At 71.7% G+C, this 57671-nt stretch carries 49 protein-coding genes and 1 pseudogene (1 of these 50 running past the window's edge); 29 read left to right on the top strand and 21 right to left on the bottom strand.

The window, feature by feature from the left end; genetic code table 11:
- Positions 1 to 23 carry the beginning of a SpoIIE family protein phosphatase gene (locus ACFYU0_RS28400; RefSeq protein WP_351664228.1) on the bottom strand. 1828 nt of this gene lie to the left of the window's left edge, so the window shows 23 of its 1851 coding nt (coding positions 1–23); the start codon lies at positions 21 to 23; its stop codon lies beyond the left edge, outside the window.
- On the bottom strand, positions 20 to 175 hold the full coding sequence (locus ACFYU0_RS28395; protein ID WP_351664227.1) for a hypothetical protein: 156 nt from the start codon (positions 173 to 175) through the stop codon (positions 20 to 22). Before ACFYU0_RS28395 ends, ACFYU0_RS28400 begins: the two co-directional genes overlap by 4 nt.
- 113 nt (positions 176 to 288) lie before the next feature.
- Between ACFYU0_RS28395 and ACFYU0_RS28390 the strand changes: the two genes are divergently transcribed.
- The 3 genes from ACFYU0_RS28390 to ACFYU0_RS28380 all read left to right on the top strand — a co-directional run bounded on the left by ACFYU0_RS28390 (position 289) and on the right by ACFYU0_RS28380 (position 3504).
- Positions 289 to 1137 carry a GNAT family N-acetyltransferase gene (locus ACFYU0_RS28390; RefSeq protein WP_389304847.1) on the top strand — a complete coding sequence of 283 codons (849 nt, stop codon included), beginning with the start codon at positions 289 to 291 and terminating at the stop codon, positions 1135 to 1137.
- A 20-nt stretch (positions 1138 to 1157) separates the two neighbouring features.
- Complete coding sequence (locus tag ACFYU0_RS28385) at positions 1158 to 1691, top strand: GNAT family N-acetyltransferase (protein WP_351664225.1); 534 nt, start codon at positions 1158 to 1160, stop codon at positions 1689 to 1691.
- A gap of 109 nt (positions 1692 to 1800) precedes the next feature.
- Positions 1801 to 3504, top strand: coding sequence for a proline--tRNA ligase (locus tag ACFYU0_RS28380; protein ID WP_351664224.1), 1704 nt, complete (start codon positions 1801 to 1803; stop codon positions 3502 to 3504).
- Positions 3505 to 4129: 625 nt separating this feature from the next.
- Here ACFYU0_RS28380 and ACFYU0_RS28375 read toward each other — a convergent pair.
- From ACFYU0_RS28375 to ACFYU0_RS28365, 3 genes are read right to left on the bottom strand one after another with little or no spacing between them, the layout of a single operon-like run.
- Positions 4130 to 5038, bottom strand: coding sequence for an aminoglycoside phosphotransferase family protein (locus ACFYU0_RS28375; RefSeq protein ID WP_351664223.1), 909 nt, complete (start codon positions 5036 to 5038; stop codon positions 4130 to 4132).
- A gap of 52 nt (positions 5039 to 5090) precedes the next feature.
- On the bottom strand, positions 5091 to 5576 hold the full coding sequence (locus ACFYU0_RS28370) for a ferritin-like domain-containing protein (protein WP_351664222.1): 486 nt from the start codon (positions 5574 to 5576) through the stop codon (positions 5091 to 5093).
- Positions 5573 to 6115 carry a hypothetical protein gene (locus ACFYU0_RS28365; RefSeq protein ID WP_389304846.1) on the bottom strand — a complete coding sequence of 181 codons (543 nt, stop codon included), beginning with the start codon at positions 6113 to 6115 and terminating at the stop codon, positions 5573 to 5575. The genes ACFYU0_RS28370 and ACFYU0_RS28365 overlap by 4 nt, the downstream gene beginning before the upstream one ends.
- 224 nt (positions 6116 to 6339) lie before the next feature.
- Between ACFYU0_RS28365 and rimP the strand changes: the two genes are divergently transcribed.
- The 9 genes from rimP (at position 6340) to ACFYU0_RS28320 (ending at position 19351) form a co-directional block, all read left to right on the top strand.
- Positions 6340 to 6849 (top strand): ribosome maturation factor RimP, encoded by a 510-nt coding sequence (gene rimP, locus ACFYU0_RS28360; protein WP_351664220.1) that lies wholly within the window; start codon positions 6340 to 6342, stop codon positions 6847 to 6849.
- A 2-nt stretch (positions 6850 to 6851) separates the two neighbouring features.
- Positions 6852 to 7850, top strand: coding sequence for a transcription termination factor NusA (gene nusA / locus ACFYU0_RS28355; RefSeq protein ID WP_351664219.1), 999 nt, complete (start codon positions 6852 to 6854; stop codon positions 7848 to 7850).
- 101 nt (positions 7851 to 7951) lie between these two features.
- Positions 7952 to 8257, top strand: coding sequence for a YlxR family protein (locus ACFYU0_RS28350; protein ID WP_351664218.1), 306 nt, complete (start codon positions 7952 to 7954; stop codon positions 8255 to 8257).
- 149 nt (positions 8258 to 8406) lie between these two features.
- A complete protein-coding gene (gene infB, locus ACFYU0_RS28345; protein ID WP_351664217.1) occupies positions 8407 to 11457 on the top strand; it encodes a translation initiation factor IF-2 in 3051 nt (1016 codons plus the stop codon).
- Between the two features lie 213 nt (positions 11458 to 11670).
- Positions 11671 to 11964, top strand: a complete 294-nt coding sequence (locus ACFYU0_RS28340; protein WP_351664216.1) for a DUF503 domain-containing protein — start codon at positions 11671 to 11673, stop codon at positions 11962 to 11964.
- A gap of 46 nt (positions 11965 to 12010) precedes the next feature.
- Entirely contained in the window at positions 12011 to 12472 is a 462-nt protein-coding gene (rbfA, locus tag ACFYU0_RS28335) for a 30S ribosome-binding factor RbfA (RefSeq protein WP_351664215.1), read from the top strand.
- Positions 12469 to 13374, top strand: a complete 906-nt coding sequence (truB, locus tag ACFYU0_RS28330) for a tRNA pseudouridine(55) synthase TruB (protein WP_389304845.1) — start codon at positions 12469 to 12471, stop codon at positions 13372 to 13374. Before rbfA ends, truB begins: the two co-directional genes overlap by 4 nt.
- 1476 nt (positions 13375 to 14850) lie before the next feature.
- Positions 14851 to 18273, top strand: coding sequence for a trypsin-like peptidase domain-containing protein (locus ACFYU0_RS28325; RefSeq protein ID WP_389305147.1), 3423 nt, complete (start codon positions 14851 to 14853; stop codon positions 18271 to 18273).
- Between the two features lie 130 nt (positions 18274 to 18403).
- A complete protein-coding gene (locus ACFYU0_RS28320; RefSeq protein ID WP_351664213.1) occupies positions 18404 to 19351 on the top strand; it encodes a bifunctional riboflavin kinase/FAD synthetase in 948 nt (315 codons plus the stop codon).
- 74 nt (positions 19352 to 19425) lie between these two features.
- On the opposite strand, the gene ACFYU0_RS28315 is transcribed toward ACFYU0_RS28320, so the two are convergent.
- The 3 genes from ACFYU0_RS28315 to eccE form a co-directional block, all read right to left on the bottom strand.
- Complete coding sequence (locus tag ACFYU0_RS28315; protein ID WP_389304844.1) at positions 19426 to 22752, bottom strand: SCO5717 family growth-regulating ATPase; 3327 nt, start codon at positions 22750 to 22752, stop codon at positions 19426 to 19428.
- 365 nt (positions 22753 to 23117) lie between these two features.
- Positions 23118 to 23897: a hypothetical protein gene (locus ACFYU0_RS28310; RefSeq protein WP_389304843.1), complete on the bottom strand. Its 780-nt coding sequence runs from the start codon at positions 23895 to 23897 to the stop codon at positions 23118 to 23120.
- Positions 23897 to 25267, bottom strand: a complete 1371-nt coding sequence (gene eccE / locus ACFYU0_RS28305; RefSeq protein WP_351664210.1) for a type VII secretion protein EccE — start codon at positions 25265 to 25267, stop codon at positions 23897 to 23899. The genes ACFYU0_RS28310 and eccE overlap by 1 nt, the downstream gene beginning before the upstream one ends.
- Positions 25268 to 25473: 206 nt before the next feature.
- On the opposite strand from eccE, the gene eccB reads away from it, so the two are divergent.
- The 3 genes from eccB to ACFYU0_RS28290 all read left to right on the top strand — a co-directional run bounded on the left by eccB (position 25474) and on the right by ACFYU0_RS28290 (position 29023).
- Positions 25474 to 26997: a type VII secretion protein EccB gene (eccB, locus tag ACFYU0_RS28300; protein ID WP_389304842.1), complete on the top strand. Its 1524-nt coding sequence runs from the start codon at positions 25474 to 25476 to the stop codon at positions 26995 to 26997.
- A 167-nt stretch (positions 26998 to 27164) separates the two neighbouring features.
- Entirely contained in the window at positions 27165 to 28427 is a 1263-nt protein-coding gene (gene mycP, locus ACFYU0_RS28295; protein ID WP_389304841.1) for a type VII secretion-associated serine protease mycosin, read from the top strand.
- On the top strand, positions 28415 to 29023 hold the full coding sequence (locus tag ACFYU0_RS28290; protein WP_389304840.1) for a hypothetical protein: 609 nt from the start codon (positions 28415 to 28417) through the stop codon (positions 29021 to 29023). The genes mycP and ACFYU0_RS28290 overlap by 13 nt, the downstream gene beginning before the upstream one ends.
- 18 nt (positions 29024 to 29041) lie before the next feature.
- On the opposite strand, the gene ACFYU0_RS28285 is transcribed toward ACFYU0_RS28290, so the two are convergent.
- The 5 genes and pseudogenes from ACFYU0_RS28285 to ACFYU0_RS28265 all read right to left on the bottom strand — a co-directional run bounded on the left by ACFYU0_RS28285 (position 29042) and on the right by ACFYU0_RS28265 (position 32459).
- Positions 29042 to 29554, bottom strand: coding sequence for a hypothetical protein (locus tag ACFYU0_RS28285; protein WP_389304839.1), 513 nt, complete (start codon positions 29552 to 29554; stop codon positions 29042 to 29044).
- A gap of 65 nt (positions 29555 to 29619) precedes the next feature.
- Positions 29620 to 30117, bottom strand: a complete 498-nt coding sequence (locus ACFYU0_RS28280) for a hypothetical protein (RefSeq protein ID WP_389304838.1) — start codon at positions 30115 to 30117, stop codon at positions 29620 to 29622.
- Positions 30118 to 30173: 56 nt separating this feature from the next.
- Positions 30174 to 31493, bottom strand: a complete 1320-nt coding sequence (locus ACFYU0_RS28275; RefSeq protein WP_389304837.1) for a hypothetical protein — start codon at positions 31491 to 31493, stop codon at positions 30174 to 30176.
- A gap of 70 nt (positions 31494 to 31563) precedes the next feature.
- Positions 31564 to 32007 (bottom strand): hypothetical protein, encoded by a 444-nt coding sequence (locus ACFYU0_RS28270; RefSeq protein ID WP_351664203.1) that lies wholly within the window; start codon positions 32005 to 32007, stop codon positions 31564 to 31566.
- Between the two features lie 97 nt (positions 32008 to 32104).
- A pseudogene (locus tag ACFYU0_RS28265) lies at positions 32105 to 32459 on the bottom strand (DUF4333 domain-containing protein).
- Positions 32460 to 33081: 622 nt separating this feature from the next.
- Here ACFYU0_RS28265 and ACFYU0_RS28260 point away from each other — a divergent pair.
- The 5 genes from ACFYU0_RS28260 to ACFYU0_RS28240 all read left to right on the top strand — a co-directional run bounded on the left by ACFYU0_RS28260 (position 33082) and on the right by ACFYU0_RS28240 (position 37484).
- Complete coding sequence (locus tag ACFYU0_RS28260) at positions 33082 to 33501, top strand: hypothetical protein (protein ID WP_389304836.1); 420 nt, start codon at positions 33082 to 33084, stop codon at positions 33499 to 33501.
- A gap of 2 nt (positions 33502 to 33503) precedes the next feature.
- Positions 33504 to 35279 carry a hypothetical protein gene (locus tag ACFYU0_RS28255; RefSeq protein ID WP_389304835.1) on the top strand — a complete coding sequence of 592 codons (1776 nt, stop codon included), beginning with the start codon at positions 33504 to 33506 and terminating at the stop codon, positions 35277 to 35279.
- A gap of 90 nt (positions 35280 to 35369) precedes the next feature.
- Positions 35370 to 36608: a S8 family serine peptidase gene (locus ACFYU0_RS28250; RefSeq protein ID WP_389304834.1), complete on the top strand. Its 1239-nt coding sequence runs from the start codon at positions 35370 to 35372 to the stop codon at positions 36606 to 36608.
- Between the two features lie 132 nt (positions 36609 to 36740).
- Positions 36741 to 37088 carry a WXG100 family type VII secretion target gene (locus ACFYU0_RS28245; RefSeq protein WP_351664199.1) on the top strand — a complete coding sequence of 116 codons (348 nt, stop codon included), beginning with the start codon at positions 36741 to 36743 and terminating at the stop codon, positions 37086 to 37088.
- Positions 37089 to 37184: 96 nt separating this feature from the next.
- The gene (locus tag ACFYU0_RS28240; protein WP_143640176.1) at positions 37185 to 37484 is read left to right on the top strand and encodes a WXG100 family type VII secretion target; all 300 of its coding nucleotides are present in this window, start codon (positions 37185 to 37187) and stop codon (positions 37482 to 37484) included.
- Between the two features lie 174 nt (positions 37485 to 37658).
- Here the strand turns inward: ACFYU0_RS28240 and ACFYU0_RS28235 are convergent, their stop codons facing one another.
- From ACFYU0_RS28235 to eccCa, 5 genes are all read right to left on the bottom strand, one after another.
- Positions 37659 to 38015: a hypothetical protein gene (locus tag ACFYU0_RS28235; protein ID WP_389304833.1), complete on the bottom strand. Its 357-nt coding sequence runs from the start codon at positions 38013 to 38015 to the stop codon at positions 37659 to 37661.
- Between the two features lie 246 nt (positions 38016 to 38261).
- Positions 38262 to 38693, bottom strand: coding sequence for a PQQ-binding-like beta-propeller repeat protein (locus tag ACFYU0_RS28230; RefSeq protein WP_389304832.1), 432 nt, complete (start codon positions 38691 to 38693; stop codon positions 38262 to 38264).
- Positions 38694 to 38750: 57 nt separating this feature from the next.
- A complete protein-coding gene (locus tag ACFYU0_RS28225) occupies positions 38751 to 39992 on the bottom strand; it encodes a protein kinase (RefSeq protein ID WP_389304831.1) in 1242 nt (413 codons plus the stop codon).
- 306 nt (positions 39993 to 40298) lie between these two features.
- Entirely contained in the window at positions 40299 to 40562 is a 264-nt protein-coding gene (locus ACFYU0_RS28220) for a hypothetical protein (protein ID WP_389304830.1), read from the bottom strand.
- 51 nt (positions 40563 to 40613) lie between these two features.
- Positions 40614 to 44585, bottom strand: coding sequence for a type VII secretion protein EccCa (gene eccCa, locus ACFYU0_RS28215; protein WP_389304829.1), 3972 nt, complete (start codon positions 44583 to 44585; stop codon positions 40614 to 40616).
- Positions 44586 to 44921: 336 nt separating this feature from the next.
- Here eccCa and eccD point away from each other — a divergent pair, with 336 nt between their 5' ends.
- A complete protein-coding gene (eccD, locus tag ACFYU0_RS28210) occupies positions 44922 to 46430 on the top strand; it encodes a type VII secretion integral membrane protein EccD (protein WP_389305145.1) in 1509 nt (502 codons plus the stop codon).
- A gap of 78 nt (positions 46431 to 46508) precedes the next feature.
- On the opposite strand, the gene ACFYU0_RS28205 is transcribed toward eccD, so the two are convergent.
- The gene (locus tag ACFYU0_RS28205; RefSeq protein ID WP_351664193.1) at positions 46509 to 46805 is read right to left on the bottom strand and encodes a DUF397 domain-containing protein; all 297 of its coding nucleotides are present in this window, start codon (positions 46803 to 46805) and stop codon (positions 46509 to 46511) included.
- A gap of 280 nt (positions 46806 to 47085) precedes the next feature.
- On the opposite strand from ACFYU0_RS28205, the gene rpsO reads away from it, so the two are divergent.
- From rpsO to ACFYU0_RS28180, 5 genes are all read left to right on the top strand, one after another.
- Entirely contained in the window at positions 47086 to 47373 is a 288-nt protein-coding gene (rpsO, locus tag ACFYU0_RS28200) for a 30S ribosomal protein S15 (RefSeq protein WP_020138875.1), read from the top strand.
- Positions 47374 to 47697: 324 nt separating this feature from the next.
- A complete protein-coding gene (locus tag ACFYU0_RS28195) occupies positions 47698 to 49917 on the top strand; it encodes a polyribonucleotide nucleotidyltransferase (RefSeq protein ID WP_351664192.1) in 2220 nt (739 codons plus the stop codon).
- Complete coding sequence (locus ACFYU0_RS28190; RefSeq protein WP_389304828.1) at positions 49914 to 51293, top strand: M16 family metallopeptidase; 1380 nt, start codon at positions 49914 to 49916, stop codon at positions 51291 to 51293. Before ACFYU0_RS28195 ends, ACFYU0_RS28190 begins: the two co-directional genes overlap by 4 nt.
- A 24-nt stretch (positions 51294 to 51317) precedes the next feature.
- A complete protein-coding gene (gene dapB / locus ACFYU0_RS28185) occupies positions 51318 to 52070 on the top strand; it encodes a 4-hydroxy-tetrahydrodipicolinate reductase (RefSeq protein ID WP_389304827.1) in 753 nt (250 codons plus the stop codon).
- 13 nt (positions 52071 to 52083) lie between these two features.
- Complete coding sequence (locus tag ACFYU0_RS28180) at positions 52084 to 52536, top strand: hypothetical protein (RefSeq protein WP_389304826.1); 453 nt, start codon at positions 52084 to 52086, stop codon at positions 52534 to 52536.
- A gap of 126 nt (positions 52537 to 52662) precedes the next feature.
- Here ACFYU0_RS28180 and ACFYU0_RS28175 read toward each other — a convergent pair whose 3' ends face one another.
- Both ACFYU0_RS28175 and ACFYU0_RS28170 read right to left on the bottom strand, forming a co-directional pair.
- Positions 52663 to 53217: a hypothetical protein gene (locus ACFYU0_RS28175; protein WP_351664188.1), complete on the bottom strand. Its 555-nt coding sequence runs from the start codon at positions 53215 to 53217 to the stop codon at positions 52663 to 52665.
- A 90-nt stretch (positions 53218 to 53307) separates the two neighbouring features.
- The gene (locus ACFYU0_RS28170) at positions 53308 to 53568 is read right to left on the bottom strand and encodes a hypothetical protein (RefSeq protein ID WP_389304825.1); all 261 of its coding nucleotides are present in this window, start codon (positions 53566 to 53568) and stop codon (positions 53308 to 53310) included.
- 172 nt (positions 53569 to 53740) lie between these two features.
- Between ACFYU0_RS28170 and thyX the strand changes: the two genes are divergently transcribed.
- The 3 genes from thyX (at position 53741) to ACFYU0_RS28155 (ending at position 57421) form a co-directional block, all read left to right on the top strand.
- Positions 53741 to 54469, top strand: coding sequence for an FAD-dependent thymidylate synthase (thyX, locus tag ACFYU0_RS28165; protein ID WP_389304824.1), 729 nt, complete (start codon positions 53741 to 53743; stop codon positions 54467 to 54469).
- A gap of 211 nt (positions 54470 to 54680) precedes the next feature.
- Positions 54681 to 55580, top strand: a complete 900-nt coding sequence (dapA, locus tag ACFYU0_RS28160) for a 4-hydroxy-tetrahydrodipicolinate synthase (RefSeq protein ID WP_351664185.1) — start codon at positions 54681 to 54683, stop codon at positions 55578 to 55580.
- 155 nt (positions 55581 to 55735) lie between these two features.
- Positions 55736 to 57421, top strand: coding sequence for a ribonuclease J (locus tag ACFYU0_RS28155; RefSeq protein ID WP_351664184.1), 1686 nt, complete (start codon positions 55736 to 55738; stop codon positions 57419 to 57421).
- The last annotated feature ends 250 nt before the right edge of the window (positions 57422 to 57671 follow it).

Genomic DNA, 57671 nt, shown 5'->3' with positions numbered 1-57671 from the left:
CGGCTCGGGTCAGCCCCGCTCATGTCCTCACGCCCTTGTCCTCCTCACCGGAGGCCGTCCGGTGCTTCGGCGCCGCGCGTTCCGGCACCGCATCCATCACGTTCCCGTCGTCGCCCGAAAAATGGCTTCTTATGTCATTTTCACCTTTCTTCGTGGAGCGCTCCGCCTTCGGCACGGCGTGTTGCCTCCCGCCCCCTGCCGGCCCGGGCCCGGTACCGGGGGCGGCGCCGCCAGGAATCCGCAGGTACAGTGCGGAGATCAGCAGAACCCCAGCGTGAGGCCCCGTCCGTGTTGACCCAGACCACCTCCCGGGTGCTCGAACCGAGCGATCTCGACGCCGCGCTCGCCGTCCTCGACCGCGAGCCGGTCGCGAACGCCTTCGTGACCTCCCGGGTGCAGGTCGCCGGCCTCGACCCCTGGCGGCTCGGCGGCGAGATGTGGGGCTGGTACGAGGACGGCATGCTCACGTCCCTCTGCTACGCGGGCGCCAACCTGGTCCCCATCTGCGCCACCCCGCGCGCGGTGCGCGCCTTCGCCGACCGCGCCCGCCGGGCCGGCCGCCGCTGCTCCTCCATCGTCGGGCCCGCCGACTCCACCGCCCAGTTGTGGCGCCTGCTCGAACCGCACTGGGGCCCGGCCCGCGAGGTCCGCGCCCAGCAGCCCCTGATGGTCACCGACCGCATGCCCGACGACATCGCCCCGGATCCCTACGTCCGCCGCATCCGCAAGGACGAGATGGAGACGATCATGCCGGCGTGCGTGGCGATGTTCACCGAGGAGGTCGGGGTGTCCCCGCTGGCCGGGGACGGCGGCCTGCTGTACCAGGCACGGGTCGCCGAACTCGTCGGCTCCGGCCGCTCCTTCGCCCGCCTCGACGAGCACGGCAAGGTCGTCTTCAAGGCGGAGATCGGCGCGGCGACCCCCCAGGCCTGCCAGATCCAGGGCGTGTGGGTCGCCCCCGAGTACCGCGGCCTGGGCCTGGCGGCGCCCGGCATGGCGGCGGTGCTGCGCTACGCCCTGGCCGACGTCGCGCCCCTGGTCAGCCTCTACGTGAACGACTTCAACACGGCGGCGCGGCGCACCTACCGCCGGGTGGGCTTCCAAGAGGTGGGAGCCTTCATGAGCATCCTCTTCTGAGCCCCCTGTACCCTCCCCGCATGGACCTCGTGATCGGCCCCCTGGACCTCGCAGCCCACGTCGACGAGGCCTTGTCCGTCCAGGCCCTCGCCTTCGGACTGGGCCCGGAGGAGGTCGCCGTACGCCGCCAGATCGTCCAGCGCCACATGCAGTACCCGGGCGCCCGGGCTCTCGGGGCGACGACCCCGCAGGGCCACCTGGTGGGCTTCGTCTACGGCATGCCCAACTCCCGCGGCCACTGGTGGTCCACCGTGGTGGAGCCCTACCTCCGCGCCCAGCGCAACGAGTCCTGGCTGGACGACTCCTTCGTCATCACCGAGCTGCACGTCCACCCCGACCACCAGAACCGGGGCATCGGCCGCCGCCTGATCACCACCATCACCGATGGCGCCGACGAACCGCGCTCGATCCTCTCCGCGATCGACGTCGAGAGCCCCGCCCGCGGCCTCTACCACTCCCTCGGCTACATCGACCTCGCCCGCCAGGTGCACTTCCCGAGCGCCGCCAAGCCGTACGCCGTGATGGGCGCCCCCCTGCCGCTGCGCCGGGGATAACCGATTTCCACCGGCACGACCCGCCCGGCTAACCTCCTATGCCATAACCCTCCCCCCTCTCGACCGTGCTCGAGCGGAGGGACCCACATCCCGCAGGAGTACGAGAACCATGGCGAACGCACCGGTCCAGCGCATGTCCCAGTTGATGGCGAAGACTCTGCGCGACGACCCGGCGGACGCCGAGGTCCTCAGCCACAAGCTCCTCGTCCGCGCGGGCTACGTCCGCCGCACCGCCGCCGGCATCTGGTCCTGGCTGCCGCTCGGCAAGAAGGTCCTCTCCAACGTGGAGCGGATCGTCCGCGAGGAGATGGACGCCATCGGCGGCCAGGAGGTCTCCCTCCCCGCGCTGCTGCCGCGCGAGCCCTACGACGCGACCGGCCGCTGGGACGAGTACGGCCAGGAGCTGTTCCGGCTGAAGGACCGCAAGGGCGGCGACTACCTCCTGGGCCCGACCCACGAGGAGATCTTCACCCTGCTGGTCAAGGACCAGTGCACGTCCTACAAGGACCTGCCGGTGATCCTCTACCAGATCCAGTCGAAGTTCCGCGACGAGGCCCGCCCCCGCGCCGGCATCCTGCGCGGCCGCGAGTTCCTGATGAAGGACTCGTACTCCTTCGACCTCGAGGACGAGGGCCTGGCGAAGTCCTACGCCCTGCACCGCCAGGCCTACCAGCGCATCTTCGACCGGCTCGGCCTCGACTACCGCATCTGCGCGGCCACCGCCGGCGCCATGGGCGGCTCCAAGTCCGAGGAGTTCCTCGCCCCGGCCGAGGCCGGCGAGGACACCTTCGCGGACTGCCCGAACTGCGACTTCGCCGCCAACACGGAGGCGATCACCTACGAGCTGCGGCCCGTGGACGGCTCGGACGTCCCCGCGCTCGAGGAGATCCCCACCCCCGACACCCCGACCATCGAGACCCTCGCCGCCTCGCTCGGCGTCCCGGCCTCGGCCACCCTGAAGAACCTGCTGGTGAAGGTGGACGGCGAGATCGTCGCCGTCGGCGTGCCCGGCGACCGCGAGGTCGACCTCGGCAAGCTGGAGGAGCACTTCGCCCCGGCGGCCGTCGAGATGGTCACCGAGGCGGACTTCGCAGGCCGCCCCGACCTGGTGCGCGGCTACGTCGGTCCGCAGGGCCTGGGCGACAAGGTCAAGTACGTCGCCGACCCGCGCGTGGCCCCCGGCACCGCCTGGATCACCGGCGCCAACAAGGAGCACACGCACGCCAGGAACGTGGTCGCCGGCCGTGACTTCGAGGTCGACGAGTACGTGGACGTCGTGGTGGTCCGCGACGGCGACCCCTGCCCGAAGTGCGGCACCGGCCTGAAGCTGGACCGCGCCATCGAGATCGGCCACATCTTCCAGCTCGGCCGCAAGTACGCCGACGCCCTGAAGCTGGACGTGCTCGGCCAGAACGGCAAGCCGGTCCGCGTGACCATGGGCTCCTACGGCATCGGCGTCTCCCGCGCCGTCGCCGCCCTCGCCGAGCAGCACGCCGACGAGCACGGCCTGGTCTGGCCCAAGGAGGTCGCCCCGGCCGACGTGCACGTCGTCGCCGCGGGCAAGGCGGTGCAGACCGAGCTGGCGCTCGACGTCGCCGAGCGGCTGCGGGCCGCCGGCCTGCGCGTCCTGGTCGACGACCGGGCCGGGGTCTCCCCGGGCGTGAAGTTCACCGACGCCGAGCTGATCGGCGTGCCGCAGATCCTGGTGGCCGGCCGCCGCTCCGCCGAGGGCGTGCTGGAGCTGAAGGACCGCAAGACCGGCGAGCGCGAGGAACTCTCCGTCGAGGACGCCATCACCCGCCTCTCCGCCTGACACCCGGCGCCCGCTTGGCGCCCCGCGCCCCGTCGGGGACGCGGGGCGCTCCGCCGTGCCCCCGTAGCGCTCACGCGGAAACCTCCAGGGCTGCCCGGGCTCGCGATCCGGAGCGCCGGCCGTCGAAGGGCGCTCGACTGGTGTCGGCATCCCAGCGGGGAGCCGTCGTGGGCGACGGTTCGTGGACCGTGCCGGGAGCGGGGCTCGGAGTTTTTCGGAGTTCCGCGGTGCCCCTGCTGCTTCCGGGTTCGTGCTCTGGCGGGCCGGGCGTCGAGGGGCGCTCGGCCGGTGTGGGCGTCCTACGAGGAGCCTCCGGGGTGGACGGCTCGTGGACCCTGCCGGGGAGCGGGGGCTCGGCGTCCGCCGGAGTCCCGCGTCCGGCGCCGTTCCCGGGCTCGCAGCCGGCGGACCGGGTCGCGGCGCGGTCGTCGCGCGGCCGGCGTCCGCGAGAGGGGAGCCGGAGAGGGGGTCCGCGTGCGGTCGCGCGTGCCGTTGCCGCGGCGCGGTCATCGGGCGCATCCGGCGTCCGCGAGAAGGGAGCCGGAGCGGGAAAGGCAGCCTCCGCGCGGTCGCGCGTGCCGTTGGCGCGGACCATCTCGGCGTGACCGGCGCCGGCCCGCGGGCGCTACAGCCAGCCCGCGAACTCGAGCAGGAGTTCCGCGTCCTTCGTGCGGCCCACCCGCAGTGCCCGGGCCCCGGACTCCACCGCGCGGAACAGGGTCCAGCCGCGCAGCCGGTCCTGGTCCACCTCCAGTGACTCCGCGAGCCGCTTGATCCGGCGCCGGGTGGTGGACGCGCCGGACGGGTTGGCGATCAGGTCCTCCACCCGGTCGCGCACCAGCCGCGCGAGATCGAAGGCGCACTCGCCGACCACCGGGTCCGGGCCCACCGCCAGCCAGTGCATCCGCTCCGCGGCGAGCACCTTGCTCTGCCGGAACGTGCCGTGCAGCAGCCGGTGCTCCGGCGGCGCGGCCAGCAGCTCCGCGCGGGCCGTGAGCGCCGCGTCCACCAGCGGCGCCGTCTCCGGCGCGGCCGGCGCGCCCGCCCGCATCGCCTCGGCCTGCCGCCCGGTCCGCTCCGCCACCGTCTCGAAGGCGTGGCCGTCCGGCGGCTCGACCCACAGCCGCCGCAGCGTCCCCGCCGCCTCCAGCAGCGCCTTCGCCTCCGGCAGCGACCGCACGGACACGTCCGGGTGCAGCCGCTCCAGCAGCAGCGCCCCGTCCGCGCTGTCCTCGGCGTCCGACTCCAGCAGCTGTACCGCGCCCCGTCCCGCCCAGTGGGCCAGGGCCGCCCGCTCACTCTCCGGCCGGGCCCGGCCGGGCGCGAGCTTCAGCACCGCCGGGGTGCCGTCGGCCCGCCGGACCAGTACCACCAGGCTGCTGCGGCCGCCGGGCACCTGCACCCGCTCCACGCTCAACTCGCGTCGCGCGACCGTCCGTTCGGCCGTCTCCGGCAGCCGTGCCAGCCAGTCGTCCCCGGCCGGCGCCGTCTCACCGAGCGCCCGCACCAGCCGCCGGGGCGGTTCGAAAACCATGCGCGAGTCGTTTCCTTCCTCTCCCGGGCCTGCCCCACGGGCGGCCCCGCCGTCACCTCGACGGAGACGCCGAAGTACTCGGTCCCGCCGCACCCGTGTCGTCACCGGTCCGCTCGGCGAGCCCAGGGAAGGCTACGCTCTCCCCGCTCCAGCGCACCGCCCGCACCGCGGCCTCCCGCAGCGACCCGGCGGCCGCGCCGCGCCGCTGACCGGTCGTCGCACGCACCAGGTCCGAGTAGACGCCGGCCACCCGCTCCTCCAGATCGGCGGCGAGGCGTACCGCGGCCGCGGAGTCCGCGACCTGGAACGGCAGCGCGTACGCGGCGCTCGCGGCGACCGGCTCGCCGCCCAGCTCGCGCACCTCGCGCACCAGCGCGTCCCGGCTGGCCCGGTGGGCGTCGTAGGCCGCCCGCGCCTGCTTCAGCCGCTTGTCGCCGACCAGCCCGCCGACGACGCCGTAGCCGTACACCGCGGCGTGCTCCGCCGCCAGCGCGGCCTGCAGCGCGGTCAGTTCGGCCGGTCTGTCCCGCTCGCTCACTTGGCCCCCTCGGTCAGCAGGTACGCGTGCGCCGCCCCGGCAGCCGCCGCCGACGCCATCAGCCGGGCCAGTTCGCCCGGCACGTCCAGCAGGTCCTTCGCCCGGCGGTCGGCCAGGCTCCGCTCGGCGGTCGCGAGGAACGCCAGCGCGTCCTTCTCGCCGGCGGGCACGGCCAGGGCCGGCGAGGAGGCGGCCGTGGGCGTGGCGGAACCGGGAGCGGCGGACGCGGGCGCCTGCGTGCCGGTGGCGGCGGCGCGGCCGGCGAACGCCGCCCGGTGCGCCGCGACCTGAGCCCGCAGCGGTTCCAGCGGCTCCGCCAGCGCGGGGTGCGCGGCGAGCACCGCGTCGTACCGCTCCAGCAGCCCCTCGCTGTCCCGGGCGGCACGCGCGCGCGCCCGCTCGGTCACCGAAGTCGTCCCGCCGTCGGCGGAGTCGGGACCGGCCGAGCAGCCCACCAGCAGGGCGGCCCCGGTGGCCGAGGCGATGAGGGATCTTCTGCGCGGACCCGAGGGGGTGCGCGCCGGCGGGGGGTACGACACTGCAGACGTCCTCGGGCACTCGTGCGAAACGGCGGGGAACGGCAAGGAGGGGAACGGCCGTCGGGGCGGCCTGTCCGTGATCACCGTACCCGCGCCCCGCCGGTACGCCACTCACCGGCACCGCGCGTACACAGGTGGACGGCAACACTCCCTGCGACCGGATACCCTTTGACCAGACACGCGACCCATCCCATAACAGCACACGCGGCCGAGGAGTCACCCGGATGAGCACCACCCAGAGCGAGAGGCTGCGAGAGCTGCTCGAACCGCTCGTCACCTCTCAGGGGCTCGACCTCGAAGAGATCACCGTGGAATCCGTCGGACGCAAGCGTGTGCTGCGCGTGACCGTCGACTCCGACGCCGGAGCGGACCTGGACCGGATCGCCGATGTGAGCCGCGCGCTCTCGGCGAAGCTCGACGAGACCAACGCGATGGGTGACGACGCGTACGACCTGGAGGTCGGCACCCCCGGCGCGGAGCGCGCCCTGACCGAGCACCGGCACTACGTGCGCGCCACCGACCGGCTGGTGAGGTTCCAGCTCGCCGAGGGCGGCGAACTGGTCGCGAGGATCCTCGAGGTGGACGAGGAGGGCGTCGACGTCGAGGTGCCCGGGGTGAAGGGCCGCAAGGCGACCGCCCGCAGACTCGGTTTCCCGGAGATCGCGAAGGCGCGCGTGCAGGTCGAGTTCAACCGCAAGGACAAGAAGGACATGAAGGAAGAGGAGGAGGCGTAGCCGTGGACATCGACATGAGCGCCCTGCGGGGCTTGGTGCGGGAGAAGGAGATCTCCTTCGACCTGCTGGTCGAGGCGATCGAGTCGGCCCTCCTCATCGCGTACCACCGCACCGAGGGAAGCCGCCGGCACGCACGCGTGGAGCTCAACCGGGAGACCGGGCACGTGACCGTGTGGGCGAAGGAGGACCCGGAGGACCTCGAGGAGGGCCAGGCGCCCCGCGAGTTCGACGACACCCCGTCCGGCTTCGGCCGGATCGCCGCCACCACCGCCAAGCAGGTGATCCTGCAGCGGCTGCGCGACGCCGAGGACGACGCGACGCTCGGCGAGTACGCCGGCCGCGAGGGCGACATCGTCACCGGCGTGGTCCAGCAGGGCCGCGACCCCAAGAACGTGCTCGTGGACATCGGCAAGCTGGAGGCCATCCTGCCGGTGCAGGAGCAGGTGCCCGGCGAGACGTACCCGCACGGCATGCGCCTGCGGTCGTACGTCGTCCGGGTGGCCAAGGGCGTCCGCGGCCCCTCCGTGACGCTCTCGCGCACGCACCCCAACCTGGTGAAGAAGCTCTTCGCCCTGGAGGTGCCGGAGATCGCCGACGGCTCGGTCGAGATCGCCGCGATCGCCCGCGAGGCCGGTCACCGCACCAAGATCGCCGTACGGTCCACCCGTTCGGGCCTGAACGCCAAGGGCGCCTGCATCGGCCCCATGGGCGGCCGGGTGCGCAACGTCATGGGCGAGCTGAACGGCGAGAAGATCGACATCGTCGACTGGTCGGACGACCCGGCCGAGATGGTGGCGAACGCGCTGTCACCCGCCCGGGTGAGCAAGGTGGACGTCGTGGACCTGGCCGCCCGGTCCGCCCGGGTGACCGTGCCGGACTACCAGCTCTCGCTGGCGATCGGCAAGGAAGGGCAGAACGCGCGGCTCGCCGCCCGGCTGACCGGCTGGCGGATCGACATCCGGCCGGACACCGAGCAGGCCGGGGACCGCGACGGGGAATAGATCTCGGCCTGGTGACGCTGAGATCACGTCAGCCTGCAGCAAGCGACTGTTCGACTTTTCCCCCGTAGGGGTGAGGTCGGTGCGGGGAGGTAGACTTAAGGGTGTCTGGCCGGACGCGAGCCCGCGCATGCCCTGAGCGCACCTGTGTGGGGTGCAGGCAGCGAGCGGCCAAGGACGCTCTGCTGCGCATCGTGGCGGATCAGGAACAGTGCGTTCCCGATCCTCGCGGTACGCTGCCCGGCCGGGGTGCGTACGTACACCCCGACCCGGTCTGTATCGACCAGGCGGTGCGCCGCCGGGCGTTCCCTCGGGCGCTCCGCGTCCCCGGGCCGCTCGACGTAAAGGCGTTGCGCCACTACGTCGAGCGACAGACAGTTGCCGAGCAGGCAACGCAGGCAACACCGTAAAAAGCGAGCCGTGCGGAAACCCCCGTGCGGCCTGGTACCTCGCGAGTCGAAAGCAGGTCGAGATTGCGATGAGCACTCGATGAGTACGCGATGAGTACGCCCATGAACTAGCGACGGTCCGGCCGCAACCCGGACCTCAGAGGAGCGAAGTGGCTAAGGTCCGGGTATACGAACTCGCCAAGGAGTTCGGTGTGGAGAGCAAGGTCGTCATGGCCAAGCTCCAGGAACTCGGTGAATTCGTCCGTTCGGCGTCTTCGACGATCGAAGCGCCCGTAGTACGCAAGCTGACCGACGCATTCCAGGGCGGTGGCTCCGGCAAGTCCGCCGGTAAGCCCGCCCCCCGTAAGGCTGCCCCCAGGCCCGCCGCGCCCTCTCCGGCGCAGGCGGCCCGTCCGGCTGCCCCGAAGCCGGGCGCCCCCAAGCCGCCGGCTGCCCCGCAGCCCGCGGCTCCGTCGGCTCCCGCGGCCTCGACGCCGGCCCCCGGCCCGCGTCCGGTCCCGGGTCCGAAGCCCGCGCCGCGTCCGGCGCCGGCCGCCCCGGAGTTCACCGCGCCGCCGGCCCCGCCCGCGCAGACCCCGCAGGCTCCGGCCGCGCAGGGCCCGCGTCCCGGCGCCCGTCCGGGTGCGCCGAAGCCCGGTGGCCGTCCCGCGGCTGCCGGCCAGGGCCAGGGTGGCCGTCCGGGCCAGGGTGCCCAGCGCCCCGGTGGCCAGGGTCAGCGTCCGGGCGCCCGCCCGGCCGGCCCGCGTCCGGGCAACAATCCCTTCACCTCCGGTGGTTCCACCGGCATGGCGCGCCCGCAGGCGCCCCGCCCGCAGGGCGGCCCGCGTCCCGGCGGTCCCGGTGCCCCCGGCGCCGGTCCCCGTCCGCAGGCTCCCGGCCAGGGCGGCGGTCCCCGTCCGCAGGCTCCGGGCGGTAACCGTCCGTCGCCGTCCGGCATGCCCCGCCCGCAGGGCGGCCCGCGTCCCGGCCCGGCCGGTCCGCGTCCGAACCCCGGCATGATGCCGCAGCGTCCGGCTGCCGGCCCGCGTCCCGGTGGCGGTGGCCCCGGCGGCCGCGGTCCCGGTGGCGGCGGTCGTCCCGGTGGCGGCGGCGGCCGTCCGGGTGGCGGCGGCTTCGCCGGTCGCCCGGGTGGCGGCGGTGGCGGCTTCGCCGGTCGTCCCGGCGGTCCCGGTGGCGGCGGTGGCGGCTTCGCCGGCCGTCCCGGTGGTCCCGGTGGCGGCGGTGGCCGTCCCGGCTTCGGCGGCCGTCCCGGCGGTCCCGGTGGCCGTGGTGGCACGCAGGGCGCCTTCGGCCGTCCCGGCGGTCCCGCGCGTCGCGGCCGCAAGTCGAAGCGGCAGAGGCGCCAGGAGTACGAGGCCATGCAGGCCCCGAGCGTCGGCGGCGTGATGCTGCCGCGCGGCAACGGCGAGGCCATCCGCCTCTCCCGCGGCGCGTCGCTCACGGACTTCGCGGAGAAGATCAACGCCAACCCGGCGTCGCTCGTCGCGGTCATGATGAACCTCGGCGAGATGGTCACCGCCACGCAGTCCGTCTCCGACGAGACGCTGCAGCTCCTCGCCGACGAGATGAACTACACGGTTCAGATCGTCAGCCCCGAGGAGGAGGACCGCGAGCTGCTCGAGTCCTTCGACATCGAGTTCGGTGAGGACGAGGGCTCCGAGGAGGACCTGGTCGTCCGTCCGCCGGTCGTGACCGTCATGGGTCACGTCGACCACGGTAAGACCCGACTGCTCGACGCCATCCGCAAGACGAACGTCATCGCGGGCGAGGCCGGCGGCATCACCCAGCACATCGGTGCCTACCAGGTCGCGACCGAGGTCAACGACGAAGAGCGCAAGATCACCTTCATCGACACCCCGGGTCACGAGGCGTTCACCGCCATGCGTGCCCGTGGTGCGAAGTCGACCGACATCGCGATCCTGGTGGTCGCGGCCAACGACGGCGTCATGCCGCAGACGGTCGAGGCGCTCAACCACGCCAAGGCCGCCGAGGTGCCGATCGTCGTCGCGGTCAACAAGATCGACGTCGAGGGTGCCGACCCGACCAAGGTGCGCGGTCAGCTGACCGAGTACGGCCTGGTGGCCGAGGAGTACGGCGGCGACACGATGTTCGTCGACATCTCCGCCAAGCAGGGTCTGCACATCGACTCGCTGCTGGAGGCCGTGGTCCTCACGGCCGACGCCTCGCTCGACCTGCGGGCCAACCCGAACCAGGACGCGCAGGGCATCTCGATCGAGTCCCGTCTCGACCGCGGCCGCGGTGCCGTGGCGACGGTCCTCGTCCAGCGAGGCACGCTGCGGGTCGGCGACACGATGGTCGTGGGCGACGCCTACGGTCGCGTGCGCGCCATGCTCGACGACAACGGCAACAACGTCGCCGAGGCCGGACCCTCGACGCCGGTCCAGGTCCTGGGCCTGACCAACGTCCCGGGTGCGGGCGACAACTTCCTGGTGGTCGACGAGGACCGTACGGCCCGTCAGATCGCCGAGAAGCGCGCCGCCCGCGAGCGCAACGCCGCGTTCGCCAAGCGCACGCGCCGCGTGTCGCTCGAGGACCTGGACAAGGTGCTCAAGGCCGGCGAGATCCAGCAGCTGAACCTGATCATCAAGGGTGACGCTTCCGGTTCCGTCGAGGCCCTCGAGTCCTCCCTGCTCCAGCTGGACGTCGGCGAAGAGGTCGACATCCGCGTCCTGCACCGCGGCGTCGGTGCGGTCACGGAGTCCGACATCGACCTGGCGATGGGCTCGGACGCCATCGTGATCGGCTTCAACGTCCGCGCGGCCGGCCGCGCGGCGCAGATGGCCGAGCGCGAGGGCGTGGACGTCCGGTACTACTCGGTCATCTACCAGGCGATCGAGGAGATCGAGGCGGCCCTGAAGGGCATGCTCAAGCCGGAGTACGAGGAGGTCGAGCTCGGCACGGCGGAGATCCGCGAGGTCTTCAAGTCGTCCAAGCTGGGCAACATCGCCGGTGTGCTCATCCGGTCCGGCGAGGTCAAGCGCAACACCAAGGCCCGCCTCATCCGCGACGGCAAGGTGGTCGCGGAGAACCTCAACATCGAGGGCCTGCGTCGCTTCAAGGACGACGTCACCGAGATCCGCGAAGGCTACGAGGGTGGTATCAACCTCGGAAACTTCAACGACATCAAGGTCGACGACGTCATCGCGACGTACGAGATGCGAGAGAAGCCGCGGGTGTAACACCCCACGGTTCGCCGCCGGCCGGCGGGACTGCGGTCCCGCCGGCCGGCGCGCCGTTGCCCGGGGGCGGAATCCCCGGGGCAGCGGTCCGGCCGACGGCGCCGATGAAACCCTGTCGAGGCACCGGCGGGTACGGGGTACCGTTCTTGGTGTCCCCGGCCATACGGATCCGGGGCCACCGATCCCGTACCGGCGGGTGAACCGGTTACACACATGTACGTGGGGACTCTGTCCTTCGACCTGCTCCTCGGCGACGTCCACTCGCTGAAGGAGAAGCGCTCCGTCGTCCGCCCGATCGTCGCCGAACTCCAGCGGAAGTACGCGGTGAGCGCGGCCGAGGTGGACCACATGGACCTCCACCGGCGAGCGATCATCGGCCTGGCCATGGTCTCCGGCGACACGGCGCACCTCACCGACGTACTCGACCGGTGCGAACGGCTGGTCGCCGGCCGCCCCGAAGTGGAGCTGCTGTCCGTGCGACGGCGCCTCCACGGCGAAGACGACTGACCAGACCCACAGAACCCCAGAAGAAGAAAGAACGGGAGACGGACCAGTGGCCGACAACGCGCGGGCGAAAAGGCTGGCGGACCTCATCCGGGAGGTGGTGGCCCAGAAGCTGCAGCGCGGGATCAAGGACCCGCGGCTCGGCTCGCACGTCACCATCACGGACACCCGGGTCACGGGTGACCTGCGGGAGGCGACCGTCTTCTACACGGTCTACGGGGACGACGAGGAGCGGCAGGCCGCGGCCGCCGGACTGGAGAGCGCCAAGGGCATCCTGCGCTCCGAGGTCGGCCGCGCGGCCGGCGTGAAGTTCACGCCGACCCTCACCTTCGTCGCGGACGCCCTCCCGGACACCGCCCGGACCATCGAGGACCTCCTCGACAGGGCGCGCCAGTCCGACGCGAAGGTCCGCGAGGCCTCCGCCGGCGCGGCGTACGCGGGCGGCGCCGACCCGTACCGCAAGCCGGGCGAGGACGAGAGCGCCGAGACGGACGGCGACGCCGCGGAATGACCCAGAAGCACACCACGCCCGACGGCCTTGTCATCGTCGACAAGCCGTCGGGCTTCACTTCGCACGACGTGGTCGCCAAGATGCGCGGCATCGCCCGGACCCGCCGGGTCGGCCACGCCGGCACCCTCGACCCGATGGCGACCGGCGTCCTGGTCCTCGGAGTCGAGCGCGCCACCAAGCTCCTCGGGCACCTCGCGCTGACCGAGAAGGAGTACCTGGGCACCATCCGCCTGGGCCAGAACACGCTCACCGACGACGCCGAGGGGGAGATCACCTCCGCCACGGACGCCTCCAGGGTGACCCGGGGCGCCATCGACTCCGGCATCGCCAAGCTGTCCGGCGACATCATGCAGGTGCCGTCCAAGGTCAGCGCCATCAAGATCAACGGCGTGCGGTCGTACAAGCGGGCCCGCGAGGGCGAGGAGTTCGACATCCCGGCCCGCCCGGTCACCGTGTCCTCCTTCGCGGTGTACGACGTCCGGGACGCCGTCGCCGAGGACGGCACCCCCGTGCTCGACCTGGTCGTCTCGGTGGTCTGCTCGTCCGGCACCTACATCCGCGCCCTCGCCCGTGACCTGGGCGCCGACCTGGGCGTCGGCGGCCACCTCACGGCGCTGCGCAGGACACGCGTCGGCCCGTACAAGCTCGACTCCGCGAAGACGCTGGACCAGCTCCAGCAGGAGCTGACGGTGATGCCCGTCGCCGAGGCGGCTACGGCGGCGTTCCCGCGCTGGCAGGTGGACGTCCGGCGCGCCCGGCTGCTGCTCAACGGCGTCCGCCTGGAGATGCCCGAGGAGTACGCGGGCGCCGGTCCCGTCGCCGTGTTCGATCTGGAGGGCCGCTTCCTCGCCCTCGTGGAGGAGCACAAGGGCAAGGCGAAGAGCCTGGCCGTCTTCGGCTGACGCCGACCGGAACCCGGCCTCGCGCCGGGCGCAAGCCCCTCCGTGGAGCGGCGGCGGCCACGGGGTACTGCCACTGCCGCCGCTCCACGGACCCCCCTCGGTTCCCCCACCCCTAGGCTGTATCCAGCCGCCTCCGCTCATTCACCCGACCGGGCAGGCGCTCGGAGTGAACCGGGGGAGCGGAAGGGGGCGCTTTCGCCCTGTGAACTGTCCCGCTGATCATCCCCCGCCTACCGTCGAAGACGAGGGCACGTGTGTACGGGCGGGGAGGGTACGGCCATGGCGGCACGAGACGAAGAGCCAGAGCCCACCGACGCCTTCGCCCCGGGCCCGGGCGGCGGCGAGGCGGGCGGGGCCGCCGGCCCGGGGGGCGCAACGGGCGGCGTGGGTCGGATCGGCCACGCGGCCGTGGCCGGCGTCCCGAGGCGGACCGTCAACGCGAGCTGGGCCGGCCTCCCGGGCTGGATCGCCGCCCCGAGCGGACCTGTCGACGTGAGCCGACCCGCCGATCAGGGCCGGTCCGGTGGGTCCGGCGGTGTTTCCGGCTGTGCTGAGGGAGCGTGGCGGGTCCCTGTTCCGGTCCAGGTGGACGAGGCCGGTGCTGCCGCGGGCCAGGGGACGACCGGCGGTCGAGGCGGTGCCGGTGACTTGGTTCGGATCGCCGTTCCGGGTGCCGGCGAGCCGAGCCGTGCTGTCGTCCATGACCGGAGCGCTGAGTCCAGTGGTGGCGCAGAGCTGGTGGCGGCCGTTGACTCGGGCCGGGCCGGTGACGTGAGCCGCGTCGCTGTTCCGGGCCGTGTGGATGACTTCGCTCGTACGGGGGGCCCGGAGCCGACCGGTGGTGGTCCGAGCGAGGCGGGTCTTGCCGGTGGTGCGGATGGCTTGAGGCGGGTTCCTGTCCCTGGCCCGGTCTGGACGGACGACCAAGGCCGGCCCGGAGGCCCGGAGCCGACCGGCGGTCCGGGCGAGTCCGGTGAGTTGCGACGGATTGCTGTTCCGGGTGTTACCGGCGAGCCGAGCGGTGCCGTCGTCCGGGGCCGCTCCGGTGACATCGACGGTGCCGGGCCCTGGCGTGGCACCGGCGACTCGGGTTCGGTCGCCGGGGCGGGCGGGCCCGGGGCTCCGTGGAGTGCCGGCGGTCCGGTGCCCGTGGGCGGGCCCAACGGCAACGGTGGTCCGGAGCGGGCCGGTGGTCCGGTGCCGGCCGGCGGCGGACCAGGGCGCACTGGCGGACCGGGCTTGAGCGGCGGAACGGCGGGCCGGGTCGGTGATGCGAGTCTGGTCCATGATGTGGGCCGGATCGGTGACGCGGGCCGGGTCGGTGATGTGAGCCGGGCCGGTGTCGACGGGCTCGGCGGGCTCGGGGGCGTGGGCCGTGCCGGGCTCGACGGCGTGAGCCGGGCCGGACTCGGCGGTGTGGGCCGTGCCGGACTCGACGGGCTCGGCGGTGTGGGCCGGGCCGTGGTCGACGGGCTCGTGCAGATCCGGGATCTGGCGGGGCGGCCCCGTGGGACGGGGTTCCTCGCTGATCATCTCGGCACCCTGCTCACCAGCCACGAGGCCGTCGACGGGCTCGGCCGGCTCGTGCTGCACGCCGCGGGGCAGCGCACCTGCCTGGTCGGCGCCGAGGCCGTCAACGCACTGCCCGAGCTCGGGCTGGCCCTGGTCCGTACGCAGGGGCTGGACGTGGCTCCGCTGCCGCTGACCGTTCGCGAACGCGTCGAGGCCGGCACCTACGTCCGAGTCGCCGCCGGCTGCTGGCGCGAGGCACGGGTACTGGCGGCCACCGAGGTGACCTACACCGCCACGGACCGCTTCCACCTCATCGCGGACGCCTTGGAACTGGCCATCGGAACGGCGGGCCAGGACGCGCTGCGGCTCGGTGGCGGCGCGGCCGGGGGACCGGTGCTCGACGCCGGGACCGGCGCGGTGCTCGCCGTGCTCGGCACCGCCCTGCACTCCGACCGGCGCGACACCGGGTTCGCGGTGCCCCTGCGACCGGCGGCCGAGGGCCCGCTCGCCGAACTGCTCGCCCGCAACGCCGCCACCGTGCCCGCCCACGGGGCCGACCTCAACCTGGCCGGCGTCCTCGAACTGACCGCCACCTCGGTGGGCCAGGACGGCCCGCCCGGCGCCCTGGCCGGACACACCGGGGCGGCCGGCCTCGCACCGGTACGCCCCGTCGAACGAGAGTCCGTGGCAGGCGAGTTGAATGCATTCGCCGACGGCGAGGGCGTCGCCGGCCGCGCCGTGCTCGGCCTGGTCGGCGCCCCGGGCAGCGGCCGTACGACGGAACTCGGAGCCCTCGCCGCCCGCCGCCACGGGGCCGAGCGGCCCGCCCCCACCCTGTGGCTGCGCGGCGCCGACCTCGGGGACACCGACGAGTCCGTGGCCGACGCGGTGCGCCGCGGTCTCGCGCGCGCCGCGCGCATCGTCGCCGCCGGCCCCGCCGCGCCGCCTGCCGACACCGCGGGCCTCAGCCCCGAGCGCGTGGCCGGCCTCGCCCGGCGGGCCGGCCGCCCGCTGCTGCTCCTGCTCGACGGACCCGAAGAGATGCCGCCCGCCCTCGCCCGCCGACTGCCCGAGTGGATCAGGAACACGGCGCAGTGGCTCACGGAGACCGGTACACGGCTCGTGGTGGCCTGCCGGGAGGAGTACTGGGAGCACGCCGGGGCCGAGTTCCCCGCCGGACTGCTGCACGCGCCCACGGCCACGGACGCCGGATGCCCGCTGCCGCCGTGCGTGCGGATCGGAGACCTCACCCGGGAGGAGGCCCGCGAGGCCCGTGCCCGCTACCGCATCCCCGGGGGAGCCCTCGCCGACCGCGACGCCCGGCACCCGCTCACCCTGCGCCTGCTCTCCGAGGTCCGCGCCGCACTTCCGGGCGACGCCCCGCCCGCCGGTCCCGTCGACCGGCACGAGGTATTCGCCGCCCACCTGGACCTCGTGTGCCTGCGCGTCGCCGTCCGTCTCGCCGCCGAGAACGGCGTGCGCGGCACGGCCGTACGGCGGCTCGCCGCCCGGGTGGCCGGGCAGGTGCACGACGCCGCCCGGCGCAGCCTCGGCACCGAACAGGGCGAGCTGGACCAGGCATCCTTCGAGGCGGTGTTCCCCTGGGGACCCGCGCCGGCCCGGCTGGGCGGCGGCACCGGCTGGGCTTCCGCCGTCCTCGCCGAAGGCCTCCTGACCCCGGCCGGCGACGGCTACCGCTTCGCCCACGAGGAACTCGCGGACTGGATCCAGGGCCTGCACCTCGACCTGGACGAGGCACTCGACGTCCTCGTCCACCGCCCCTCGCGGGACCCGCACCCCGCGCCCCTGCCGCACCACCGCGCCGGCCCGGTGGTCCAGGCCCTGCTCCTCCTCGCACGCCAACAGGGCCACCGCGAACTCGGGCTGCGGCTGCGCGAGTTGGTGGACGCCCTGGACATGGAGCCGAGCTCCTGGTGGCCCGCCCGGCTCCTCGCCCGTACCCTGCTGGCCGTGCCGGACGCGACGCCGTACACCGGTGTGCTGCGCGTCCTCGCCGACCACATCGTCACCTGGCGCCGGGAACAGCGGCCCGTTTCCGCCGAGTTCGGGCCCGCCTTCTGGACCGCACTGCCCGCACCGGTCGAGGAGCGGCTCTCGCTGCTGCGCGAGCTGGTCCTGGCGGACGCCGGGCCACCGGAGCCGGCCGACGCGGGCGGACGCCACCTCGACGCCGTGGCCCGGCTGCTCGCCGCCCGGCCCGACGTCGTACAGCCGTACCTGACCGGCTGGTTCGACGACGAGCGGCCGCTGCCCGCGGCCCCGGACGCCACCGTGGCGACCGCCGCGCAGGCGCTGCTGCACACCCATCGGCACGGGGCCCTGGACGACCTCACCGAGGTGCTCGCGGCCAGTGAGCACCCGCGCGCCGACGAGCTGCTCGCCGTCCTCGCCGAGGACGAACCCTCGGCGGTCTGCCGGGCCGTCGACCGCTGGGCGCACGACGCGCGCCCCGCCCGCCGCGCCGCCGCCGTCGCCTCCGCGCTGCGAGCGGCCCCCCACGTCCACTCGGCGGCCGACCGGGAGCTGCTGCGCTACGCAGCCCTCACCCTGCTCGCCCGCCCCGCCGACCGCCCCCTGCACGGTGGCGCCCTCGCCCTCCTGGTGCGCGACCCCGAGACCCGCGACCGGCATCTGACCGACGCGCTGTGCCACTTCGCCGAAGCCGATCCGCTGTTCCCGCCCGGCGCCCTGCTCCCGGCCCTGACCACCCACCCCGAGCCGGTCCTGGAGGCGTTCCGCGCCCGCCTGAGCGGCGCCGGCGTCCCGGTCGCCGGGGAGGCCCTGCGCACCCTCGCCGACGTCACCCACCACGCCGTCGCCGGCCGGGTCGCCGCCCTGGTGCGGGAGGCGGCGCGGACACGCCCGGAGCTGGCCGCGCCCGCCGCCGACTACGTGGACCGCTGCCTTGACCGTGGCAGCGCCGCCCGCCCCGCCCTGCTGCCCCTGCTCACCGCACTGCTCGACGACGGCCCCGAGGAGGTCCGGGCGGCCCTGGCCACCGTTCTGGCCGCACCCGGAACCCCCGCGTCCCGGCCGCTGCGGCACGAGCTGCTGGACCTCCTGCTCGCCCACGAGCGGGAGCCGTCCGTCCTGGACGCCGTCCTGTACGCGGCGGCCCCGCACGGAGACGGCCGGGAGACGGAGCTGCGGGCGCTGATCCACCGCACCGGCCTGCTCCTCGTCCGCACCCCCGACGGCGCCACCCGCTTCGACTGCGCGCTCGTCGACCTGGCCCGGCACGCGCCCGGCTTCGCCGCCCGGATGGCCCGCTGGCTGAGCGAGGCCCCCGAGGACTGGGCCGCCGTGGTGGGCCCCAGCGCCCACCGCATGATCGACAACCTGGCCGGCGTCCGCGTACCGGCCTGACCTGCCCGGGGAACGTGCGCCCGGTCACAGCCTCCATGCCGATGCGGGCGCCGGGCACCCGGCATGGCACCCTTAGACCTGCACAAGAGGTCAACGGTAGACACGGACAAGGGTTCGAGGAGCGGTCACAGTGCAGCGCTGGCGTGGCTTGGAGGACATCCCCCAGGACTGGGGGCGCAGCGTCGTCACCATCGGTTCCTACGACGGCGTCCACCGCGGCCACCAGCTGATCATCAAGCACGCCGTCGACCGCGCCCGCGAGCTGGGTGTCCCGGCCGTCGTCGTCACCTTCGACCCGCACCCCAGCGAGGTCGTCCGCCCCGGCAGCCACCCGCCGCTGCTCGCTCCGCACCACCGCCGGGCCGAGCTGATGACGGAGCTGGGCGTCGACGCGGTCCTGATCCTCCCCTTCACGACCGAGTTCTCCAAGCTGTCGCCCGCCGACTTCGTGGTCAAGGTCCTGGTGGACAAGCTGCACGCCAAGGCGGTCGTCGAGGGCCCGAACTTCCGCTTCGGCCACAAGGCGGCCGGCAACGTCGAGTTCCTCACCGAGCAGGGCGAGATCTACGACTTCGAGGTCGAGGTCGTCGACCTGTACGTCACCGGCGAGGCGGGCGGCGGCGAGCCGTTCTCCTCGACCCTGACCCGGCGCCTGGTCGCCGAGGGCGATGTGAACGGCGCCCGCGAGATCCTGGGCCGTCCGCACCGCGTGGAGGGCGTGGTGGTGCGCGGCGCCCAGCGCGGCCGTGAGATGGGCTTTCCCACGGCCAACGTGGAGACGCTCCCGCACACCGCCATCCCGGCCGACGGCGTGTACGCCGGTTATCTGCACGCGCAGGGCGAGATCATGCCGGCCGCGATCTCGGTCGGCACCAACCCGCAGTTCGACGGCACCGAGCGCACGGTGGAGGCGTACGCCATCGACCGCGTCGGGCTCGACCTGTACGGCCTGCACGTCGCCGTCGACTTCGTCGCCTACGTGCGCGGCCAGGCGAAGTTCGAGTCGCTCGAGGCGCTGCTGGAGCAGATGGCCGACGACGTGAAGCGGTGCCGGGAGATCGTGGCCGCGGAGGCGTAGCAACCCGGACAGGGAAGGGCGGCCGGTGCGATACGCACCGGCCGCCCTTCGTCGTACCGTCCCCTGGCCGGGGCCTACTGCTGCGGCGGAGCCTGCGGAGGCGGGGCCTGCGGCGGCTGTGCCTGGGGCTGACCGGGCTGCGGCGGGTAGGGCCGGCCGGGCGCGCCCTGCGGCTGCGGCGGGCCCGGCTGGGCCTGCTGCTCCGGATAGGGCTGCGCCTGGCCCGGCTGGGGCTGCTGCGGCGGGTACGGCTGCTGTTGCGGCGCGTACGGCTGGCCGGGCTGCGGCGGGTAGGGCTGGCCCTGGTGGGACTGGCCCGGATACGCCTGCCCGGGCATCGGCTGGCCGGGATACGGCTGGTCCGCCGTGGGCCGGCCCGGGTACGGCTGGTCCGGCATGGGCTGGCCCGGGTACGGCTGGTCCGGCATGGGCTGGCCCGGGTACGGCTGCCCGGGCATCGGCTGACCGGGGTACGGCTGGCCCGGCATCTGCTGGCCCGGCATCGGCGGGGCGGCCACCGGCGGCGGGTTGCCGTCGTTGGTCCACAGACCGTGCATCTGCTGGTGCCGCACGAAGTCCTCGGCGACCATGGCCGCGAGGTTGAAGTACGACTCCCGCACCTTCGGCCGCATCATGTCGAGGTCGACCTCGGCGCCGGCGGCCAGGTGCTCGTCGAAGGGCACCACGATCACCCCGCGGCAGCGGGTCTCGAAGTGCGACACGATGTCCTCGACCTTGATCATCTTGCCGGTCTCGCGCACCCCGGAGATGACCGTGATCGACCGGGAGACCAGGTCGGCGTACCCGTGCGCGGACAGCCAGTCCAGGGTGGTGCTCGCGCTGCTCGCACCGTCGACGGACGGCGTCGAGATGATGATGAGCTGGTCGGCGAGGTCGAGCACCCCGCGCATCGCGCTGTACAGCAGGCCCGTGCCCGAGTCGGTGAGGATCACCGGGTACTGCCTGCCCAGCACGTCGATGGCGCGCCGGTAGTCCTCGTCGTTGAACGTGGTCGAGACGGCCGGGTCCACGTCGTTGGCGATGATCTCCAGACCGGAGGGCGCCTGCGACGTGAACCGCCGGATGTCCATGTACGAGTTCAGGTACGGGATCGCCTGGACCAGGTCGCGGATGGTCGCCCCGGTCTCCCGGCGCACCCGGCGGCCGAGGGTGCCGGCGTCCGGGTTCGCGTCGATCGCCAGGATCTTGTCCTGCCGCTCGGAGGCGAGGGTCGAGCCGAGGGCGGTGGTGGTGGTCGTCTTGCCGACGCCGCCCTTGAGGCTGATGACCGCGATCCGGTAGCAGGACAGCACGGGCGTGCGGATCAGGTCCAGCTTCCGCTGCCGCTCGGCCTCCTCCTTCTTCCCGCCCAGTTTGAAACGGGACCCGCCGGCGGCGGGCCGGCCGCTCTTCGCCTTCTGCCGCTTGTTGTTGAGCAGCCGGTCCGAGGACAGCTCCACGGCCGCGGTGTAACCCAGGGGCGCCGCACCGGGGTTGGTCGGCTGCCGCTGGTCGTGCTGGATCGGCTGCGGCCAGGCGGCACCGGCCCGGGGATCGACGGCCGGCTGCGCGGCCTGACCCGCCGCACCGGCCTCCGGATTCTGCGCGGGCGGCTGCGGTTGTCCGGGCTGGGGGAAGCCGTAGCCGCCGGGGGTCGGGCCGGGCTGCGGTTGTCCGGGCTGGGGGAAGCCGTAAGCGCCGGGCTGGGCCGGGGGGTTGGGCGTGCCGGGGTGCGGCGGCTGGGGTGCGGCCGCGTTGGGCTGCGGCTGGCCGGGCTGGGGGAAGCCGTAACCACCGTGCGGAGTCGGGCCGGTGGGGCCCTGCTGCTGCCCCTGCTGCGGGAAGTCGTAACCGCCGGGCTGCTCGGGCGCGGGGCCCGGGTGGCCGGGTGCTCCGGCGGCCGGCGGCTGGCCCTGCTGGTGCCAGGCGGCGGGCGCGGGCTGCGGGGCCTGCGGCTGGAACGGCGGCTGCTGCCCGGGCACCGCTCCGGAACCCTGCGCGGCGGCAGGCTGCGCCTGACCGGCCGGCATCGGGCCCGGCTGCTGCGGCTGCGCCGCCTGAGCGGGCCACTGGGCGGCCGGCGCGGGGGCGGCGGGCTGGTACGACGGCGGCAGCGGAGGAAGCCCGTTGTGCGCCGGCGGGGGACCCCAGGCGGGCGGTGCGCCCTGGGGGGTACCGGGAGCGGCCGGATCGGCGGGAGCGGTGCGCTGAGACGGGACATCGGCCTGCGGGGCCTCGCCCTCGGGCGTGCCCTCCGGCGCCGGGGTGTCCTCGGATTCCGCTACGCCCGGCGCGGCGTCGGCAGCCGTGCCGTCCGCCGACGCCGCAGTCGCGCCGACGGCCGCCTCGGCATCCTCGCTCCGGCTCTCGGGGGAGGTGCCATCCGCGGCCCCCGCCTCCTTGTCGCCTTCCGCTTCCGAACCCGTGAGAACCGCCCCGGCCGCACTCTCGGCGGACTCGTCGACGGCCTCGGCCGATCCGGCGGGTTGCCCGGCCTCGGCCGGCTCCGCGGAAGCGGCCGCATCGGCGTCCGCACCGTCGGCGTCCCCGGCCGTCGCGGCGGCCTCGGAGCCGCCTTCCCCGTCACCGCTGCCGCTTCCGTCGCCGTGCTCCTCGGCGGAGCCGTCCGGCGAAGCGACCTCGCCCTCGGCCGCGCCGTCTGCGCCGAGCGGTCCGGCACCCGGCGCTGAAGTCTCGCCCGATGCTTCGGCGGCCTGCTCCTCGGCGGCCGCGCGCTCCGCGATCTCGGCCATCTCACGCTTCAGCGCGACAGCGGAGAACCGCATGGTCGCACCGCTCTCCAGGTCCCCGTTGTCCGGCTCGGGCGCGGCCGGCTGCGCGGCGGCCGCGGCCGTGCTCTCCTGCCGGGGCGGTTCGGCCGGCTGCGAGGGCCGCTGCGGCTCGAACCCATCGGGCAGCTGCGGCACCGGAACCGGACTCCCGGTCGGCGGCGCGGGAGGGGCGTACGGCGCACCGGGGCCGGCGGCCGGAGGCTGCGCGGCGAACGGCGCCCCGGTCGGTGGCACGAAGGGCGCGCCCGGCGCGTGCGCCGGGGGAGCGGGCGGGACCGGCGGGGCGTACGGGCCGCCCGGCGCAGCCGTACCGGCCGCCGGAGTCGTGTACGGCGACGGATCCGGCCCCGCCTCGGGCGGCCCGGACGGGAACTGCGGAAGCGGAGCCGCACCGGCACCGGGTCCGCCCGCCGGGCCGGAACCATGGCCGCCACCGGTGTCGCCCGCGGCACCGGAACCCGACGCCCCGGACGCGTTCTGCGTGTACCAGGCGGGCGGGGCGTAGTCGATGGTGAACTCGCCCGTGGTCTCGACGGCCGATTCCGCGTCGGGCTGGTCATCGCCGGGTGTGGCCCAGCCCCCGCGGATCCCGTCCCGATCGCTGCTCACAGTTCCTCCTGGTGTGGTCGGGCACCCTCATGCCGTGCTCGGGGCACCCCGTTCCGTCGTGCGATGTCGCCGGGGCTTCCCCACGTGGGCCACTGGCCCCCTCAGTCCGCGAAGCCGTTCCGCCCGCTGGCGGGAGTTCGCGACGCGCCCTGCCCCAGCCTAATCACCAAAAGCGCGGGTCCGGCAGGCCTGTCCGCCCCTTAGCCGCCGGCTCCGCGGTGTCCCGCCGGGCCGACGAGGGGCGCGGCACCTGTCGTCGTACACCAAAACGTGACGAAAACGCACCACGTTCAGCCCGCGCCGACGCCGGTATTGACGCGAAAAGTCGCCAATCCGGCACGAAAACGGGCCAAGTTGGACGCGGATCAGTCCATCCGGCGTGCCATGCCCAGCAGTCCGGTCTCAGCGTCCGTCGCCCGCGTCATCACGTACTGCCGGTCCCGCTCGGTGCACCACAGGGTCACGCCGTCCGGAAGCGTGGGCAGCGCCTCGAGCTCCGGGCGCGGCAGCGCCAGCACCCGCCCGATCTCCGCCGCCTCGTCCGGCGACACCCGCTGCACACCCACCAGACGCGCCTGACGCATCAACCGCGGCGCCACCGGGCTCAGATACGGCAGCAGCGTCAGCACCGACTGCCACGGCGCCGACGCCACCCGTCCGCGCGGCGGCCGCATACCGCAGTCCCGCACCACCAGCACCGGCGTCCCCGCCGAGGCGCCCTGCGGGGGCACCCGGCCGACGTCGTACACCGCGAGACCGTTCTGCCCGCCGCCCATGGCGTGCACCATCGGCATCCAGGCCTGGGCCCGCCCCGTCTCGACCGCCACCCGGGCACCCGTGGCGGCCGCGCGCAGGGCCATGACCTGCGCGGTCCACAGCCCGCCGATGAGCACTATGTCGAACGCCGTCGGACGGTTGACCCCGAGCACCGCGGGCTGACCCTCGGTGTCGACGCCGACCACCACACCGTCGTCGCCGATCGGCAGGGACAGCGCGTCGGCCTGCTCGACGGGCAGCGTGTGCCGGGGGTGGCGGGGACCCAGCAGGCCGAACCCGGTCCGCAGCCGCTCGCCGAGCCCCGCGCGAGACGAGGTCGCGCCCGGACGTGACCCACCCGGCTGGGTGGGCGAAGTCGTGATGGCCATCAGCGGGCACCTCCGAGCGGCAGGGTGGCCAGAACGCCGGGGAGCTGCTCCCGGTCCAGACGGGCGAGCCCGGTCCGCGCCTCGCGCGCCGCACGCTCCAGCTCGCGCCGGGCGTCGGTCAGTTCCTGGTTGCTGCGGCCGGTGATCCGCAGGTGTCCCGTGATGGACACGTTCTGCTGCGCGCCCCTGGCCAGGGTCAGGCTGAAGGTCGTCGCCAGCGCGGGCACCGACGTCAGCCGCGCCACCAACTGCGCCAGCGAGCCGTTGGAGCCGCCCAGTTGCGGCCAGCGGCGCACCCAGTAGGTGGTGTGCCGGCGGTTGTCGCAGCGCCAGCTGCGGCTGGACTCCTCCGTGCGGCGCTGCGGCGCCTCGCCCCGCCCGGCCTGGGCGGCCTGCGCCGTCACCATGGGATTGGCGCACGCCGAGGTGGCGATGGCCGCCGTCAGCTCCTCCTCGTTCAGCACGCTCGCCCGGAACCCGGCGCCGGTGAGCCGGCTCGACAGGTGCTCGGCGGAACGCGCCAGACACTTCTGCGCCCCCAGCAGCCCGCCACCGCGCGCGGCCACCGCCTCCGGGCAGAGTTCGGGATCGAGCTTCAGCGCGATCCACGTGATCCGCACCGCGGGGGAACCGGTCTCCGCCTGCAGCGGCGCGTAGTTGCTGACCACCACCGACTGCTGCGGCAGGTGCAGCGCGGGCGCGGGCTGCGTGTGCACCACGATCTGCGCCGACTCCAGCCGGATCCCGTCGACTTCGAGGACGTCCCGCACCAGGGCCACCGGCAGCGGTCTGCGGCCGCGCTCCGCGCGCAGCGCGCCCGCGTCCGACTCCACCTGGATCACCGCGGTCAGGAAACCGCCGTCGCCCACCATGCCGATCGGCCGCTGATCGCGGTCGTCGCCGCGGCTGTGGCTGTACGTGCGCAGCGACGGGTCGCACTCCACGGCGGGCGCCAGACCGGAGTCGGTGCCCACCGGCACCGGCGTGCCCGCGGCCCGCCGGTTGCGGGCGCGCAGCGCCAGCAGGGTGCCCAGCCACTCCGGCAGGGAGCGTCCCCGGCGCCGCACGACGGCGAGCACCACCAGCACCGCGGCGATCGCGGCGGCGACGATCAGCGCGACCATGCCGACGAGCCAGCCGCACACCAGCAGCGCGCCCGCGATCTCCAGCAGCACCAGCCGCTGCACCGCGAACGAACCGCCGCGCCCGGAACGGGACTCCGGGTGCGGGGCGAACGCACCCTGGGACGACGCGGGTGCCTGCTCACCGCGCCGTCCGGAGGAAGAGGAGCCGCGGGCGCCCGACCGGCCCGCGTCACCCGATCGTGCCCCCGATTGCGATCGCGACCGGGCCCGCGTTGCGGAAGCCATCACTCCAAAACCCCCGAACTCTCCCGAAATCCCTTGCGCTCCGGTCCCTTCAAGCCCTGAGCACCCTACCCGTGCCACACGCACGTCCACGCAACAGGCATAGTAGGGGCCGGGTCTGACAGTCGAGGCACCAGAGGCAACCGAGGGCGGGGGACGGATCTTCACAGGTCCCCCACGGCTCCGCAACGGGGAGAGAGCGGACACAGATGGCATCACGGCGGGACGAACTCAACGCCTACACCTTCGCGAAGCGCCGCACGCTCGCGTCATTCCTGCAGCCCTCGCCCTCCGGTTCCGAGGAGGGCGCCCCGAAGCCGCTGAAGGCACTGGTGCCCGGCCTGGTCGTCGGCGCCGTCGTGCTCGCCGTGTTCGGCGCGATCGGCATGTTCAGCCCGACCGCCCCCAAGGGCTGGGACACCCCGGAAGAACACGTCATCGTCGCGAGCAAGTCCACCACCCGGTACGTCGTCCTGAAGACCGGCAAGCAGACCCAGCTCCACCCGGTCCTCAACATGGCCTCCGCCAAGCTCCTGCTGGCCCCCGGCAAGGACAGCGTCATCACCGTCGACGAGAAGATCCTCGACAGCGGCAAGCCCCCGCACGGCGCCACCATCGGCATCCCCTACGCCCCCGACCGCCTGCCCACCCCGGACGAGGCCTCGGCCACCAAGCGCTGGGCGGTGTGCGAGCGCCCCGGCGACGGCGGACGGGCCATCCAGAAGGCGGCGTTCGTCCTCGCGCAGAAGGAGTGGTCCAGGACGGACGGGCGCGACAAGCTCGCCCACGGCGACCTCATGTACGTGGTCGGCCCCGACGGCAAGACCCAGTACGTGGTCGACGCGCGGGGCACGGCGTACGAGATCGCCGACCCGTCCGACAAGGAACTCCTCAAGGCCCTCGACACCCAGGGCCGTGCCCCGCAGCGCGTCTCCCAGGACTGGCTCGACACCCTGCACAAGGGCGACCCGGTCTCCATCCCGCCGATCCAGGGCACGCCCGGCGAGAAGGCGGGCGCCTCCGAACTGCTGCGCCAGTACGACAAGGTCGGCGAGGTCATCAAGGCCTACGACGGCCAGACCATGCAGTACTACGTCGTCCTGAAGGGCAAGGTGGCCCGCGTCTCCGAGTTCACGGCCACGCTGCTGCTGAACAGCGGGGACCTCGTCGGCGTGGGCCAGGCGGGTGAGGCCCAGCAGGTCAGCCCCGGCGCGGTCGTCGACAGCACGACGTTCGACGGCGGCCGGAACTGGCCGGCGTACAGGCCGAGGACGGTGAACGACGGCTCCAGCACCACCAGCGGCCGCAACACCCTCTGCAACGTCATGCGCTCGATCGGCGCCAAGGGCGCCACCACCCTGTCCACCTGGGTCGGCAAGGACTTCCCCGCCCAGCTCCCCACCGGCTCCTCCAGCGCCTACGTCACCCCCGGATCCGGCCAGCTCTACCGCCAGTTCCAGGGCACCGAGACCACGGCCGGCGGCGTCTTCCTGGTCACCGACACCGGCCTGCGCTACGCCCTGCAGTCCAACAGCGACAGCACCACCGACGACCAGGGCATCGGCACCTCCGACAAACGGCTCAAGGAGGAGCTGAACGAGGCCAAGATCGCCCAGACCCGCCTCGGCTACGAGAACGTGACGCCCACGCCCATCCCCGTCGAGTGGTCGAGGTTCCTGCCGACGGGCCCGCGCCTGTCGGAGTCGGCGGCACGGCAGCCGCAGGGCTCGTAGCGGCGGGGGAGGAGAACGCACTCATGCAGACGTCGAAGCCGTCGCGTACGAAGCCGTCTGGGACGAAGTCCGCGGCCCCGGAGCCGCCGCGAACGGAGCCCGCGAGGAGAGGACCGGCCGAGGCGGGGCCGGCGGGTGCCCGCCCCCTGGCATCCCAACTCCCCACCGTGGCAACCCGGATCGCGACCCGGTCGGCGGCCCTGGCCGCCGCGACACTCCTCACCGCCACGGCCACCATCCTCGCCCTCCCCGCCACCCCGGCCCTCGCGGACGACGGCCAGTGCACCTTCCCGGCGAAGGACTACACGGGCCGCCCGTGGGCGCTGCAGCGCGTCAACCTGGATGCGCTGTGGGCCCAGTCCACCGGCAAGGGCGTGCGGGTGGCCGTGATCGACACCGGTGTCGACGTGAAGAACCCGCAGCTCACCAAGGCCGTCGACGCCTCAAAGGGCAAGAACCTGCTGCCCGCGAAGAACTCCAAGGGCGAGAAGATAGAGCGCGGCAACAGCTCGGGCACCACCGACACGGTCGGCCACGGCACCCGCGTCGCGGGCATCATCGCCGCCCGGCCCGCCAAGGGGACCGGCTTCGTGGGCCTGGCCCCGGACGCGACGATCATCCCGATCAAGCAGAACGACGCCGAGGGCGACGGCACGGCGCTCACCCTGGCCGATGCGATCAGGCACGCCGTCCAGGCCGGCGCCGACGTCATCAACATCTCCCAGGACACGGCCAACGCGGTCCGGCCGGACTCCAGGCTGGAGCAGGCCGTCGACTACGCGCTGAACCAGAAGGTCGTGGTCGTCGCCTCGGCCGGCAACGACGGCCTGGGCGGCAACGTCAAGGTGACGTACCCGGCGTCGTACAAGGGCGTGCTCGCGGTGGCGGCGTCCGACCGCAACAACGAGCGGGCGGCGTTCTCACAGTCCGGGGACTTCGTGGGCGTCGCCGCCCCCGGCGTCGACATGATCTCCACCGTGCCCGGCGGCGGTCACTGCTCGGACAACGGCACCAGCTTCTCGGCGCCGTATGTCGCGGGCGTGGCGGCCCTGTTGAAGGCCAAGTACCCCAAGTGGACGGCCCAGGAGGTCACCGCCCAGATCGAGCAGACCGCCGAACGCTCGATCCCCGGCCACGACCGGCTGGTCGGCTGGGGCGTGGTGGACCCGGTGAAGGCCCTGACGGACGTGGACCCGGAACACCCCGTCCAGTCGCCGCGCCCCGAGGACGGCGTCTCCAAGGGCGAGGCCCCCTCGGTCACCCCCCTGCACTTCGGCGAGACGGCGGAGGAACGCGACACCCGGATGGCCACGTACGTGGTGGTCGGCGGCCTGGTCCTCGTCGCCGGCCTGACCGGCACGGCCGTCGCGGTCCGCGACGCACGGCGCCGGCGCCCGCGGCAGCCGGGAGGCGGCTCGTGGACGCGCTGACGAAGATGAACGTGTTCCTCCTCGTCCTGTGCGCCGTCCTGCTGGGCATGGCCTGTGTGCCGGCGGACCGGGTACGGGCCTGGCGCGCCGGCATCAACCCGTCGGCCCCCGAACTGCCCGGCGCCTCCTTCGTCGTGGCGCGCGTCCTCTTCGTGGCCCTGGCCATCGCCGGCGTGTGCACGGCGGTCCAGGGCTTCGGCGTCTCCGACCGGATGTCCTGGAGCGACAGCGAGCTGACCAGCGCGGTGCACCAGGCCACCGACGGCCTGGACGGCTACGCCTACACCATGGACGAGACGGGCTCCTCGGCCTACTTCACCGACTTCGCGTCGCTGACGGAGGAGAAGGTCACCCGCTACGGCGGCGGCGACGCCCCCGAGACCGGCGTCTCCGCCGACCCGGCGGACACCGACACGGACGCCGAGGCCCACCTCACCGTCACGGCGTCCGGCGCGGACGACGCCTTCTGCGTCCACCTGCGACGCACCCGCTGGAAGAGGAGCGACTACACACCCCCGGGCCTGAACGGCGACCCGGGCACCCTGACCTTCCGCGGGTACCGGCTGAAGGCGGCGGTGCGGACCGGAGAGTGCTGACGCTCTTTCCGCCCGGCCTCACAGCTTCCCGAGAACGACCCCGCGCCAGACCCAGCCGCACTTCAGAACGGCGTCCCGCAGCGGCTCACGCAACTCCGCGGCGTCGAACCGGAAGGTCTCGGTCGCCTCAAGACGCCCGTCGTCCCCCCGCCCGAGCGTCCACTGCCGCGTGACGGTCCGGTTCTGCCCGCGCGAGTACGACGACGCCACCTGCAGCCGGGGCGGATTCCCGACCCGGCTGACCTCCCACTGCTCCTCGAGGGCACGCACCTCGTGGCCGTCACGGTCCAGCCGCATCCGGATGCGCACGGCGTGCGTGATCCGCGACTCCAGGAAGAACCCCTGCCAGGCAGGCTCCGCGATCCGCCACTCGGCCACCAGGTCGGCACCTTCAGCGGCACCGTAACGGACGACGTACGGCACCTCCGGCCCGTTGAGCCCGAGCAGAGCCGTACGCAGTTCCTCCACCGGGACCGGCGGGACACCGTCCGGGGGACGCCGGGTTCCGGTCAACTTGTCGAAGAGTCCCATGGGCTCAACCTACGAGGGGCACTGACGCCGGCACAACAAACACCTCTCCCGCTCCCGCGGGCCCCTCAAGGCGTCGCACCGCTGCCCGGACGCACACTGCGGACGAGGTCGCTGAAGTCGTCCAGGACGGCCGGGTGCTGGCTCGCGGTCGAGGTGAGGATCAGCCGGATCACCGCCCGCTTGTGCGGATCGGAGACGTCCAGCATGGACATGTACACCTGCGACTGGACGAGGTCGCGACGCACTCCGCCGGCGATGGTCGAGAAGGACAGTGTCTGCGTGAGGCCAGGAGCCTCCGCGGAACCCGTCTCGCGCCGGCCGGTGACGGTGACCGAGGTGACCGCCCGGCCGAGGCGCTCCACCGACTCGTCGGCGATGTCCGGCAGCGTCGCCGGGTCCGGACGGTACTCGCCGTCGATCGTGATGTTCGCGGTGAACCCGCCGTCGGACGGCAGATGCACCGCCACGAACGCGGCACCGGGGGCACCGACCTCGTCCGGAGGTGCCGAGCGCCAGCCCTCCGGCAGCTCGAAATCGATCGGGACCGGCAGGCTCGTGGTCATTGCGAGCCCTCCTTCCTAAAGCGCTGCACCCTCGCGACGGGCATGTGACGTGTGGATCAGAACAGGCTGCCGATGGCGTCACCGGCCGAGCTCAGACCATCGCCGACGACGTCGGCAAGATCACCCGCGGTATCGGCCACCTTGCCCGGGTCGACGGTGAACTCGAATCCCACTTCACCACCGACGATCGGGGAGAGACCCACGCTGGTCTTGAACCCCCATTTCCCGTCCTCGGTCTTTCCGATGTCCAGATTGGCCTCGGCACCCGGACCGGCCCAACCCTCGGCGGTGACACCCGCCCCGATGCCCCCGATGTCCGCGCCGACCGTGCCGCCGCCCTTCGCCCCCGCGAACGCCTCACCGCCCAGGTTGATGCCCTCGAGACCCGCTCCGGCATGGCCTCCGGCCTCGGCACCCGCCATGGCCTCGGCGCGTCCGTAGACACCCACCGGGCCTACGTCGAAGCGGCCCTTGGACGAGGCCTCGCCGCCCACCAGGCCGCCGGCCTCGCCTTGGATGCCCTCATTGGTGACGCCACCGCTCACGGAGCCCTTGGCGCCCGCATAGGCTTCGGCCTCGCCGTCGAGCTTCACCGGCCCGTTGGTGAGCGAACCCTCCGCGCTCGCGCGGCCCAGGTCGGCATGCGCCTCGGCCTCGCCCATCTTGCCGGATCCGGTGTCCGGTCCGGTCGCCTCCGCACCGACACCGGGACCTGAGGCCTCGGCCTCCCCGTCGGAAACCCACCCGTCGGGCTTGGTGGGAGTGCGCTTCGACTCGGCCACGTACTTGTCGATTCCGGTGTGCGCCTGGCCGTTGAAGCCGGTGAGCGTGCCGTCGTTGACGTCGGAGTCGAGCACCACGGCCTTGAGAGCGGTCTCGACATGGGCGTCGGCCTCGACGACGTTCTTCACGGCCTTGTCCACGTGCTCCTGCCACGAGGCGACGGCCGAGCGCACCGACTGCTGGTAGTCGGGGTCGTGGTGCATGGCGTTGCGCTCGGTGTCGCTGAGCTTCGAGGTGTCGTAGGAGACCACGCCCGCTTCGGACACCGCCATCCCGGCCTTGACCGCGTCCGCCCGGGCCGACTCCAACTTCTTGCGCAGGTCCGTGAACTGGGTGTGCGCTTCACGCAGCAGCGAGGCCACCGCCTTGGCCTCCTTCTGGGCGCTCTGGAACTGCTTGAGCGTGACGTCGAACCGCCGGCCGGCGGCGTTCGCGCTCAGCCCGGTCCAGGTCTGTCCCGTGGAGACGCCGTGCACATCCCGCTTGTAGGCGATCTCCTGTTTGTGGAACTCCTTCGCCATCCCGTCCCAACGGTCTGCCGCCGTGGAGAGCTTGGACAGGTCGGTGGTCATGATCTCGTGGTAGTTCGGCATGGGGTTCCCCGTTGTGTGGCGTGGCAGCGTGCCCGTCGGGACGGCCGATCGGTGACCGCGCCCGGTTCCGTCAGTAACCGGTGAGCACGGACACCGAGCCGGCGTTCGTCCCGGTCTGGATGTCCGTGTTCTGCAGCACGGTGTTCGCGCTCCGCAGCGACGCCTTGTCGGACGCGAGCATGTTCATCAGGTTCTGCACCTGCTCGCCCCATGTCTCATGCGCCTTCTTCAGGGCTCCCGACGTGTGCCAACCGTCCCGGAACTCGGAGACGGCCGAGTCGGTGTCCGTGTCCGCCCAGTCGCCGGCCTTCCGGGTGTCGGGCTCGATGTGGTCCTCGATGGCCTTCGCGGCGGCCTTTTTCTCGGCCGGAGAGGAAGCGAGGTCCTTCTGCCCCCCGAGCAGCGGCGGGGGACCGGAGGACCCTCCGGGATCGGACGGCAACTGGTTCAGCCGCATCCCGACGGGCTGCGCGGGCGCGTCGCCCGCGGTCTGTCCTGCTTCCGGCACTGCCATGACTCCGCCTCTCCCCGTTCGCCGCCGAGTCCGCGCGGCAACTCATCGCGCTCGAACGCGTTTTGGCGCGCCGACCGAACGACCCCGCTGAACGGCCTCAGCCCGCAGCGGGCGAAACCTTGTCGTCGGCCTTGAAATCGAAGTTGATCTTCCCGTCGTCCACAGAGGTCACCTTGACTGTGATCCCCAGGGTGCTGCCGTCGTTCGCGGTGAGCGTGCACCGGGTCGTGGTGCCGACCTTGCCCTTGAGATCCTCGGGGCAGGTAACGTCCGGCTTGGGCCGCCCAGTGGCAGCGGCGAGCTTCGGCGGACAGCGTGGAAGCCAGCTTGTCGGCGGACAGCTTCGGCGTGGACTCACCGACGTTGACGGAGGCCGAGCAACCGGAGAGCAAGGCCCCGACAGCGGCAGCCGAAACTGCCGTAATGGCCGCGTAGCTGCGGAACTTGGGCATGTCGGGTCTCCGATTTTGCTGAGCATGACAGAAAGACGCACGAAGCATACTCGGCGGGTTTGCGCCCATCTCTCTGAGGACGTGCCCGCGCACAACGGTCACCGGCTCCCCATGAACCTTTCGGGTTCTCCATGCGTAATCTTCACGCGGCGGCGACAGCTCAGACTGGTCCGCTCGTCAACTGCTCATGCTCGTAAGCGTGATCGTGGCCCTGTGGCGACAACTCCATCGTGTGTACGGCAGTTGTCCCTTGGGTGCGCGTCCGCCCTTGTGTAGAGGTTTGATGAAGGTACCCAGGGGCGTCGCCCGGTCCGGGCCGTCCGCGCCGCAGAGCCCGGGTCGTCCGCGGTGAGGACGCAACGCGGCCCGAGGGGCGCCGGTTCGCTGCAAACAGAAAAATAGGACAAACCATGGCGTGAGGCGCTGTCTCGTAACCGAGTTAAGACACATGCTTGGTTGGACCCGTTGGGCAGGTTGACTAGAGTGGTAAAGGCGTTGTGAGACGCAGGCTCGCTTTGCGATCGTACGGCGAGCGGGTGGTTGGTCCCGGCCCGTCAGGGCTGATGGACCGTACGGGGAAACGGGGAGGAGCGTCGTGCTTCCGGCAGACATGGTGGGGGGCGTGTCAGCGACCAGGGCGGCGAACCTGGAGGCCAGCGGTGAGGCGTTGGACAAGTTCGTGTCGCGGGTGGATGCGGTTCTCGCCACTCTTGAGGCGTCCGCGGGTAATCCGATGAAGGTCGGAGCCCAGACGATCAGACCCACGTCTCTGACTTCAGGCGCGGAAAGCGACTTCCCTGAAGCGCACGGCTTGTACAAGCAGTACAACCGAGTCCACGCAGAGCTCACCTCCTTGTCCAAGACCCTGCACTTGCAGATCGAGGCGATCGGCATCGCGGTCCAGGGGGCGCACAACGGCTTCGACAAGCTCGAAGAGGAGCAGCGCCAGCGGTTCTGGGCGATCCAATCGGAGATCAGCAAGATCGAGGACAAGCAGGGCGGCGGTCGCGCTGCTGGCCCGAAGACTGGTGTGGAGTACTGACGATGACCGACAAGCACAAGGGAGACCTGGAACGGGTCGACGCGCAGAACAACGTCACGGATTTCGTGCGAGGCGTGGAGGACGGCCCAGGGACCGGATTCCTCGACGGCATTGTTCGAACAGCGGTCGGAGCCACGCCCTTTGGCCAGGCGATCACAGGTCGGACGGACTTCGACCAGCGCGATCTCGACCTCAACAAGATGGTCGACTTGGTCGAGCAGACCGATCCGGAGGACCTCGAGTCCTCGGGCAAGGCCTTGTGGGATGCACGGGACGCGATCAAGGCCGCTGCGGACGACCTCTACGGCCACATCGACAAGGTTCGCTGGGTCGGCGAGTCCGGCGATGCCTTCCGCACTTGGGGCGCCAAGCTCGTAACCAACACGCACCACTTGAGCGACTTCGCCGGAGCAGCGGGTGATCAGATCACGGCTGCCGCCGTTGGGCTTGCGGCCGTACGTGGTGCCATGCCGGCTCGTGATCCCGCCAACCGGAAGCGGCCCACGACGTTCACTGCGGCTGAGAAAGCGGCGGACAAGGACGGGTACGCCGCCGCAGTGAAGGTGGAGAAGGACCGTCAAGAGGCGATCAACCAGATGAACCGGTTGGCGTCGTATTACGCGGTGTCCGAAGAGGTCCTGTCGGGCTTGCCCGCCAAGGAAAAGACTCCGACGTTCACGTCCATGCCTGACGTGGGAGTCCCCCGCCCCCGAGGCGTGCGTCAAGTCGATCGCTCGGACGCGAGTACCGGATCGCAGCAAGGCTCCGGAGCGGCATCACCCGTTACTTCCACGGCCCACCACGCCACGTCGGTCGGGGACGTGCCCAGCCATGTGACAAGCGATGGCACGGGGCCTCCCGCGCACATCCCCGGTGGCGTCTCGCTCCCTGACGAACCCGTGGGGACGAATATCGACACCGTGGGCACGCTGCCTCCGCCGACGACTACACCCGTGGCAGGACACACGCCGCCGGTTACTGGTACCCCTCCCACCGCTAACGGTCAGCCCGGTGTGTTCGACGGTCCTTTCGGGACCCCGATTGCCAATTCCGCATCCGGCCGGGGACCGAGTGGCACAGGAAGCTTCCGCACCCCTCCGTCCGCTCAGGGTCGCGGTGGCGGGTCCGGGCTGACCAACCAAGGCTCCGGACGCTCCACGGGGCAAGGGCCCATGAACCAGATGGGCCGTGCCACATCGACCGGGCAGTCGGCGGTCAAGGGCGCCACTTCCGGACCGAAGTCGAACTCGATGGGCCGCGCAGTCACCGGCGGGACGCCGAAGCCCGGCGGCTCGGCGGCATCTCGAGGCAGCAGCGGGCCGGCGACCGGCGCTGGCCGGTCCAACGGAGTGGTCGGAGGACGACCCGCGAATGCCGGCGGCAATTCGGCGAAGGGCGGATCGAAGATCCCTCGCGGCACGGTCATCGGCCGCGACGGGGGGAACTCCCGGCCCACGACCAGCCGACTCGGGCAGCGCGGTGTTTTCGGAGCGTCTGAATCCACAGCGAGGCCGGGTTCGAGCGCGACGGGTTCCCGTGCCCGTGCCGGAGGCTCCGAAGCAGTCACGGGCAGGCCGTCCACACGCAACTCCGCCGCAGGTGCTGAGCGCAACGGCATGACGCGTGGGGGCACCGGCCTCGTACGCGGTGCCAACCGCAACGACAAGCCCGAGAACGGTGAGGACGCGCGAGCGTCGCGCCCTGACTACCTGGTCGAAGACGAAGAGACACACCTGCCCAACAGGCCCCGGCGAGATGTGCCGCCGGTGGTCGACTGAGCTGCGAACAAGGACACGGAGACGATGAAGTCAGGGATCAGCCGACGAGTCGAGTCGGCTACGTTTCACAGGCCGCGCTGCAGTCGAAGAGTGCGTGCTGTGGGCGCGGTCGTCGGCGTCCTGGCGGTCTCCACTGTGGGATTCGCACCCAATGCGGCGGCGTCCGACGCCCAGTCGAAGCAGTGGTATCTGGGCCCGATGCAGGCCGCAAAGATGTGGCAGGTCAGCACGGGTAAGGGCGTCAAGGTTGCTGTGATCGACAGCGGTGTGAACCCGAACACCCCATCGCTCAAGGGGCAGGTACTGGTAGACGAAGTACCCAAGTCGGCCTCGTACCGAGCGACAGACGACTACCTCGGTCACGGCACGACCATGGCCGAGTTGATCGCGGGCACGGGAGCCGGGGGCGGTCTCAAGGGCCTCGCGCCGGGAGCGAAAATCGTCCCTTACCGAGCCATGTTCGACGGCTTCAAGGGCGGAACCGAGGAGAAGCAGAAGACGCCCGACGCCACGAAGGCGATCAAGGCGGCGGCCGACACCGACGCTGAAATCATCAACATGTCGTTCGGTGCGCAGGGACCGAGCTCCAAGGAAAAGGCAGCGATCGAATACGCCGCTTCGAAGGGGAAACTCCTCATCGCCGCCGTGGGTAACGGCGGCCAAAGCTCTGGCGACACCATTGATTACCCTGCCGCCTACCACTACGTGGTCGGTGTGACGGCGTCCGACGAAGCCGGCTCGGTCTCGAAGTTTGCCTCTGCGGGCGGATACGTGGACTTCGCCGCCCCGGGCCAGGACTTCCCGGGATGGTGCGACGCGACCTTCCGTGCGTACTGCGACGACGTGAACGGTACGAGTGCGGCGGCTGCCATCGCCTCGGCCTCTGCAGCTCTGCTCTGGTCCGCTCACCCTGACTGGACAGTGAATCAGATCACGCGTGCCTTGATCGACACTGCTGGCCGTAGTTGGCCGAAGGATAAACCGGGCAAGTATCTGGGCTATGGTGCCGTTCGGCCGCGCATGGTCTTGGAGAATCCCGACTACAACCCCGGACCTGCGCACGTCGATCCGCTGGCCAAGGAGAATGGCGGGGACCTGCTGGCCAAGTCCGCGGCCCCGTCTTCCAGTTCTTCTTCTCCCTCCGCCTCTGCATCAACCCCGTCACAAGCCCCCGCGAAGGGTTCTACCGGCGGCACCGCGGCGGCAGGATCGAGCGCGGAGTCGTCGGACGACAGCAACACCCTCTGGATCGCACTCGGCGCCGTCGCCGCGGTCCTCGTGATCGGTGGCGTAGGGGCTGCCGTATTGCGCGCCCGGCGTGCCAGGTGACGTCAGCAGTCGTACCCAGCCCTGTGCTCTCGGGACGGGGCATGCAGTGCGGGCTCACCGCCGTGACGCACCAACTCGGCGGTGGGCCGGAACAGTTGGACCGAAGAGACAGACAAGAAAGGGCGGGCTGACATGGCCGACAAGCAGAAGCTCGAAGATGCCGCAGTAATCCAGCTGCAGAAGCGGATGGCGGAGAAGTACGAGGGCATCCGTAAGCGCGTCCACGGACTCCAGGGCGTCATCGACGGCCTCGAGGGCCAGTGGCAGGGAATCGGTCGTGCCGCGTTCGACAAGAAGCAGTACGAGATCAACGAGTCGCTGAAGAACATCGGCGACATCCTCGGTGACGTCATCGAGGCGATGACCACGACGCGCAACATCAAGGACAGCAAGGAAGACGAGGTGCGCGCGTCCGTCAACAAGATCGACGTCCAGGACGGCGCTCCCACGGTTCAGTCCTCCTCCCTCAGCTCCTACTGAGGCTCGGCCTCCTCGAGAGGCGGGCGGCACACAGAGCTTTTGCCGGGCAGCCGGCGCACACAACAGGCACACATCGGCGAGACGAGGTAAACGGTCATGGCCAACAACGCTGAGGGACTGTCAGTAACTTACGACGGGCTCGACGTCGCGGCGACGAAGATCGGCAACGAGGCGAGCCAGCTCGAGCAGGACCTGCAGGAGCTGCGCAAGATGGTCGTCAGCAGCATGCAGTACTGGGAGGGCCAGGCGCAGACCACCTTCCACGAGAAGCTGCACCGCTGGGACAAGGAGGCGAACGACATCCACCAGGCGCTGACCGGGATCGGCCACGTCGTCGCCCAGTCCGGCGGTACGTACATGGAAGGCGACAAGAAGGCCTCCAGCTACTTCCAGTAGGTCGAGGCTCGCAAGAAGCAACTCCAGGGTGGGCGCGCGCGGGAGGCGCCCACCCTGCTGCTGTCTCCTGGGGCCCTGGGTCTTCCCGGCCGCCGAACTCGCCGCTCCGGTGACCCTGGTGGCGGTCCACGACGTCCGGCCGACGGCCGACAGGTGTGGCGGTACCGGTATCCGCTACACGGAGTCGGCGGTGTCGGTGCACGCCTTGGCCGTCGAAGCCGCAGCGGTCAACGCGGTGATGGCCTTCACCATGGCCGGAGTGCCGGCTTCGACGTCCTCAGCCCGGATCATGGTGAAGGTCTCGTGGTCTTCCTTCCGCGGCCCGCCGCAGTCGACGCGCCCGACCCCCTGTGCATCGGAGACGACGTACTTCCCTTGCTTCTCCACGCTGTCGGGTCCCAGGCCGTAGGTGCCGTAGGCGACGTCGCTCAGGGTCGTCGAGGAGTCCCGGCGCTCGACGATGCTGGTGACCACGACCCGTTCGTCGACCACCAGTCGGCAACGGATGAAGCCGGGGGAGCCGGTCTTCACGGAGGAGATCTTCTTCCCCGCAGGAAGAAGGGGCGCGAGGGCTGAGGCGGGCAGGTGATTCCCGCACAAGGACGGGGGAACTGCGTACTCCCTTCTGCCGTCCGTAGTTCCCGAGGAGCAGGCCGCCAGGGTCAGACCGGCGGCCAGGAGACTGACGGTACGGGCCATCGGCGAACGGGTTCGGGGGCGGGGCATCCGGACTCCTGACTCGCGGCAGTTCTGTTTCGAGGTCGTCAGCGTGCGAGCTCAGAACACCGGCATGGCCACCGCCTCTCCGCCGTTCAGGAGGAAGACCCGGTTCCCGGCGGCCGCCATGCGCCAGGTGCCACCACGCTCGGGCTGGTACGTCCATGCCAGGTCGCCGGTGCTCTTGTCGAGTGCGGTGACGCCCTTGCTGTTGCCCCCTTCGACGAACCACATGGAGTTCGCTTGGATGAGCGGTTCGACCAAGGGCGTGTCATCACCTTCGAGAGTCACATACCACCCTTCGTCCGCGACACCCGCGCCGGCGGAGAAGCGGACAGGGCGATGGTCGTACAGGGACCAGCGGTCACCACCGTCCACGGACCACAGGTGATCCCCCTCGAGAGCCGGCGGACCCCAGGTGCCGAGAACCTTCCAGAGTTCCTCGCCGTCGCTCAGACGGCACGCCGTGAGATCGTTGCCCCCCAGGTACACCGTCCCGTCGGCGATGATCGGGGCGAAGGCCGCCCCCTTGTTCTGCTGTGCCAGTTCCTACGCCTTCTTGCCGGTGCGGGAGTTGAAGACGAAGATCCCGCCCTCGTCGGTGGACAGCACCAGACGTCCGTCACCGGCGGCGGCCTCGGCCGTCTTTCCGATGGGCGCGACATAGGCGGTGACCTCGGGCCACCTGCTCTCGTGGCTGGTTCTGTCCACCGCCCTCAGGTTGTCGTCGGCCGTTGCCGCGTACACGGTGGAAGCGTCGGCGGCCAGTACCCGCTTGGCTCCGAGTCCGACGCTCCACAAGCGCTCGCTGGTCGACGCGTCGTGTACATGCAGGGTCCCCTTCGTGTCGACGGCCGCGAACTGGGAGCGCCCCAGCGCCACATACCGCGCGGTGGCGTCGATATCGGGCAGGGTCCACTTCTGCGAACCGTCCACGACCTTACGAGCGGTCAGCCCACCGTCCGCGGAGGCGAAGATGACCACGTCGCGGAGCACCAGAGGCGCGGGAGAATCGGCGGCCGCGACCTTGATCGGTCCCCAGAGCGGACGGGGCGGCCTGTTGACGGTGTAGCCGCCCGCGCTCGGGCGCTTGACGAGTGGGGCTGGCGGGGCGTCCCCGGCCGGCGGCAGCTCGTCGCGCAGCATCCACCACGTGGCTGCGCCTCCGCCGGTGGCAAGAAGGGCACCGCCCGCACCGAGCACGGAGAGGAACCGGCGGTGTGACGTGCCCGGCTGCTGTCCGTTCGCCACGACCGTCGTGTACTGCTCGGTCTGCGTCTCGTGCCGTTTGATCACGTCGGCGACGGGACCCCGCTGCCAGAGCCTTCGACCCCCTCGCGGTGCGTCGAAGGCGTTTGCGATCTGCGCCGGAGCGGGCCGATTCCCCGGGTCCTTGGACAGACAGGGCTGGATGAGGGTGCGAAGACCTGACGGAACCGCGGACAGGTCGGGTTCTCCATGTACGACCGCGTACTGCACCGCGGCGACGTGAGAACCGGTGTACGCGGGGCGGCCGCCGGCCGCGTACACGAGCACGGCGCCGAGGGAGAAGACGTCGGCAGCCGGGCCCACCCGATGCCCGAGGACCTGTTCCGGCGCACCGAATCCGGGTGTCACCGGGGCTTGTCCGGTCGTCGTGAGGGTCAGGCCGTGCTCGGGACGGGCGATACCGAAGTCGATGACGCGCGGGCCCCGCGAGGTCAGCACGATGTTGGCGGGCTTCAGGTCGCGGTGGACCAGACCGGCGGCATGGATGTCCGACAGCGTGCTCGCGAGCGCGGCGGCGAGCACCTGACGCCGGTCTCGTCGAACGGTCCATGGGTGTCGATCGCCTGTTCCAGGGTCGGACCTGGGAGGAACTCCGTCGCGATCCAGGGGCGCCCGCCCTCGAGCTGAGCTCCCAGCACCCGTGCCACCCCCTCGCTGGACACCGCCTGGGCGGTGTGCGCCTCACGCAGAAACGGTGGGACAGGTGCTGGTCGTGGGGGAGCTCCGGGCGCAGTACCTTCACCGCTGCCAGGGAGCCCGAGGCGTCCTGACCGATGTAGACCTTGCCCATACCGCCTTCGCCGAGCGCGCCCGGTACTCGACGCCGTATCAGGGAAGGTCCGACGACGTGCCGATTTCGGTGATCCGCACGTGTCCGGGCAGCGCGAGGTCACGGGCGGTCACGGCCTCGGCGGCCCACCGCGCGTGGTCCGCACCGCTGGGCGGCAGCGACAGGACGACCGTACGGTCTCCGGCGCCGCTCCGGGCGATGCAGCGGCGCTCGGCGACCGTGCTCGTCGCGTCACCGTCCAGAGCCGTCAGGACGGTGTACGGGCCGATACGCGAAGGGAACCGTGGGCGTGCGGCCGGCACGGTCACCTGGTACCGGACCGGGCCGCCGCACCACGAACGTCGACACCCCGCTCAGTCGTCATCGCGAACCTGCCCCACCTGCACCATCGGCTTCCCCCGCTTCCGCGACACGAAGACGCCCCGGCCCGCCGGCATCGGGCGGGGCCGGACGCCGCCCAGCAGGTCGCCCTCGGCCGGGTCGCCCGCGAGGACGACGCCCTGGGCGCCGAGTTCCTTGATGCGCTGCATGAAGGACTCGTAGCCGGCGCGGCCCGCGCCCGCCGTGGAGCGGGCGATGATGAAGCGGACGCCGACGTCGCGGGCGAACGGGAGCAGTTCCGTCAGGCCCGCCAGCGGGTTGCCGCTCGACGTGGACACGAGGTCGTAGTCGTCGATGACGACGTACACCGTGGGGCCCCGCCACCAGCTGCGGTTGCGCAGCTGCTCCGGGGTCACGTCGGCCGTCGGGGTGCGGCGCTGCATCAGGTCGGCCAGGGCGTCCATGTGGTGCTGCATCTGGTTCGACATCGGGATGTACTCCGCCAGGTGGGACGGCGGGGTCACGCCGAGCAGCGAGCGGCGGTTGTCGACGACGAAGAGCTTGCAGGTGTTGCCGTCGTAGCGCTCGGTGAGCCGCTTGATCAGCAGCTTCAGCAGGTTCGACTTGCCGGACTCGCTCTCGCCGAACACCAGGAAGAACGGGTCCTGCTCGAAGTCCACGAACACCGGCTCGAGGTTGTCCTCGTCGAGCGCGAAGGAGATGCCGCGCTGCGGGAAACGGTCGCCCGGCGGAAGCTGCGCCGCCGGGAACTCGCGGGGGAGCAGCCGCACTTCCGGCGCGCCCGGCTCCTGCCAGTGCCGGGTGACCTCGGCCGCGAGGGCGCTCGTCGCCTCCGCGAGGTCGGTGTCCGAGGACAGGCCGTCGATCCGCGGGACCGCCGCCATGAAGTGCTGCTTCTGCGGGGTCTGGCCGCGTCCCGGCACACCGGTGGGGACGTTGGCCGCGACCTTGCGGTCGAACTCGGAGTCCATCGGGTCGCCGAGCCGCAGCTCGAGGCGGTTCATCAGGTGGTCCTTGAGGTTCGCCCGGACCTCCATCGAGCGCGAGGCGGTGAGGATGAGGTGGATGCCGTAGCCCAGACCGCGCGCGGCGATGTCCAGGACCAGCGGCTCCAGCGCCTCGTAGTCGGTGCGGAAGTTGCCCCAGCCGTCGATGACCAGGAAGACGTCGCCCCAGGGCTGGTCGGTCACCGAGATGTCACCGCGCGCGCGGCGGGAGCGGAACTCCGCGATGGAGGAGATCCCCGAGGAGCGGAAGTACTCCTCGCGGCGGGTCATGACGCCGTACACCTCGGCCGCGGTACGCCGGACCTTCTCGGGGTCCAGGCGGGAGGCGACGCCGCCCACGTGCGGCAGGCCGGCCACCGCGGCCATGCCGCCGCCGCCGAAGTCCAGGCCGTAGATCTGGACTTCCTGCGGGGTGTGGGTGAGCGCGAACGAGGCGATGATCGAGCGCAGCAGCGTCGACTTGCCGGACTGCGGACCGCCGACGATCTGCATGTGGCCGGCCGCGCCGCCGAAGTCCGTCCACAGCGGGTCGCGCCGCTGCTCGTACGGCTTGTCGACGAGGCCGAGGGGGATGACGAGCCGGCCCGCGCCCTCGTAGCCCGGCTGGGTCATGCCGCGGCCGGGCACCGGGGCGAGCCCGGGGAGCAGCGCGTCCAGCGACGGCGGGCTGTCCAGCGGGGGCAGCCACACCTGGTGGGCGCCCGGGCCCTGTGCCTCGAGACGCCGCACGATCACGTCGAGCACGGTGTCGGCGAGCGCGTCGTCCTGCTGCTTCTCGGGCGTCTCCTGGCGCTGCTGCGGGACCGGCGCGTACTGCACCGGGACCTCGGCCGCCGTGAACAGCACCGGCCTGCGGTCGACGGGCAGCGGGCCGCCGAGCGCCGCGGCCTGCTGGGAACTGGTGCGGTACACACCGGAAACGTAGGCCGCCTTGAAGCGGACCATCTCGTCGGTGCCGAACTTCAGGAAGCCGGAGCCCGGCACGTTCGGCAGTTCGTAGGCGTCCGGGACGCCCAGCGCCGCGCGCGACTCGGCCGCGGAGAACGTGCGCAGACCGATGCGGTACGACAGATAGGTCTCCAGGCCGCGCAGCCGGCCCTCCTCCAGGCGCTGGGAGGCGAGCAGCAGGTGCACGCCCAGCGAACGGCCGATACGGCCGATCTGCACGAACATCTCGATGAAGTCCGGCTTCGCGGTGAGCAGTTCGCTGAACTCGTCGATCACCAGGACGAGGGACGGGATCGGCTGCAGCGGGGCGCCCGCCGCGCGTGCCTTCTCGTAGTCGTGGATGTTCGCGTAGTTGCCCGCGTCGCGGAGCATCTCCTGGCGGCGGTTGAGCTCGCCGCGGATCGAGTCGCCCATGCGGTCGACGAGGGTCAGGTCGTCCGCGAGGTTGGTGATCACGGCCGCCACGTGCGGGAGCTGGGCCATGCCGGCGAACGTGGCGCCGCCCTTGAAGTCGGCGAGGACGAAGTTCAGCGTCTCCGAGGAGTGGGTCACGGCGAGGCCGAGCACCAGCGTGCGCAGCAGCTCCGACTTGCCTGAACCGGTCGCGCCGACGCACAGGCCGTGCGGGCCCATGCCCTCCTGCGCCGCCTCCTTCAGGTCGAGCATCACGGGCCGGCCGTCCTCGCCGAGGCCGATCGGCACGCGCAGCCGCTCCGACTGCGAGCGCGGCCGCCAGGTCCGCTTGGGATCCACCGAGGCGGCGTCGCCGAGGTTCAGCAGATCGGTGAACTCGAGGTTGGCGAGCAGCGGTTCGTCGTCGTCCCCGCCCGAACCCATCCGCAGCGGCGCCAGTTGACGCGCCAGGGCCTCGGCCGCCTCGTACGACAGGACGTCCGGCGTCCCCTCGTAGACCATGCCGTGCGCCGACTCCAGGCTCAGCTCCTCGGGGTGCACGACGACGGAGAGGTCGCCGCGGCCGGTGGTGAGGTCGCCGGGGACGACCTCCAGGACCGTTACGCCCTGCAGGCCCTCGGGGCTGGCCAGCAGCGACGTGGGCGGCAGCGAGACGCCGTCGAGCACGACCACCACGTGCGGCTGCTCGGCGACCGGCGGCGCGGCGGGGTGGAAGCGTGGGCGGCCCTGGAGCCGGGTGGCGAGCCGGTCCTCCAGCTCCACCGGGCTGGTGGTGATCAGGCGCATGCTGCCGGCGCCGTCGGCGAGGCCCGGGGCCTGCGCGTGCGGCAGCCACTTGGCCCACTCCCACTCGGGCGCCGACTCCCGGCCGGTGACGACCGCGATGACCAGGTCCTCGGGGGAGTGCAGGGAGGCGAGGGAGCCGGCGACGGCACGGGCGGTGCCGCGCACGGTGCCCGGCTCGCCGCTGATCGTCACGTGGTAGAAGGCCCGCAGCGACACCGCCATCGGCAGGTCGTCCAGCGCGCTGTGGGTGGCCAGGAAGCGCTGCATGGCACCCGCGGTCAGCGGCTCCAGTTCGTCCACCGGGGCGGTCTGCGGCGGGATCAGGGGAGTTGCCAGCGCCTGCGCGCCGAGACCCACCCGGACCTGCCCGAAGTCCTCGTCGCCGGTGCGACGTTCCCACACCCGGCTGCCCTCGGCGACCAGCGCCCACAGTTGCTCGGGTGAAGGGTGCAGGTAGAACTGGGCGTCGCGCTGCGCCTTCGCGGTGCCCATGGCCTCACGCCGGGTCTGCGACAGGTAACGGAGGTAGTCGCGGCGCATGTCGGCCATCTGCCCCTGGCTGCCGCGCCGGTAGCGCACCAGCATCGAGATGCCCATGCCGATCGTCGACGCCACCATCACCAGGCCCATGATCTTCATGAACGGCTGGGCCTGGGGGTTGAAGAAGAACACCACGGACCCGCCCATGCCGAGCATGGGCAGGAGCTGCATCAGCGCGCCCTCCTGCTGGCCGCGCGGGAGTTCCGGCGGCGACTGCAGTACGACCTCGTCCGTGGGCACTTCCTTCGGCAGTGCCCGTGGCGGGCGCTTGACGACGATGTGGCTCACTACGCACCAATTCCCTTGCCGGACCGAGATTTTTCGTCCGCCGCCCCGTGTCAGGCGAACGTCGACCGCGAAGCGCGATCCTACTGACAACCACGGACAACGGCGGGCGGTAGGGTGCCGGGTGAGACGCGTGAGCAGTTGCGAATCGTTCCGGGAAAACCCGGGCAATACGCAACGGTTCGAAGCGAGCGCCACCCCGCGAACCCCGGTTGCGACCCCGCGGTCGGCCGACGGAACGGAAGGCGCGGCACAACCTACACAGGATCTTTACGGGCGGAAGGGTGCGCGGCGGCACCGCGGGCCCGCCCCACCGACGAGGGGGAACAGCAGGTGAGCATGACGGCCTCCGCGCCGGCCGGCGCGACCGGCGGACCGGGCACCGGAGCCCCTTCCGGGGCGGGCATGGGATTCGGCTTCTGCCGGGTCACCATCGTGGCGCCCGACAGCCGTATCGACGTGGCACTGCCCGACGACGTACCGGTCGCCGACCTGCACCCGGAGATCCTGCGCCTCTCCCAGCAGAGCCCCGCCGAGGGCGCCCCGGTCGGCTACCACCTCGTACGGCGTGACGGCACCGTCCTCGACGGCGCCCGCTCCTTCACCGCCCAGCGCATCCTCGACGGCGAACTGCTCACCCTGCGCCCGTTCGCCGAGTCGCTGCCGCCCGCCGTCCTCGACGACGTCTCCGAGGCCGTGGCCTCCGCCGTCACCCGCGACCGCACCCTGTGGAGCGGCGACCTCACCCGTGCCGCCGGCCTGGTCGCGGCCGGCATCCTGCCCGCACTCCTGGCGTTCGTGGCCTGGAGCTCGCAGATCCGGCACGACATGAACAGCCTCCAGGGCATCGTCGCGGGCGTCACCGGACTCCTGCTCGTCAGCATCGCGTGCGTACGCGCGCGGGTGTACGACGACCGCGGCTCCGCGGTCGCGCTCGGGCTCGGGGCGCTGCCCAACGTGGGCGTGGCGGGCTCGGGGCTGCTGCCGCTCGCCGGCGGCGAGGGCATCGGGCGGCTGCAGTTCCTGCTCGCCTGTGCGGCGGTCCTCGTCGCGTCCGTGGTGCTCACCCTGGTGTCGCCGGGCGGCGACGGACCCTTCGTGGCGTTCGTCTTCGCCTCCGCCGTCGGCCTGATCACCACCTTCATCGCGATCCTCACCGAGCTGAGGCCCATCGAGACGGCCGCGATCTGCGCCCCGCTGTCCGTCGTGGCGCTGGCCTTCCTGCCGGGTCTCTCCATGCGCTTCGCGCGGCTGCCCATCGGCTTCGAGCCGCCCAACCCGTCCCGCGGCGGCTACGGCGGCGGCGAGCCCGCCCCGCAGGAGCCCGTGGACGCCGAGCGGGTGGCGGCCCAGGCCCGCCGCGGCCACGAACTCCTCGTCGGCCTCGTCGGCGGCTGCGCCCTCGTCGCGGTCGGCGCGTCGATCGTCCTCGGCTTCTCCAGCAACACCTGGGCGCAGCTCCTGGCCCTCGCGACCGGCCTGGCGATGCTGATGCGGGCCCACCTGTTCCGCTACACCCAGCAGGTCGGCGCCACCCTGGCCGCGGGCCTCGCCGCGATCGTCTTCCTCGGCCTCGGACTCGCCCTGAACCCGCCGCGCGACTACGTGATCGACGCCTTCCAGGGCGACACCACCGCCCTCGACATCCGCAGCGTCTGGCTCGCCGCGGCGGTCGGCGCGGCCATCGCCCTGGTCACCGCGATCGCCCTGATCACCCCGCGGCGCGGCGTCACCCCCTTCTGGGGACGCTTCCTGGAGATCGCCGAGAGCTTCGTGCTGCTCACCCTGATCCCGCTGGCGCTGGCCGTCTTCGACGTCTACGCGCAGGCCCGGGCGATGACCAGCTAGACGGCCGGACCGGGGCGGGCTGCCCCACGGCACCGAAAAGGGCGGCACGCGCGCGTGCCGCCCTTCGCCGTCGCCCGCTCAGTCCGTCGTCGCGAGCCCGCCGTCGTGCGGCATCGGCTTCAGGTCGAACTCGCCGTCACGGGCGCCCAGCACGAAGGCCCGCCACTCGGCCTCCGTGTACCGCAGCACCGTGCCCGGATCGAGGGAGGAGCGCATCGCCACCGCCCCCGCCGGCAGGTACGCGATCTCGACCCGCTCCTCGTCCTCCTCGGTGCCCGGCGCGCAGTGCCACTCGGCGTCCGAGATGTCGAGCGCGTAGAGCTCGTCCCGCTCCCGCTCCTTGCGTGCCTTCATCTCCGCTTGCGACTCCGCCATCCCGAAGCGACCCCTTCCCGACGTACGTAGGCTCAGCACGCTCACCCTAGTGGCGGCCGCCTCCCGATCCGGGGCGTTCCGGAACCCCGGACAAGGGGCCGTCGGCCGCCTGGTACCCTGGTCGACGGCCGTTTGTGTACGCACCCCCGGAGCACCCGCAGGCATCCCCTGCCGCCCTGGAGGCCGCGCCCAGCGGATCCCCGCCTCCCGAGTCGTGGAAGCTCCCCCGAGAAGTGGACCGGGGGCACTCGATGGCACATACAGACTAAGAGGAGTACGCGTGTCGCTCGACGCCGCTACGAAGAAGCAGATCATCACCGAGTTCGGTACCAAGGAGGGCGACACCGGCTCCCCCGAGGTCCAGGTCGCCATGCTCTCGCGTCGCATCTCCGACCTGACGGAGCACCTCAAGACCCACAAGCACGACCACCACTCCCGCCGTGGTCTGCTGATCCTTGTCGGTCAGCGCCGTCGCCTCCTGCAGTACCTGGCGAAGAAGGACATCCAGCGTTTCCGTACGCTGGTCGACCGTCTGGGCATCCGCCGCGGTGCGGCGGGCGCGAAGTAAGACGCCGTGAAGGGAGCGGTTCCCGATAGGACTCGGGGGCCGCTCCCTTTGCCGTACGTGCGGAACGTGCGCGGTGTCACGCCCGCTTTGTAGTGTGGTAGCACAACGCAGTACGCACGACACGGAACACGTACGGCAGAACCCGTACGACACAGAACGAGGAGGAGCGCGCCTCGCCGCCGCCGGTCCTCGGTAGTGGCCCCCGGGGGGAAGTGAGCCCCGGGTGCTTCGATCGAAGACCGGCCCGCACCAGACGGAGCGCTTCTCCACAAACGTCCCCCTGCCACACGGGCGGCGAGGGACGAAGACGAGGAGAAAACGCTAGTGGAGAACGAGACCCACTACGCCGAGGCCGTCATCGACAACGGCGCCTTCGGCACCCGCACCATCCGCTTCGAGACGGGCCGCCTGGCCAAGCAGGCCGCCGGCTCCGCCGTCGCGTACCTGGACGACGACACCATGGTGCTGTCGGCCACCAGCGCTTCCAAGAAGCCCAAGGACCAGCTCGACTTCTTCCCCCTGACGGTGGACGTCGAGGAGCGCATGTACGCCGCCGGCAAGATCCCCGGCAGCTTCTTCCGCCGCGAGGGCCGTCCCTCCGAGGACGCCGTCCTCACCTGCCGTCTCATCGACCGTCCGCTGCGTCCGTCCTTCAAGAAGGGCCTTCGCAACGAGATCCAGGTCGTCGCCACCATCATGGCGCTCAACCCCGACCACCTGTACGACGTCGTGGCGATCAACGCCGCCTCCGCGTCCACCCAGCTGGCCGGCCTGCCCTTCTCCGGCCCGGTGGGCGGCGTCCGCGTCGCGCTGATCAACGGCCAGTGGGTCGCGTTCCCGACGCACACCGAGCTCGAGGACGCCGTCTTCGACATGGTCGTCGCCGGTCGCGTCCTGGAGGACGGCGACGTCGCGATCATGATGGTCGAGGCCGAGGCCACCGACAAGACCATCCAGCTGGTCCAGGGCGGCGCCGAGGCGCCGACCGAGGAGGTCGTGGCCGCCGGTCTCGAGGCCGCCAAGCCCTTCATCAAGGTGCTGTGCAAGGCGCAGTCGGACCTCGCCGCGAAGGCCGCCAAGCCGACCGCCGAGTTCCCGATCTTCCTGGACTACGAGGACGACGTCCTCGAGGCCCTGACCGCCGCGGTCAAGAGCGAGCTCGCCCAGGCGCTCACCATCGCCGGCAAGCAGGACCGCGAGGCCGAGCTGGACCGCGTCAAGGACATCGCCGCCGAGAAGCTGCTCCCGCAGTTCGAGGGCCGCGAGAAGGAGATCTCCGCCGCGTACCGCGCGCTGACCAAGAAGCTGGTCCGCGAGCGCGTCATCAAGGACAAGGTCCGCATCGACGGCCGTGGCGTCACGGACATCCGTACGCTGGCCGCCGAGGTCGAGGCCATCCCGCGCGTGCACGGCTCGGCGCTGTTCGAGCGTGGCGAGACCCAGATCCTGGGCGTCACCACCCTGAACATGCTCCGCATGGAGCAGCAGCTGGACACCCTCTCCCCGGTGACCCGCAAGCGCTACATGCACAACTACAACTTCCCGCCGTACTCCGTCGGTGAGACGGGCCGCGTCGGCTCCCCGAAGCGCCGCGAGATCGGCCACGGCGCGCTCGCCGAGCGCGCGATCGTGCCGGTCCTGCCGACCCGCGAGGAGTTCCCCTACGCGATCCGTCAGGTGTCCGAGGCCCTCGGCTCCAACGGCTCGACGTCCATGGGCTCGGTCTGCGCCTCCACCATGTCCCTGCTGAACGCCGGTGTGCCGCTCAAGGCCCCCGTCGCCGGTATCGCCATGGGCCTGATCTCCCAGGAGATCGACGGCCAGACGCACTACGTCGCCCTCACCGACATCCTCGGTGCGGAGGACGCCTTCGGCGACATGGACTTCAAGGTCGCCGGCACCAAGGAGTTCGTGACCGCCCTCCAGCTCGACACCAAGCTGGACGGCATCCCCGCCTCCGTCCTGGCCGCGGCCCTCAAGCAGGCCCGCGACGCCCGCCTCCACATCCTCGACGTGATGATGGAAGCGATCGACACGCCGGACGAGATGTCCCCGAACGCCCCGCGGATCATCACCGTCAAGATCCCCGTGGACAAGATCGGTGAGGTCATCGGCCCCAAGGGCAAGATGATCAACCAGATCCAGGAGGACACCGGCGCCGAGATCACGATCGAGGACGACGGCACCATCTACATCGGTGCCGCCGACGGCCCGGCCGCCGAGGCCGCCCGCGCCACGATCAACGGCATCGCCAACCCGACCATGCCGGAGGTCGGCGAGCGCTACCTGGGCACCGTCGTGAAGACGACGACCTTCGGTGCGTTCGTGTCGCTGCTCCCGGGCAAGGACGGTCTGCTGCACATCTCGCAGATCCGCAAGCTCGCCGGCGGCAAGCGCGTGGAGAACGTCGAGGACGTCCTCGGTGTGGGCCAGAAGGTCCAGGTCGAGATCGCCGAGATCGACTCCCGCGGCAAGCTGTCCCTCGTTCCGGTGATCGAGGGCGAAGAAGGCGACGAGACGAAGAAGGACGACGCCGACCAGTGACGTCCCGTGGCTCCAAGGCGACGGCCCGCACCTCCTCGGAGGCGCGGGCCGTCGCCCGTACCCAAACCCTCATCAAGGGCACCGGCGGCATCGGCACCGTCCGCAAGACCACCCTCCCCGGCGGTCTGCGCATCGTCACCGAGACTTTGCCCTCCGTGCGCTCGGCCACCTTCGGCATCTGGGCGCACGTCGGCTCCCGCGACGAGACCCCGTCGCTGAACGGCGCCACGCACTACCTGGAGCACCTGCTCTTCAAGGGCACCGCCAAGCGCAGCGCGCTGGACATCTCCGCCGCCCTCGACGCGGTCGGCGGCGAGATGAACGCGTTCACGGCCAAGGAGTACACGTGCTACTACGCGCGCGTGCTCGACACCGACCTGCCGCTCGCCATCGACGTCGTCTGCGACATGCTGACCGGCTCGCTGATCCTCGAGGACGACGTCAACGTCGAGCGCGGCGCCATCCTCGAAGAGATCGCGATGACCGAGGACGACCCGGGCGACTGTGTGCACGACCTGTTCGCGCACACCATGTTCGGCGACAACGCCCTCGGCCGCCCGGTACTCGGCACCGTCGACACGGTCAACGCCCTCACCGCCGACCGCATCCGCCGCTTCTACAAGAAGCACTACGACCCGACCCACCTCGTGGTCGCCTGCGCGGGCAACATCGACCACAACAAGGTCGTACGCCAGGTCCGTGCCGCCTTCGAGAAGGCGGACGCCTTCAAGGACCTCGGCGCGCAGCCCATCGCCCCGCGCGACGGCCGCCGCGCGATCCGCACGACCGGCAAGGTGGAACTGCTCAGCCGCAAGACCGAGCAGGCGCACGTCGTCCTCGGCATGCCCGGCCTCGCCCGCGCCGACGACCGCCGCTGGGCCATGGGCGTGCTCAACACCGCGCTCGGCGGCGGCATGTCCTCCCGCCTCTTCCAGGAGGTCCGGGAGAAGCGCGGCCTCGCCTACAGCGTGTACTCGTACACCTCGGGCTTCGCCGACTGCGGCCTGTTCGGCGTCTACGCCGGCTGCCGGCCCAGCCAGGTGCACGACGTGCTGAGGATCTGCCGGGACGAGCTGGACCAGGTCGCCCAGAACGGCCTCTCCGACGACGAGATCGGCAGGGCCATCGGCCAGCTCCAGGGCTCCACCGTCCTGGGCCTGGAGGACACCGGCGCGCTGATGAACCGGATCGGCAAGAGTGAGCTGTGCTGGGGCGAGCAGATGTCCGTCGACGACATGCTGGCGAAGATAGCCGCAGTCACCCCGGACGAGGTCCGGTCGGTCGCCCGGGACATCCTGGGCCAACGCCCGTCGCTGTCGGTCATCGGCCCGCTGAAGGACAAGCAGGCCGCACGGCTGCACGACGCCGTCGCCTAATCACCTCCGGTAAGGAAGCAACAGATGAGCAAGCTGCGCGTGGCGGTACTCGGCGCCAAGGGCCGGATCGGGTCCGAGGCGGTACGGGCGGTCGAGGCCGCCGAGGACATGGAGCTGGTCGCCGCCCTGGGCCGGGGCGACAAGCTGGAGACCCTCGCGGAGACCGGCGCCCAGGTCGCCGTCGAACTCACCACCCCCGCCTCCGTCATGGGCAACCTCGACTTCTGCGTGCGCCACGGCATCCACGCGGTCGTCGGTACGACGGGCTGGACCGAGGACCGCCTCGCGCAGCTGACGGGCTGGCTCGGCCAGTCCCCGCAGACCGGTGTGCTCATCGCGCCGAACTTCTCCATCGGCGCCGTGCTCACCATGAAGTTCGCGCAGATCGCCGCCCCGTACTTCGAGTCGGTCGAGGTCGTCGAGCTGCACCACCCGAACAAGGTCGACGCCCCCTCCGGAACCGCCACCCGCACGGCCCAGCTCATCGCCGAGGCCCGCCGCCGCGCCGGTTCGGCCCCGGCGCCGGACGCCACCGTGACCGCCCTGGACGGCGCCCGCGGGGCCGACGTGGACGGCGTCCCCGTGCACGCCGTCCGGCTGCGCGGCCTGCTGGCCCACCAGGAGGTGCTGCTCGGCGCCGAGGGCGAGACCCTCACCATCCGCCACGACTCCCTGCACCACAGCAGCTTCATGCCGGGCATCCTGCTCGGCGTCCGCCGCGTGGTGTCGACTCCGGGCCTCACCTTCGGCCTGGAACACTTCCTCGACCTGAGCTGAGCCGGAACACGTCATGCGCGCGAAGATCACCTATCTCGTCACGGCCGCCGTCCTCGTCTTCTACTTCGTCCTGGTCGGCAGCCGCGGCGTGATGCTCATCCAGACCGGCACGCTCCTGACCGTCACCTTCGGTGTGGCGGTGCTGATCCTGCCGGTCATCGGCCTGTGGTTCCTGTGGAAGAACACCCAGTTCGTCCGCCGGGCCAACGTGCTCGCCGCCGAACTCGAGGCCGAGGGCGGCCTCCCCGTCGACGAGCTGAAGCGCACCCCGAGCGGCCGCATCGACCGGGACTCCGCGGACGAGGTGTTCGCCATGCGCAAGGCCGAGACGGAGGCGGCCCCGGACGACTGGCGCAGCTGGTTCCGGCTGGCCGTGGCCTACCACGACGCACGCGACACCCCGCGCGCCCGCAAGGCGATGCAGCGGGCCATCGCGCTGCACGACGGCAGACCCGTCCAGGTCTGAGCCGGCCCGGGCAGGCCGGTCCAGGCCGGTCCAGGCCGGTCCAGGCCGGTACGAGGAACGGGAACGAGAAAGGGGCCGGACCGCGGTGCACGCGGTCCGGCCCCTTCGTCATGGCCCCGAGGGCGGTCAGCCGCGCCCGTACTCCGCGGCCCACGCCTCCACCGTGTCCGCGGCCCGGTCGAAGGCCGCGGGCCGGTGCAGGAAGTCGAGGGAGTGCGTGGACAGCAGCGGCGGCGTGTCCTCGGCGGCCCGGTCCTTGCGCACCAGCGTCAGCGCCTGCCCCTGCACGGTGCGCGGCAGCCCCAGCCAGCGCACCGGCTGCTGAGCCGTCCGTACGGCGATCACCCGCTGCCAGGGGACCGTGCGCGTCACCAGGAAGCCCACCTGGCGCAGCCCGCGCGCGCTCACCCACACGCCCATGCGCAGCACGCGCAGCGCCGAGACGATGACGGCCAGCGCCAGCGTGAGGACCAGGCCCGCCGCGGACACCGAGTCGGTCAGGGCGATGAGGACCGCGCCGAACAGCACGAACGAGGAGAGCAGCAGCCCCAGGGCGGCGCCGCCCACCCGCCAGGGCCCGGGCCGGTAGGGCCGCCGCCAGCGGTCCCGGTCGTCGTACGGCAGCGGGCTCTCGGAAGCCGATTCGAAGGAGCGGTCGGCCGTCAGGAAGGGCAGGGGCACGGCTGGTCCTCACTCGATCCTCGCTGGGGCTGTGCCCGGTGAGGCTATCCGGCCGGGTTCCCGCCCACCACCCTTGGGCGGCCGGAAGGGTCAGTGCCCCTGCGAGGCCTGCGACTGCTGGGCCGGCGTGCTCGACGGAGTGGACAGCGCCGGCATCCCGAGGACCAGGGCCCCGACGAGTCCGGCGACGAGGGTCAGGCCGAGCAGCCAGCGCCCGGCCAGCTCGCCGAGGGAGGCCGGCTCACGGGTCGGGGGAGCGACATTGCTGCGGAACCTGTCCGCCTCTGCCACGAAGGCGAAGGGAACGGGCTCGTCGGGGGCACCTCCCGGCGGCGGCTGGGGGTGGAACATCGCGGGTTCAGCTCCTCTCGGGATCGAACGGTCAGGCCTCACCGGTACAGACGCGCGAGTGACACAAAAGGTGCCCATGTCCGAAAAAATGCGTGGCAAGGTCACTGTCCGGGACTGTCAGGGGTGCCCCGTACAGTGGGCGCGAACCTCAAGAAGTGATGGAAGGACCCCCGTGACCACCCCCGAGTCGCTCACTTTCCGCAGCGATGTCAGCGTCGAGCTGGTCAAGTCCAGCGCGTCGGACGCCGACGTCCTCTTCGCCGCCCGCGTCTCCACCGTCGGCGAGCAGTCGCTGGACGAGCTGAAGAAGGACCCCGAGCGCTCCAAGGGCCTGATCAACTACCTGATGCGCGACCGGCACGGCAGCCCGTTCGAGCACAACTCGATGACCTTCTTCATCAGCGCCCCGATCTTCGTCTTCCGCGAGTTCATGCGGCACCGGGTCGGCTGGTCCTACAACGAGGAGTCGGGTCGCTACCGGGAGCTCCAGCCGGTCTTCTACGTCCCCGGCGCGGACCGCAAGCTGGTCCAGGAGGGCCGTCCCGGCAAGTACGTCTTCGTCGAGGGCACCCAGGCCCAGCAGGAAGCCGTGCGCAGCACCCTCGAGGAGTCCTACGAGCAGGCGTACGCGGCCTACCGGAAGCTCCTCGCCGAGGGCGTCGCCCGCGAGGTGGCCCGCGCCGCCCTCCCGGTCGGCCTGTTCTCCTCGATGTACGCCACCTGCAACGCCCGCTCGCTGATGCACTTCCTCGGTCTGCGCACCCAGCACGAGCTGGCCAAGGTGCCCTCCTTCCCGCAGCGGGAGATCGAGATGGTGGGCGAGCGGATGGAGGCGGAGTGGGCCAAGCTCATGCCGCTGACCTATGCCGCCTTCAACGCGAACGGACGTGTGGCTCCGTAACGAAGCCCTGTTCTCCCACGCGGAACGGATGTACGGATCAGCCGGGCGAAGTGTCCGTATTGCGGCATTCCGAGAAGTTCATCTAGCCTGATCGAACGGACCCGGCACTGCTTGAACCCCCGAGCAGGCAGTGCCGGGCTCCATATTTGTCCTGACTTACCCGGCCCCCCAAGGGCAGACCACGCCTGGAGCACCGAGTAGCGTGTTACCCATGGCTCCGACCTCGACTCCGCAGACCCCCTTCGGGCGGGTCCTCACCGCCATGGTCACGCCCTTCACGGCGGACGGCGCACTCGACCTCGACGGCGCGCAGCGGCTCGCCGCCCACCTGGTGGACGCAGGCAACGACGGCCTGATCATCAACGGCACCACCGGCGAGTCCCCCACCACCAGTGACGCGGAGAAATCGGACCTCGTACGAGCCGTGGTCGAGGCGGTCGGCGACCGCGCCCACGTCGTGGCCGGGGTCGGCACCAACGACACCCGCCACAGCATCGAGCTGGCCCGCGAGGCGGAGCACGCCGGCGCGCACGGCCTGCTGGTCGTGACGCCGTACTACAACAAGCCCCCTCAGGAGGGGCTGTACCGGCACTTCACGACCGTCGCGGACGCCACCGGCCTGCCGGTCATGCTCTACGACATCCCCGGCCGCAGCGGGGTCCCGATCAACACCGAGACCCTGGTCCGCCTGGCCGAGCACCCGCGGATCGTCGCCAACAAGGACGCCAAGGGCGACCTCGGCCGCGCGAGCTGGGCCGTCGCGCAGTCCGGCCTCGCCTGGTACTCCGGCGACGACATGCTGAACCTGCCGCTGCTCTCCGTGGGCGCGGTCGGCTTCGTCTCCGTCGTCGGCCACGTCGTCACCCCCGACCTGCGCGCCCTCGTCGACGCGTACAGCTCGGGCGACGTCGTGAAGGCCACGGAGATCCACCAGAAGCTGCTGCCCGTGTACACCGGGATGTTCCGCACCCAGGGCGTCATGACCGCCAAGGCCGCACTCGCCCTCCAGGGGCTGCCCGCAGGTCCCCTGCGCGCACCCATGGTCGAGTGCTCGCCGGAGGAGATCGCCCAGCTCAAGATCGATCTTGCCGCCGGCGGGGTACAGCTCTGACAACAGACTTGGCACCACCCGAGCTTCACAACTGAATCGACAACCGAACAGCGGGCCACCGGTGCCCGCACCCCACAACGACAACTGCTTCTGCACGAACGTCATGCGCGCCACGTGCCCCACCGGTACGTGGCGCTCGTGGTGAGGAGAGTCTTTTGAGTCATCCGCATCCTGAACTCGGACCGCCCCCGTCGCTCCCCGAGGGCGGCCTGCGTGTCACCCCGCTCGGCGGTCTCGGCGAGATCGGCCGGAACATGACGGTCTTCGAGTACGGCGGCCGCCTGCTGATCGTCGACTGCGGAGTGCTCTTCCCCGAGGAGGAGCAGCCCGGAATCGACCTGATCCTTCCGGACTTCACGTCCATCCGGGACCGCCTCGACGACATCGAGGGCATCGTGCTCACCCACGGGCACGAGGACCACATCGGCGGCGTCCCCTTCCTGCTCCGCGAGAAGCCGGACATCCCGCTGATCGGCTCCAAGCTGACCCTCGCCCTCATCGAGGCCAAGCTCCAGGAGCACCGGATCCGCCCGTACACCCTCGAGGTGGCGGAGGGGAACCGCGAGCGCATCGGCCCCTTCGACTGCGAGTTCGTCGCGGTCAACCACTCCATCCCGGACGCGCTGGCGGTCGCCATCCGCACCCCGGCCGGCATGGCCGTGCACACCGGCGACTTCAAGATGGACCAGCTCCCGCTGGACAACCGCCTCACCGACCTGCACGCGTTCGCCCGCCTCAGCGAGGAGGGCATCGACCTCCTGCTCGCCGACTCGACGAACGCCGAGGTGCCGGGCTTCGTCCCGCCCGAGCGCGACATCTCCAACGTCCTGCGACAGGTCTTCGCCGGCGCCCGCAAGCGGATCATCGTGGCGAGCTTCGCCAGCCACGTCCACCGCATTCAGCAGATCCTGGACGCGGCCCACGAGTACGGCCGCCGGGTCGCCTTCGTCGGCCGCTCGATGGTCCGCAACATGGGCATCGCCCGCGACCTCGGTTACCTCAAGGTGCCGCCGGGTCTGGTCGTGGACGTCAAGACCCTCGACGACCTCCCGGACCACGAGGTGGTCCTGGTCTGCACGGGCTCCCAGGGCGAGCCGATGGCCGCCCTCTCCCGGATGGCCAACCGCGACCACCAGATCCGGATCGTCCCCGGCGACACGGTGATCCTCGCGTCGTCCCTCATCCCGGGCAACGAGAACGCGGTCTACCGCGTCATCAACGGCCTGACCCGCTGGGGCGCCAACGTCGTGCACAAGGGCAACGCCAAGGTGCACGTCTCGGGCCACGCGTCCGCGGGCGAGCTGCTGTACTTCTACAACATCTGCCGCCCGAAGAACCTGATGCCGGTGCACGGCGAATGGCGTCACCTGCGCGCCAACGCCGAGCTGGGCGCGCTGACCGGTGTCCCGCACGACCGGATCGTCATCGCCGAGGACGGCGTGGTCGTCGACCTGGTCGAGGGCAAGGCAACGATCGCCGGCAAGGTGCAGGCCGGGTACGTCTACGTCGACGGCCTCTCCGTCGGCGACGTGGGCGAGCCGGCCCTGAAGGACCGCAAGATCCTCGGCGACGAGGGCATCATCTCGGTCTTCGTGGTGGTGGACTCGTCCACCGGCAAGATCACGGGCGGACCGCACATCCACGCCCGCGGTTCCGGTATCGAGGACTCGGCCTTCACCGGCGTCATCCCGAAGATCAACGAGGCGCTGGAGCGCTCGGCCCAGGACGGCGTCGTGGAGCCGCACCAGCTGCAGCAACTGATCCGGCGCACCCTGGGCAAGTGGGTCTCGGACACCTATCGCCGCAGGCCGATGATCCTCCCGGTGGTCGTGGAGGTCTGACACGCCGGCTGCGTGAACTGGGAGCGGGGCGCCTCGATTTGCATCGGGCCGCCCCGCTCCAGTACGTTTACGGCTCCGCCCGAGGGGAACCCCCCAGAGCTTCACGCTCCGGACCACGGTTGCCACAGATCGGGTGGGAAATCCGGCTCAGAACTTCTGATAAAGTCGGAACCGCCGGAAAGGGAAACGCGAGAGCGGGAACCTGGAAAGCACCGAGGAAATCGGGTCGAGAAAAGATCTGATAGAGTCG

Source organism: Streptomyces sp. NPDC003720, from assembly GCF_042875075.1.
Taxonomy (GTDB): Bacteria; Actinomycetota; Actinomycetes; order Streptomycetales; family Streptomycetaceae; genus Streptomyces.
Note: the sequence above shows the minus strand (reverse complement) of the source record. Positions and strands in the feature narration are given on the sequence as shown.

Bases quoted from the DNA above. Each gene is read 5' to 3' on its own strand.
- ACFYU0_RS28375 (WP_351664223.1), bottom strand. From the start codon at position 5,038: ATGGTTTTCGAACCGCCCCGGCGGCTGGTGCGGGCGCTCGGTGAGACG.
- ACFYU0_RS28240 (WP_143640176.1), top strand. From the start codon at position 37,185: ATGGCCAACAACGCTGAGGGACTGTCAGTAACTTACGACGGGCTCGAC.
- rimP (WP_351664220.1), top strand. From the start codon at position 6,340: ATGAGCACCACCCAGAGCGAGAGGCTGCGAGAGCTGCTCGAACCGCTC.
- ACFYU0_RS28310 (WP_389304843.1), bottom strand. From the start codon at position 23,897: ATGGCCATCACGACTTCGCCCACCCAGCCGGGTGGGTCACGTCCGGGC.
- ACFYU0_RS28270 (WP_351664203.1), bottom strand. From the start codon at position 32,007: ATGGCAGTGCCGGAAGCAGGACAGACCGCGGGCGACGCGCCCGCGCAG.
- eccE (WP_351664210.1), bottom strand. From the start codon at position 25,267: ATGGCTTCCGCAACGCGGGCCCGGTCGCGATCGCAATCGGGGGCACGA.
- ACFYU0_RS28180 (WP_389304826.1), top strand. From the start codon at position 52,084: ATGCGCGCGAAGATCACCTATCTCGTCACGGCCGCCGTCCTCGTCTTC.
- ACFYU0_RS28275 (WP_389304837.1), bottom strand. From the start codon at position 31,493: ATGCCGAACTACCACGAGATCATGACCACCGACCTGTCCAAGCTCTCC.
- ACFYU0_RS28255 (WP_389304835.1), top strand. From the start codon at position 33,504: ATGACCGACAAGCACAAGGGAGACCTGGAACGGGTCGACGCGCAGAAC.
- truB (WP_389304845.1), top strand. From the start codon at position 12,469: ATGACCCAGAAGCACACCACGCCCGACGGCCTTGTCATCGTCGACAAG.
- ACFYU0_RS28340 (WP_351664216.1), top strand. From the start codon at position 11,671: ATGTACGTGGGGACTCTGTCCTTCGACCTGCTCCTCGGCGACGTCCAC.
- ACFYU0_RS28280 (WP_389304838.1), bottom strand. From the start codon at position 30,117: ATGACCACGAGCCTGCCGGTCCCGATCGATTTCGAGCTGCCGGAGGGC.
- ACFYU0_RS28245 (WP_351664199.1), top strand. From the start codon at position 36,741: ATGGCCGACAAGCAGAAGCTCGAAGATGCCGCAGTAATCCAGCTGCAG.
- eccD (WP_389305145.1), top strand. From the start codon at position 44,922: ATGACGGCCTCCGCGCCGGCCGGCGCGACCGGCGGACCGGGCACCGGA.
- ACFYU0_RS28380 (WP_351664224.1), top strand. From the start codon at position 1,801: ATGGCGAACGCACCGGTCCAGCGCATGTCCCAGTTGATGGCGAAGACT.
- ACFYU0_RS28205 (WP_351664193.1), bottom strand. From the start codon at position 46,805: ATGGCGGAGTCGCAAGCGGAGATGAAGGCACGCAAGGAGCGGGAGCGG.
- ACFYU0_RS28285 (WP_389304839.1), bottom strand. From the start codon at position 29,554: ATGGGACTCTTCGACAAGTTGACCGGAACCCGGCGTCCCCCGGACGGT.
- dapB (WP_389304827.1), top strand. From the start codon at position 51,318: ATGAGCAAGCTGCGCGTGGCGGTACTCGGCGCCAAGGGCCGGATCGGG.
- dapA (WP_351664185.1), top strand. From the start codon at position 54,681: ATGGCTCCGACCTCGACTCCGCAGACCCCCTTCGGGCGGGTCCTCACC.
- eccB (WP_389304842.1), top strand. From the start codon at position 25,474: ATGGCATCACGGCGGGACGAACTCAACGCCTACACCTTCGCGAAGCGC.
- ACFYU0_RS28170 (WP_389304825.1), bottom strand. From the start codon at position 53,568: ATGTTCCACCCCCAGCCGCCGCCGGGAGGTGCCCCCGACGAGCCCGTT.
- ACFYU0_RS28385 (WP_351664225.1), top strand. From the start codon at position 1,158: ATGGACCTCGTGATCGGCCCCCTGGACCTCGCAGCCCACGTCGACGAG.